Here is a 56,445-nt window from a genome sequence, read left to right as displayed (position 1 = left end):
GGCAGTCATGCCATCAATATGGACGCAAAGGGTCGCCTGGCGATCCCGACAAAGGTGCGCGAAGAGCTCGCGCAGCTTTGTGGTGGCCGTATTGTACTGACTGCCAATGCCGATGAAGAGCGTTGTTTGTTCCTCTATCCAGAGCCCCAGTGGGAGGAGCTGCGCCCGCAAATAGAGGCATTGCCCAACATGAACAAGGCGGTTCGCCGGCTTCAGCGGTTGATTCTGGGTAATGCGGCGCCGATGGAAATGGATGCCAACGGCCGGATTCTGGTACCGCCGACGCTGAGAAATCACGCCAATCTGGAAAAGAGAGTCATGCTGATTGGCCTGGGCAAAAAGCTTGAGCTGTGGAGCGAGGAGCGCTGGTTCGCCATGCTGGATGAGTCGCCGGGCGATGACGAAATACCGCCGGAAATGGAGAAATTGTCGCTATGACCACGGATACAACACCAGGCATGGAAAGCGATGACGGTGAGGTGTTCAGGCACCGATCGGTTCTGCTCGACCAGGCGGTGGATTACCTGGTGACCGACGGCAGTGGCCGCTATGTGGACGCCACTTTCGGGCGTGGTGGTCACAGTCGCCTGATTCTGGGCCGGCTGTCGGCGGACGGTGCCTTGCTGGGTATTGATAAGGACCCGCAGGCGATCACCGTGGCGAAGGAGCTGGCGGTGGCTGACAGCCGTTTTTGCTGGTATCACGGTTCTTTTGCCGAACTCGACCAGGCGTTGGTCGCGCAGGGCTGGCCACAGGCGAACGGTGTGTTGATGGATCTGGGGGTTTCCTCGCCCCAGTTGGATGACGCCAGCCGGGGGTTCTCGTTCATGCGTGATGGTCCTCTGGACATGCGCATGAATCCCGAGCAGTCCCCGAGTGCCGCCGAATGGCTGGCAGGTGCCGAAGAGCATGATATTGCCAATGTCATTTTCCGGTATGGCGAGGAGCGGTTCTCCCGTCGCATTGCCCGCTTGATTGTCGAGCGCAGACAGGAGGCCCCCCTGGAAACCACTCGCCAGCTGGCGGCCCTGGTCGCCGAGGCGGTACCCAAAAAGGAAAAACACAAACACCCTGCAACCCGTACCTTCCAGGCCATTCGGATCTTCATCAACCGTGAGCTGGAAGACCTGGAAACCGGCCTGCGCGAGGCCGTGGATCGTTTGGCGCCGGGCGGCCGTTTGGTGGTGATCAGTTTCCACTCCCTGGAAGATCGCCTGGTGAAGCGCTTTATGAGGGACCTGGCCAGAGGGCCAAAGATTCCCAAGGGCGTGCCGGTGACCGCTGATCAGGAGCAGTCCGGCTATCGGCTGGTTGGCAAGGCCTTCAAGGCCAGCGGGCAGGAAATTGAAGACAACGTTCGGGCCCGAAGCGCAGTCATGCGGGTACTCGAGCGTAAGGCACATTAGGCATTCAACAGGAGCGCAACGCCATGGGCGCGGTAGCGATCGAACAACCGACAAAAACCGGCACTCTGACCCGTCAGCGGATGGTGGAAGGCTTTAACACCGCCGTTCGCCTGTCCCGCCAGGTTTTCCGGGCCACCAGTGAGCCCAGGGTCCTGGTCACTCTTGCCCTGCTGGTCGTGCTGGCAAGCTCGGCAATCGGGGTGGCGGTTGCCGCCCACCAAAACCGGGAACTTGTGAATACGTTATCCGGGTTGCAGGACCGGCGTGACGCCTATCAGCAGGAGTGGAGCCAATTGCTGCTCGAGCAGAGTGCGCTGAGCGCCCATGGCCGGGTAGAGAAGCTGGCAGCTGAGCGGTTCGGCATGGTGGTGCCGGGTCGTGAGGACATCGTTCTGGTGCCATTGATGTCGCCGGTGGCTGTCAGACAATAACCAAAAGCGGGTCACTAAACCATGGCTGGTCAGGGGAAGCAGATAACAACAAGCTGGAAGCAAAAGCTGGGGCGGGGCCTTCAGGCCTGGCGCTTCGGCACGGTGCTGGCTGTTTTTCTGCTGGTGATGGCCGGAATTGGCTGGCGGCTGATTGATCTTCAGGTGGTCGACAACGACTTCCTGCGTAAACAGGGCGATGTCCGGACCATCCGCGTGGACCCGATCGACGCCCATCGGGGCGTGATCATGGACCGTTACGGCGAGCCACTTGCGGTCAGCACGCCGGTTAAAACCCTCTGGGTGAACCCGTCCGAGGCCAATCCGGAGGATCCGCGCTGGGCCAGGCTGGCGGCCCTTCTGGATTTGTCAGAGGGCAAACTGCGCGAACGTCTTGAGCGTTACGCCGGCCGGGAGTTTATCTATCTCCGTCGCAAGGTCCAGCCGTCTGTGGCCAGTGCCGTGCTGGACCTGGGTGTGGCCGGCGTGTATGACCGCCAGGAATACCGCCGCTATTATCCCGCCGGTGAGGTGACATCCCATGTTGTGGGTTTCACCAATATTGATGAGCAGGGCCAGGAAGGGATCGAACTGGCCTACGATCGCTGGCTGAGCGGTGAGCCCGGGCGCAAGCGGGTTCTGAAAGACAACCGAGGCCGGGTGATCAAGGATCTGATGCTGATTCGAGATGCCAAACCGGGCAAGGACCTGCAACTTAGCATAGACCTGCGCCTGCAGTATCTGGCTTATCGCGAGCTCAAGGCCGTGGTGGACGCCCATAAGGCCCGGGGCGGTACGCTGGTGATGCTGGATGCCGACAGTGGTGAGGTGCTGGCCATGGTCAACCAGGGTTCCTTCAACCCGAACGACCGCTCACAGCTGTCCTCGCAACACCTCCGCAACAAGGCCATCACCGACTTGTTCGAACCGGGTTCGACCATGAAGCCGCTGACCGTTGCCGCTGCCCTTGAGTCCGGTGGTTATCAGCCGGATACCAAGGTGGACACCTCACCGGGGTACCGGCGTTTCGGTCGCTTCACCATTCGTGATGCCCGGAACTACGGCCAGTTGGCGCTCAGCGACATCATCGTTAAATCCAGCAACGTGGGTGTGAGCAAAATTGCCAATGATCTGGGAGGCGACGCTTTGCGGGCCTTCTATGCCCGGCTGGGGCTGGGACAGGGAACCGGTATCGGGTTCCCGGGCGAGGCGGTTGGGGTGCTGCCGGCCAGACCAAGCTGGCAACCGGTGGAGGAAGCCACCCTGTCTTATGGTTACGGTCTGAGTGTCAATGCCCTGCAGCTGGCCCAGGCATATATGGTGCTGGCCAATGGCGGTATCCGTTATCCCGTCAGCCTGGTGCGCCAGGAGCAAAAGCCGCAAGGGCAGCGGGTATTGTCTGAACAGGTCAGTCTGGCGGTTCGCAACATGTTACGGGATGCCGTTGCCAAGGGCACCGGTGGCCGGGCCCAGCCGGCACTTTATGCCGCGGGCGGAAAAACCGGCACCGTACACCTGGTGGGTGCGAGCGGTTATGAAAAAGATCAGTACAAGGCGATTTTTGCCGGCATGGCCCCGATGGACGATCCACGCATTGTCACGGTGGTGGCGGTGGATGCCCCCCAGGCCGGTGAATACTACGGCGGCGAAGTGGCGGCTCCGGTGTTTGCCCGGGTAATGAGTGATGCCCTGCGCCTGTTGAATGTGAAGCCCAGGCTGGAAATGACCGGTGCCGGTCAGCCCGGCGCGGATTCCCGGGAGAGGGGGTAAAGCTATGTGCATCGCCTCGATCAGTACGTTGCTTCAGGGCATTGTGGTTGTGCCGTCGGTGTTCGATGTGACCGTGCACGGGCTGCAGACCGACAGTCGCAAGGTCCGGGCCGGAGACGCTTTTGTTGCACTGGCCGGTACAGGCACACCGGCAAACCATTATCTGGATCAGGCCATTGATGCTGGTGCCACGGCAGTGATGCTGGAAAGTGATGGGCCGGCCGAATGCCATGAATACCGGGAAGCGTTGATTGTTCCGGTGCCGGGCCTGCGTGACCAGCTGGGGCGCATTGCCACCCGCTTTTTTGAGCACCCGTCCCGTCACCTTCGGGTAATCGGAGTGACCGGCACCAACGGAAAAACGTCGGTCAGCCACTACATCGCCCGCTTGTTGCAGCACAGTGATATGCCCTGCGGCATCCTGGGCACACTGGGTTATGGCATGCCCGGACAACTGCAGCCAGCGACTCACACAACGCCGGATGTGGTTCAGGTTAACCGTGTGTTGCGGAGTATCCATGAACAGGGTGGTCGTGCCGCCGTCATGGAGGTGTCGTCCCATGCACTGGAGCAGGGGCGAATCGACAAGCTGGCGATGACCGGTGCGGTTTTCACCAACCTTACCCGGGATCATCTGGATTACCACGGCACTATGGAAGCCTACGGTAATGCCAAGGAAAAGCTGTTCCTTCGCGAAGAGCTGCATTTTGCCGTGATCAACTTTGACGATCCTTTCGGCCGGCAGCTTTACCAGAAGCTGGAAGGACGCTGCGATCGTTTGCGTTACAGCCTGCATGAAGCCCAGACAGAGCTTTGGGTGACCCGTTTCGAGGCAACGGCGGATGGCTTTCAGGCAAGTATCGACGGCCTCTGGGGTGCCTTCGATATCCATGTGCCGCTGCTTGGCAGTTTTAATGCCAGTAACGTCCTGGCGGCGCTTGCCACCGTTCTGGCACTGGGTATTCCGGTGCCGACCGCTGCCAGGGCCTGTGGTTGGCTGTCGCCACCGCCTGGCAGATTGGAGCGCTTCACCAGCGCCAACGGCAAACAGGTGGTGGTCGACTACGCACATACGCCAGATGCATTGGCCAACGCGTTGGCTGCCCTGCGGGCCCATACCCCCGGAAAACTGATCTGCGTGTTTGGCTGTGGCGGTGACCGGGACCGGGGCAAGCGCGCAGAAATGGCCCGGGAGGCTGAGAAATTCGCCGATCAGGTGATTGTTACCGATGATAACCCGCGCAATGAAGAGCCACAGCAGATTGTTGCCGACATCATTGCCGGGTTTTCCGACAAGGCCAGTTATCGAGTGATCCATGGTCGGGCCGATGCCATTGCCTTCGCCATCGATCAGGCAGACCCGGCAGACCTCGTGCTGGTGGCCGGCAAGGGCCATGAGGAGTATCAGGAAATTCGGGGACAAAAAATGCCGTTCAGTGATGTGGAACAGGTACGCGAATGCTTGCACCTGAATGGAGGTGTGGCATGATGCGCGCCTTTTTACTGGCGGAAGCCTGCCAGTGGCTGCAGGCGCGATTGGCCTGCGCCACGGTGGATGCGGACCAGGTCCGGTTTTCCGGCGTTACCACCGATACCCGCTCGATGGCTGCCGGAGAGCTGTTTGTCGCCTTGCGGGGTGATCGGTTCGACGGTCATCGTTTTTTGCAGCAGGCCAGGGATGCTGGTGCCGTGGCGGCGGTGGTGGATACCGAAGATGCATCGGTCGCTCTGCCGCAGCTGGTGGTGCCCGATACTCTCCAGGCGCTGGCGCGGCTGTCGGCCGGGAATCGTAACGAAAGTGGGGCCCGGCTGGTGGCCATCACCGGCAGCAGCGGTAAAACCACCGTGCGCCAGATGACGGCCTCCATCCTGCAGCAAATGGGGCCGACGCTTGCCACCGAGGGCAACCTCAATAATCACATCGGTGTGCCGCTGACGCTGTTTCGCCTGGCACCGGAGCATCGCTTCGGCGCGATCGAGCTGGGAGCCAGCGGTTTGGGTGAAATTGCCCACACCGTGGCGCTGGTGCAACCGGATGTCGCCATTCTGACTAATGCCGGGCAGGCGCATCTGGAGGGGTTTGGCAGTTACCAGAACATTGTTCGGGCCAAGGGCGAGATTATTGACGGGGTGTCGGAATCCGGGCTGGTGGTCTTGAACTGCGATGATCCGGCATTTGACCAGTGGTTGGCCCGTGCAGGCCGCCGGCGCGTGTGCAGCGTTTCTCTGGCGGGTGACGAGCGCGCCGATTACCGGGCTTTTGAGCCGGTGACAGGGAGTGAGCAGGTGGAAGCGAAGCTTGCCGGTCCGTCGGGCTGGCAGTTCCGGCTGGCCGTGCCTCTGGCCGGTGCGCACAACCTGCTCAACGCCATGCTGGCTATCGCGGCCTGCCGGGAGCTGGGCGCAACCGATCAGCAATTGCTTGATGGTCTGAGTGCTTTGCAGCCGGTCAAGGGCCGTTTGCAGCTGCTCAGACTGACAGACCAACTGGCCGTGATTGATGACAGTTACAACGCCAATCCCACATCCATGAAGGCTGCCCTGGATGTCCTTGCCGGTTATGCCGGCAAGCGGATGGCGGTATTTGGTGCCATGGCCGAGCTTGGAGAAGGCTCGGCGGCACTGCACAGGGAAGTGGGACAACATGCCCGGGACCGGGGTATCGAACGTTTGCTGGCCGTCGGGCCGGGAAGCGAGGGATATGCCGAAGGTTTCGGGGCTAACGCAGAACAGGTAGAGAACCATGCCCGGGCGGTGGAGGCCGTGCTGGCGGATCCGGATGTACGCACTGTCCTGGTCAAGGGTTCTCGCAGCGCCGCCATGGATAAAGTGGTGGAAGGCATCAAGAACAAGGTGACAAACCCATGTTGCTCTGGCTGACAGAGATTCTTTCAGACTATTTCTCGGCGCTGACGGTGTTTCAGTACCTGACCCTGCGCGCCATCCTTGGCGTGTTGACGGCGTTGCTGATTTCACTGCTGATCGGCCCGATGATGATCCGCAAGCTCAGCCAGCACCAGATCGGTCAGGCAGTGCGGGACGATGGTCCGCAGACGCACCTTAGCAAAGCCGGCACGCCCACCATGGGGGGCGCGCTGATACTGGTCGCCATTGCCATCTCCACACTGTTATGGGCAGACCTGGGCAACCGGTACGTATGGGTAGTGCTGATCGTTACCCTGGCATTTGGCGCCATTGGCTGGGTGGACGATTACCGTAAAGTGGTCGAGCGCAATCCCAGGGGATTGCCGGCGCGCTGGAAATATTTCTGGCAATCGGTGATTGGTGCCGCGGCCGCCGTGCTGCTGTATTTCACGGCCGCATTGCCCCAGGAGACGTCACTGTATCTGCCGTTCCTGAAGAACGTCTCGATCACCCTGGGGCCGGTGTTGTTCATTCTGCTGACCTACTGCGTGATTGTTGGCAGCAGTAATGCGGTGAACCTGACCGATGGCCTGGACGGTCTGGCCATCATGCCAACGGTCATGGTTGCCAGTGCCCTGGCGATTTTTGCCTACGTGTCCGGTCATGCGCAGTTCGCCAACTACCTGCTGATCCCGCACTTGCCGGGTGCCGGTGAGCTGATTGTCTTCTGCTGTGCGCTGGTCGGTGCCGGGCTTGGTTTTCTCTGGTTCAACACCTACCCGGCCCAGGTGTTCATGGGCGATGTGGGTGCGCTGGCACTGGGTGCTGCCCTGGGCGTGGTGGCGGTGATTGTCCGCCAGGAAATCGTGTTGTTCATCATGGGCGGCGTGTTTGTCATGGAAACCATCTCGGTGATTCTGCAGGTGGCCTCCTACAAGCTGACCGGCCGGCGAATTTTCCGGATGGCACCGCTGCACCACCATTTTGAATTGAAAGGTTGGCCCGAGCCGCGCGTGATCGTGCGTTTCTGGGTCATTACCGTGGTCCTGGTCCTGATTGGCCTGGCCAGTCTGAAGATACGATAGGGATTTGCTACGGCTATGAGCGTTATTGTTTCGGATCGTCGCACATTGATTGTAGGGCTCGGTAAAACCGGGCTCTCCTGCGTGCGCTACCTGTCCGAACAGGGGCGGGACATCGCCGTGGCTGACAGTCGGCAGAACCCACCCGGGCTGGATGAGCTGAAAGCCAACTGGCCCGACGTGCCCGTGCACCTGGGCCGGTTCGATGCCGATTACTTTGCCACTTTCAACGAGCTTGTGGTCAGCCCGGGCATCAGCATTGCCGAGCCGCCCATTGCCGATGCAGCACGGAAAGGGGCGCTGATCCGGGGTGACATTGATCTGTTTGCCGAGGCTGCGGATGCGCCGATTGTCGCCATCACCGGTTCCAACGGAAAAACAACGGTCACTACCTTGCTGGGCGAAATGGCGAAGGCGGCCGGCCGAAAGGTTGAAGTGGGAGGCAATATCGGCACGCCGGCGCTGGACCTGCTGGGCCGGGGTGCGGAACTGTACATTCTCGAGGTCTCCAGCTTCCAGCTGGAAACCACCCGTGAGCTCGGCGCGCTGGCTGCCACGGTATTGAATGTCAGCGACGATCACATGGATCGCTACCCGGACAAAATGGCCTATTTCCAGGCCAAACAGCGAATCTACAACGCCTGTCAGAATGCCATCGTCAACCTCGATGATGCCCTGAGCACGCCCATGGCCCGCGACAACCTGCGGTTTCTGTGTTTTGGCTTCAATCGGGTGAATCCGGATACCTTCAGCACGCGGGACGATGACCAAGGCACCTGGATTACCTTCGGTTTTGACAACCTGTTGCTGGCCAGCGAGCTCAAGCTGATGGGCCGGCACAACATCAGTAACGTGATGGCGGCACTGGCCCTGGGGCATGCCGTGGGTCTGGCCATGGAGCCGATGTTGGCAGTAGCCCGAGAGTTTGCCGGTCTGCCGCATCGCTGTGAGTTTATCCGCCAGATTAATGGTGTGGATTTCATCAACGATTCCAAAGGCACGAATGTGGGCGCGGCAGTGGCTGCCGTTGAAAGCCTCGTGCCGACCACTGGCAAAATCGTGCTGATTGCTGGTGGTGAAGGCAAGGGCGCGGATTTCCGGCCGCTGGCCGAAGCGGCCAGCCAGTACTGCCGGGCGATGATTCTGATTGGCCGGGATGCCGATGCCATAGATGCAGCATTGGATGAAGAGGTTGGACGTTATCGCGCTGACAGCCTGGAACAGGCGGTCAGGGAAGCGTCACAACTGGCCCATCACGGCGATCGTGTTTTGCTGTCGCCAGCCTGCGCCAGCTTTGACATGTTTTCCAGTTACAGCGATCGGGGCGACCAGTTCCGGGCGTTGGTGGAGGCATTGTGATGCAGGGCACCATGACTGCTCAAACCCGAACACAGTCCCGGCTGAACCTGCAGCCGCTGCCGGTGCTGATCATGACCTCGGTGGCGTTGCTGGTAATCGGGGTGGTGATGATCTCGTCGGCGTCCATGGATATGGCGGCAGCCACCATGGGCAATGCCTACCATTATGTGATCCGACAGGTCATTTTCGCGCTCCTGGGGTGCGTGACCGCATTGGTGGCGGTCAACGTTCCGGTTTCCTGGTGGGAGCGCACCAGTTGGCCGTTGCTGGCCGTCGGGCTCATCGCCCTCTCGTTGATGATGACGCCGCTGGCGCTCACGGTGAACGGCTCTACCCGGTGGCTGCCGATGGGCATCTTTAATGTGCAGGTGTCGGAAGTGGCGAAGCTTTGTCTGATTGCCTACCTGGCCGGATACATCGTGCGCCGCACGGAGGAACTCAGGCAGTCCTGGTGGGGGATCGTCAAGCCATTACTGGTGCTGGGCGTGGCCACCCTGCTGCTGCTGGTGCAGCCGGATTTCGGCGCTACTGTGGTGCTGGTGGCGGCAGCTTCCACCATGATTTTTCTCAGTGGTGTCAGCCTGAAGCGGTTCATACCGCTGATGCTCGGGCTGGCGCTTATTGGTGCAGGCCTGGTGGTCAGCGAGCCCTATCGTCTCAAGCGTGTGGTTAGCTACATGGACCCCTGGCAGGATCAGTTCAACACCGGCTATCAGCTGACCCAGTCACTGATCGCCTTCGGTCGCGGTGAATGGACGGGCATGGGCCTGGGTAACTCGATCCAGAAGCTCTTCTTTTTGCCCGAAGCCCACACGGACTTCATCTTTTCGATCATTTCCGAGGAGTTCGGGTTGATCGGGGCCCTGATCGTCCTGTTACTGTTCGTGGCCCTGGTGCTCAGCGGCTTTGTCATTGCCCGGCGCGCCGAGAAAGCCGGGATGCCGTTTGGCGGTTGTTTCAGTTATGGCATCACCATGCTTATTGGCTTGCAGGCTGCCATCAACATGGCAGTGGCAACCGGCCTGGCGCCGACCAAGGGGCTGACGCTGCCGCTGGTCAGTTACGGCGGCTCCAGTTTGCTGGTGGTGAGTGTGTGTATTGGCATTCTGGCGAGGGTGGAAATGGAGCGCCTGGACCGCGAACGCCAGAAATCACAGCCTGTGGCCGGAAAAAACGGTGGAGGTGCCGCTTATGAGTAGCCCGCGTCGCTTCCTGATGATGGCCGGCGGCACTGGCGGCCACGTATTTCCGGCTCTGGCGACCGCCCGGGCCCTGCAGGCCCAGGGCCATCAGGTTTACTGGCTTGGTGCCCGGGGTGGCATGGAGGAGCGGTTGATTGGCGAAACCGACATTCCGCTGTCGCTGATCCACATTTCCGGTCTTAGGGGCAAGGGCAAACTGGCCCTGCTGCTGGCGCCATTCCGGCTGATGCGCGCGCTGGCGGAAGCCTGGAGCATCCTCCGCCGCATTGAACCGCACTGTGTGGTGGGCATGGGCGGATTTGTCACCGGTCCGGGTGGTGTGGCCGCCTGGTTGCTCAAGCGCCCGCTGGTGATTCATGAGCAAAATGCGGTGGCCGGCATGACCAACCGGTGGCTGACTCGTTTTGCCGGCACGGTGCTGGAGGCCTTCCCGGACAGTTTTGGTGGCCGGACCGTCACCCGCTGCACTGGTAACCCGGTGCGCGAGGATATGGTCGGGTTGCCCGAGCCGGAACAGCGTCTGGCCGGTCGTTCCGGCCCGTTGAGGGTTCTGGTGGTTGGCGGCAGCCTGGGGGCGCGGGTGTTCAACGAACAGGTCCCGGCCGCCCTGGCTCTGATGGCGGAGGGTGAGCGCCCGACCGTGCGCCACCAATGTGGCGAGAAGAATCATCAGGCGGCGTTGGATGCTTACAAAGCAGCCGGTGTTGAGGCCAGCGTCGAGCCGTTTATTCATAACATGGCAGAGGCCTACGAGTGGGCGGATCTGGTGATCTGCCGGGCCGGTGCGCTCACGGTCTCCGAGCTTTGCGCAGCCGGAGTTGCCGCCATTCTGGTGCCTTTCCCCCACGCGGTGGACGACCACCAGACCCGCAACGCGGAACAGATGGTGAAGGCCGGTGGAGCGTTACTGGTGCCACAGCCGCAGTTGTCCCCGGGCACTCTGGCGGACGCTCTGGCTGACCTGGCTGCCGACCGGAACAAAATACTGACAATGGCGAAGGCCGCCCGCTCGCTGGCCCGCCCGGATGCAACGGAGAGAGTCGTGAATTACTGTCTGGAGGCCGCCCATGGCTGAAGCAACCAACCCGCCGCTGGTCTACCAGGTTCCGGAAATGCGCCGGATTCGCCGCATTCACTTTGTCGGCATCGGTGGCGCCGGCATGAGCGGTATTGCCGAGGTGCTGAAAAATCAGGGCTATGACGTTTCCGGTTCCGACATCAAGGACAGTCCGGTCACCGGGCGCCTGCGGTCACTGGGCGTGGATGTCCAGATTGGTCACCGTGAGCAAAACAGCGAAAGTGCCGACGTGGTGGTGGTGTCCACCGCCGTGTCGGAGGACAACCCGGAAGTGATTGCTGCCCGCAGCCGGCGGGTCCCCATTGTGCCCCGGGCCGAAATGCTGGCGGAGATCATGCGTTACCGCCACGGCATTGCCATTGCCGGCACCCACGGCAAAACCACCACCACCAGCCTGATTGCCTCGGTGCTGGGTGAAGCCGGGCTGGATCCCACTTTCGTGATCGGCGGCAAGCTCAATAGCGCCGGTACCAACGCCCAGTTGGGCGGTTCACGCTACCTGGTGGCCGAAGCGGATGAGAGTGATGCCTCGTTCCTGCACCTGACACCGGTGATTTCCGTGGTCACCAACATCGAAGCTGACCACATGGATACCTACGGCGGCGATGTTGGCAAGCTCAAGCAGACGTTCATCGATTTTCTGCACAACCTGCCTTTTTACGGGGTGGCGGTGATGTGTGTGGACGACGCCTATGTGCGCGAGATTATTCCCCGGATTTCCCGGGCCATCATTACCTACGGCATCGATAACCCCGAGGCCGATTACCGGGCGGAGAACATTGTCTCCGACGGCCTGAAAACCCGCTTCGTGGTGCGCCGCCCCGGTGGCCGGCCGGACCTGCAGGTGGAACTGAAGATGCCTGGCCGGCATAACGTGCTCAATGCCCTGGCTACCATCGCCGTGGCCACCGATGAGGGTGTGGACGACCAGGCCATTTGCCGGGGTCTGGCAGGTTTTGCCGGTGTGGGTCGCCGCTTCCAGGTATATGGCGAATACCCGCTGGCGCAGGGCAGTGCCACGCTGGTTGACGACTACGGCCACCATCCGACCGAAGTGCAGGCCGTCATTCGCGCCGCCCGGGAAGCCTGGCCGGAAAGGCGAATTGTGATGTTGTACCAGCCACATCGCTACAGCCGCACCCGGGATCTGTATGAAGACTTTGTCAGGGTGCTCTCGGATGTCGACGGCCTGCTGCTGATGGACGTTTACGCCGCCGGCGAAGAGCCCATACCGGGTGCCGATGGGCGGGCCCTGTGCCGCAGTATTCGCCAGAGAGGCAAGGTGGAGCCGGTCTTCGTGGAGAAGAATGACGAAATTGAGAGCCTGCTGGCCAACGTGCTGAAAGATGGCGACCTTCTGATCACCCAGGGCGCTGGCGACATTGGTGGTGTGGCGGCTCGTTTGTCGGCGGCCGGCGTTAAAAAGGGGGGCAAGGCATGACCGATCTGCATACCCACACCCCTGATTATCAGGCTTCGCCCGAGCTGGTGAAGGCTCTGGGCCGGGTGGCCGTGTTCATGGGCGGTGATTCGGCCGAGCGGGACGTGTCGCTGAAAAGTGGCCGTGCGGTGTTGAGTGCCCTGCAGTCGGCCGGGGTGGATGCGTTCGGCATGGACGTGCGCGGCTGCCTGTTGCGCACCGTGGAAGCGCCGGAGTTCGACCGGGTATTCATCGCCCTGCACGGCCGGGGTGGGGAAGACGGCATTCTCCAGGCCATTCTTGAGCAGGCGGGCATTCCCTACACCGGCAGCCGGGTGTTGGCTTCGTCTCTGGCCATGGACAAGTTGCGCACCAAGTACGTGTTCAAAGGCTGCGGTCTGCCGACCCCGGATTTCCGGGCCATGACCTCGGTGGCCGAAGCGGACGAGATTGTCGCCAGCCTGGGCACGCCGCTCAGTGTCAAGCCAGCACACGAGGGGTCGAGCATCGGCATCCGCAAGGTCTGGAGCGTGGACGAGCTGGTGGAGGCCTGGCAGGTGGCCGCCGGAATGGACGACCTGGTGTTGGTGGAGCAGTGGATCGAGGGGCCGGAGTTCACCGTCAGTCTGTTACAGGACCGGGCGCTGCCGGCCATCGGCCTGAGCGCGAGTACCGAACACACATTTTATGACTATGAGGCCAAGTATCTGACCGACGACACCAGCTACCGGATTCCCTGTGGCCTGCCGCCGGAAGATGAGTTGCGTTTGCAGCAACTGGCACTTGATGCCTTCAGGGTGGTGGGATGCCGCACCTGGGGGCGAGTCGACATCATGCAGGATGCCGCCGGCGATTTCTGGTTGTTGGAAGTGAACACGGTCCCGGGCATGACCGACCACAGCCTGGTGCCCATGGCGGCCCATGCCGCGGGTATCGGTTTTGAAGAGCTGGTTGTGCGCATATTGAAAGATACGCTGCCGGAGGGCTGACATGCTGACAACGCTGCTGGTGAGAACCCGGTCAGTACCACCTGATCCGCCCAAGCGCCGGGGAGCCACGTCGCTGGGCCCGGAGCCGGACCGCTTTGGGCTGCTGAAGGCGGTGCTGGCGGCGGTGCCCTGGCTGCAGGTGGGCATTGGTGTCACCGTGGTGTTGCTGGCAGCGATGATGCCCTGGGCGGTGGACCGTGTGCTGACGGCCATGGACCAGCAGATTATGGCCGTCGATGTCCGCGGCGAGTTTGTCGGCGAGAGCCGCGTGGCTCTGGAACGTGCGGCCGGCGCCTGGGTTGGCGAGAGTTATTTCGCCACGGACCTGGAAGAGATCAAGGCGGAGCTGGAACAACGGCCGTGGGTGGCTTCGGCAGCGGTCCGCCGGGTCTGGCCCGGACGACTGGAAATCGACATCCGCGAGAAAAAGCCGCTGGCCTACTGGACGAATGGTCGGCTGGTCAGCCGTTCCGGGGAAGTCTTTGCGCCCCGCAACCCGGAGGCCGCGGGGCGGCTGCCGCATCTGGCCGGGCCCGATGAACGGGTGCGGGAAGTGATTGCCATGGCCAGAACGATGAGTGAGCAACTGGTTGGGTACGGCCTGGGGTTTCAGGGGCTGACCCTTGAAGATCGGGGCGCCTGGACGCTCAAACTGAATAACGGCATCGAGGTGGTGCTGGGGCGGGATCAGGTGGACACCCGGTTCCAGCGTTTTATCACCGTGTATGAAAACCGGCTGGCCTCAAGGCTTGATGAAGTCAGCCGGGTGGATGCCCGCTACTCCAATGGGGTGGCGGTGCAGTGGAAAACGGACGTGGCCAGTGCCGCGCCGAAATCCTGATAACGAATATTACGAACCTGGGGTTTGGTGAAAACATGTCATCGGTTGAAACGGAAAACATGATTGTCGGCCTGGATATCGGTACATCCAAGGTGGTGGCCATCGTCGGCAAGCGCAAATTGGATGGCACCATTGAGGTGGTCGGCATCGGCTCACATCCGTCCCGAGGCCTCAAGCGGGGTGTGGTGGTCAATATTGAAACCACGGTGCAGGCCATTCAGAGGGCGGTGGAAGAAGCCGAACTGATGGCTGGTTGCCGCATCCATTCGGTCTATGCCGGCATCGCCGGCAGCCATGTCAAGAGCCTGAATTCCCACGGCATTGTCGCCATTCGGGACCGGGAAGTGACGCAGGCGGACGTGGACCGGGTGATTGACGCCGCCCAGGCGGTGGCCATTCCGGCCGACCAGAAGATTCTGCATATCCTGCCGCAGGAATTTGTCATCGATAACCAGGAAGGCATCAAGGAGCCCATGGGCATGTCCGGGGTGCGTCTGGAGGCCAAGGTACACCTGGTCACCTGCGCTGTGAACGCCGCCCAGAACATCGAAAAATGCGTCAAGCGCTGCGGCCTGGAAGTGGACGACATCATCCTCGAGCAGCTGGCTTCCAGTCACGCCGTTCTTACCGAGGACGAAAAAGAGCTGGGTGTCTGTGTCGTGGACATCGGCGGGGGTACCACTGACATCGCCGTGTTTACTGGCGGTGCCATCCGCCACACCTCGGTGATTCCGATTGCCGGTGACCAGGTGACCAACGATATCGCCATGGCCCTGCGCACGCCCACGCAGAATGCCGAGGAAATCAAGATCAAGTATGCCTGTGCGCTGACCCAACTGGCCGGCGCCGACGAGACCATCAAAGTGCCCAGCGTCGGCGACCGGGCACCCCGGGACTTGTCCCGCCAGGCGCTCGCCGAGGTGGTCGAGCCTCGTTACGAGGAATTGTTCACCCTGGTGCAGTCGGAGCTGCGTCGCTCGGGGTTTGAGGATCTGGTGCCGGCAGGCATCGTGATTACCGGCGGTTCCTCCACCATGGAAGGCGTGGTGGAACTGGCGGAGGAAATCTTTCATATGCCGGTCCGGCTGGCCTGTCCGCAGGCGGTCTCCGGCATGACCGAAGTTGTCAACAACCCGATTTACGCCACCGGCGTGGGCCTGTTGATTCATGGCTTCCGGCAGATGGATCTGGGCCAGGAGCCACCGCTGAAGGGCGAGGATGCTCCCTCGCTGGTTGAGCGGATGAAAGCGTGGTTTACCGGTCATTTCTGACCGCTGGCCACGACACGAGTAGTACACGAAGGTATCTCGAAAACGACATAACGATTGCAGAACCAGCCTGAACAAAGGTTGGCAACAGCACGAAGGAGTAGGGGAAATGTTTGAACTCGTTGATAATGCCCAACAAAACGCAGTCATCAAGGTTGTCGGTGTTGGCGGTGGTGGCGGTAATGCCGTGCGCCACATGCTCAACAGCGACGTGGAAGGCGTGGAATTCATCTGCGCTAATACGGATGCCCAGGCCCTGAAAGACCTGGACGCCCGCCAGATTATCCAGCTTGGTGGCAACATCACCAAAGGCCTGGGTGCGGGTGCCAACCCGGAAATCGGTCGTCAGTCGGCGCTGGAAGACCGTGACCGAATTGCCGAAGCACTGAGCGGCTCGGACATGGTTTTCATTACCGCCGGTATGGGTGGCGGTACTGGCACCGGAGCAGCGCCGATTGTTGCCGAAGTTGCCCGCGAGCTGGGCATTCTGACCGTGGCCGTCGTCACCAAGCCGTTCCAGTTCGAGGGTGGCAAGCGCATGACCGTGGCCGAGTCCGGGCTGAAAGAGCTGGAAGAGAATGTGGATTCACTGATCACCATTCCCAACGAAAAACTGCTGGCGGTGATGGGCAAGAAAACCAGCCTGCTGGATGCCTTCGCCTCCGCCAATGACGTGCTGCTGGGCGCGGTGCAGGGTATTGCCGACCTGATCACCCGCAACGGCATGATCAACGTCGACTTTGCCGACGTGAAAACTGTGATGTCCGAAATGGGCATGGCGATGATGGGTACCGGCCACGCCACCGGCGAAAACCGTGCTCGCGAAGCCGCCGAAGCCGCCGTTCGCAGCCCGCTGCTGGAAGATATCAACCTGCAGGGCGCGAAAGGTATTCTGGTCAACATCACCGCGGGTATGGACCTGAACCTGGGCGAATTCTCCGAGGTGGGCGACATTGTGCGCGAATTTGCCTCCGACTCCGCAACCGTGGTTGTGGGTACCGTGATCGATCCGGAAATGACCGACGACCTGAAAGTGACCGTGGTAGCCACCGGCCTGGGCGGCGAGCGCGACAAGCCCACCAAGGTGGTGGACAACACCCGCACGCTGGATGGCACCACTGACTACAACCAGCTGGATCGACCGGCGGTGTTGCGTCGCCGTGCCTCCACCCAGGGTAATGTGGCGCTGGATCAGAGCAAGGAAAAAGAAGAGCAGGGCGTGGACTATCTCGATATTCCCGCATTCCTGCGCCGTCAGGCAGACTGATAGGCTGCGTCTTCTTACTTTGAAGGGGCGGGCAAACCATAACCGATACCTATTTCACAATTAAGTGAAAGTCATGTCGGTCAAATGGTACTCAGTCTCAAACTCTGCTATTCTCGCGCACAAGTTTTTGCGCCAAGAATATCGCTTATTTGTGACGGAATGATGAACCGATGATCAGACAACGGACACTCAAAAACACCATCCGTGCCACCGGTGTGGGCCTGCATTCAGGGGAAAAGGTCTACCTGACCCTGAAACCCGCGCCGGTTGACGCGGGGATCGTTTTCCGCCGCACTGATCTGGACCCGGTGGTCGAGATCAAGGCCTGTGCGGAAAGTGTGGGTGAGACCATGATGTCCACGACACTGGTAAAAGACGGTGTCCGTGTGGGGACCGTGGAGCACCTGCTCTCGGCCATGGCTGGTCTCGGCATTGACAACTGCATTGTCGAACTGAGCGCGCCGGAAGTGCCGATTATGGACGGCTCCGCAGGACCGTTTGTATTCCTGCTGCAGTCCGCCGGCATCGCCGAGCAGGAAGCGGCCAAGCGCTTTATCCGCATCAAGCGGGAAGTGACCATTGAAGAAGACGGCAAGAAAGCCACTTTTCTGCCGTTTGAAGGTTTCAAGGTCAGTTTCGGGATTGATTTCGACCATCCGGTATTCAAGGGCCGCGCCCAGAGTGCCACGGTTGATTTCTCCAGCACCTCCTTCGTCAAGGAAGTGTCCCGGGCCCGGACATTCGGCTTCATGCGCGATATCGAAAAGCTGCGCTCCATGAACCTGGCGCTTGGCGGCAGTGTGGACAATGCGATTGTGGTCGATGACTACAAGATTCTGAACGAGGACGGTCTGCGCTATGACGACGAGTTCGTCAAGCACAAGGTGCTGGACGCCATCGGTGATCTCTACCTGTTGGGCAACAGCCTGATTGGTGAGTTCCGTGGTATCAAGTCCGGTCATGACCTGAACAACAAGCTTCTGCGGAAGCTGCGGGCTGAGGAAGATGCCTGGGAAGTGGTCACGTTTGACGACGAAGCCACCGCCCCCATCTCCTACATGAAGCCTGTCCTGGCTGCCCCGGCGTAAGGCGGGAAACCTTACTCCCGGACGTGGCTTGCGAGTTTTTCGAGAACCTCGCGTAGTGCTTTATCCTTCGTGTGCCCGGCCTCCTCTTTGAGGAGCCGGGCATTTTCTTTGGTGAGGGGCGCCTTGACAGCTTTGGTGCGGGCTCGGAAACGGGGTGGGCTGACTTTTACCCGCAGTTTCCAGACAAAGCGAAACAGCTCGTGCTCTCTCAGCTGCTCCATGATTTCGTGTTGCCGGAAGCGCAGCCGCGTTGCTTTGCTGGCGGTGTCGGTAGACAGCACCAGTTCTCCTTCCTGGCAACTGACAAACCGGGTGCCGGGAGCCAGATCCTCGGGCAGGGCAGCCATCACGGTTTGTTCCGCGCTCTGGTGAACCCGGGCCCGGGCAATCAGCTCGTTAAGCTTCGAGACGGTGGTGCCTTGGTCACTGAACACCGGTTGTTGGCGGTTTTTCTCGTGCATGGCCGATGTTTCTCGACGGTTTGATGACAATTTGGTTAAAATTGCGCGTTATTTTCAATCGGTGTGCAAATCCGGAATGCACATGCTGCCAAGGATAGCAGACCTGCCTGTTGGATAAACGGGGGCAAACGCCCGAAAGGGCAAGGTTGTGGTCGCTTTATGACATCTATGAACACCCGATTCATTGCCGGTGGTCTCGCGCTGCTTATAACAGTGGCGCTGGTATCCGCCTGGGCGGGATATCGCGCCGCCGAAAGCGACGTACAGCAGGTAGAGGCGGAAAAAGCCCGGCAGTTGGAAAGCTGGCAGCGCAAGTTGTCGCGTCAGCAGGAAGAAGTCGCACACCTGCGAGAGACGGTGCAACAGCGAATCGACACACTGACCCTGCGGGTGGGGCAGATGCAGGGGCGCATGTTGCGCCTGGATGCCTTGGGTCAGCGCTTCATTGAATCGGGCCTGGTCAGTGGCGAAGAATTCAATTTCGACGAGCCGGCGGCTGTTGGTGGCCCGGAGGACCCCCTCCCGCTGGGTGAATCCTACAGTGAGCCGGAACTGGGTGACATGATCAGCCGCCTGGAAAGGCAGTTGGAAGACCGGGAAAAGCAGTTGCGTCTGCTGGACAAGCTGGCTTCCTGGCAGAACCTGGATGATGAGCGCTACGTGGAGGGTCGCCCGGTCACCTGGGGGTGGGTGTCGTCCCCCTACGGCTATCGCTCTGACCCCTTCACCGGCAAGCGTGCCTGGCATGCAGGTATTGACCTGGCTGGCCGTGATGGCGGCGATATCATTTCCGTGGCTGGCGGCGTGGTCAGTTTCGCAGGTGACCGCTACGGCTACGGCAAGCTGGTGGAAATCAATCACGGTGAGGGCCTGGTCACCCGCTATGCCCACGCCAGGTCGCTGGAAGTGAAAACCGGCGAGGTGGTGGAAAAAGGCCAACTGATTGCCCGTATGGGCAGCACGGGCCGCTCCACCGGCCCTCACGTGCATTTCGAGGTGATTCGCAACGGCCGCACCGAAGACCCCGAGAAATACATGCGGCGTGCAAGGCGCTGATTCCGCTCTCTCTGCCCTACCTTTTGTCCTGTCGCTAAATAAGGTTAGAATGCCTGCTTCCTCCGTTTAACTGAAGAAGCAGTGGTCTATGTTCTCAAAACTCGCAACCAAGATGTTCGGCAGTAAAAACGCACGCGAAATCAAGCGGATGCGGAAGGTTGTCTCGCGCATCAACGACCTTGAAGAAACCTTTGGCGCGTTGTCGGACAGCGAGTTGCAGGGCAAGACCGACGAATTCAGGCAGCGAATCGACAAGGGTGAACCGCTCGAGTCACTGCTGGCCGAGGCTTTTGCCACCGTGCGCGAGGCCAGCCGTCGGGTCATGGGCATGCGCCACTACGACGTTCAGCTGGTCGGGGGCATGACGCTGCACGAAGGTCGCATCGCCGAGATGAAAACCGGTGAGGGTAAAACCCTGGTGGCGACCGCCGCCGTTTACCTGAATGCCCTGCCGGGCAAGGGCGTACACGTGGTCACCGTGAACGATTACCTGGCCCGCCGGGATGCCGAGTGGATGGGCAAACTCTACCGCTTCCTGGGCATGCAGGTGGGCGTGGTTGCCGCCGGTCAGCCGCAGGAAGAAAAGCGCGCCGCCTATCAGGCGGACATCACCTATGGCACCAACAACGAGTTCGGCTTTGACTACCTGCGCGACAACATGGCGTTCAGCATGCAGGACAAGGTCCAGCGCGGCCTGAATTTCGCCATTGTCGATGAGGTGGATTCCATCCTGATCGACGAAGCCCGGACCCCGCTGGTCATCTCCGGCGCCGCAGAAGACTCCTCCAAACTCTACCAGGCCATTAACCAGCTGATTCCCTCGCTGGAGAAAGGCGAGGTCAGTGAAGAGGGTGAGGCCTCGGGCGATTTCACCATCGATGAAAAGTCCCGACAGGTGGAGTTGACCGAGGCCGGCCACGAAAAAGTCGAAGAGCTGCTGCTCAGTGAGGGCTTGCTGCAGGAAGGTGAGAGTCTGTATTCCGCCGCCAATCTCAGCCTGCTTCATCATGTGCACTCCGGTCTGCGTGCCCACCACCTATTCCACAAAGACGTGGATTACATCGTCCAGGGTGGTCAGGTGGTTATTGTTGACGAACACACCGGTCGTACCATGCAGGGCCGTCGCTGGAGCGAGGGGCTGCACCAGGCGATCGAGGCGAAAGAAGGCCTGAAGATTCAGGCGGAAAGCCAGACCCTGGCCTCCACCACGTTCCAGAACTATTTCCGCCTGTACAACAAACTGGCCGGCATGACCGGTACCGCCGATACCGAAGCCTTTGAATTTCGCCAGATCTACGGCCTGGATGTCGTGGTTATCCCGCCCAACAAGCCGATTCAGCGGGTGGACTACAACGACCTGGTGTACATGACCCAGGAAGAGAAATTCCATGCCATCATCGATGAAATCAAGTACGTGACCGGCGAGGGCCGCCCGGTGCTGGTGGGCACCGCCTCGGTGGATGCCTCCGAGGTACTGTCGGCGCTGCTGAAAAAGGCGCGCATTGAACACAAGATCCTGAACGCCAAGCAGCACGAGTCCGAGGCCCACATTATTGCCCAGGCCGGTCGTCCGGGTGCGGTCACGATCGCCACCAACATGGCCGGCCGTGGTACCGATATCGTGCTTGGTGGTAACTGGGAGCACGAAGCGGCCACCATGGATGAGCCCACCGAAGAGCAGATCAACAAGCTCAAGGCGGAATGGGAGCAGCGTCATCAGCAGGTGCTGGAGGCCGGTGGCCTGCACATTATCGGCACCGAACGCCACGAGTCCCGCCGGATCGACAACCAGCTGCGTGGCCGCGCCGGTCGTCAGGGCGACCCGGGGTCGTCCCGCTTCTTCCTGTCGCTGGAAGACAACCTCATGCGCATCTTCGCCCCGGAGCGGGTGAAGAACCTCATGCAGGCCATGGGCATGAAGAAGGGCGAGGCCATCGAGCACCGCATGGTCACCAATGCCATCGAGAAATCCCAGCGCAAGGTGGAGGGCCGCAACTTCGACATGCGCAAGACCTTGCTCGAGTACGACGACGTGGCCAACGACCAGCGCACGGTGATCTACGAGCAGCGTAACGAAGTGATGGCCTCGGAAGACATTTCCGAGATGATCGATACCATCCGGGCTGACGTGGTGGAATCGGTGGTCAGCGAGTTTATTCCGCCGCAGAGCATGCCCGAGCAGTGGGATGTGCAGGGGCTTGAATCCCACCTGCAGTCGGAAATGGCCATCGAGCTGCCGATCAGTCAGTGGCTGGAAGAAGACAACAAGCTGTACGAAGAAAGTCTGCGGGCGAAAATCCTCGAGGCTATCGTGGCCGAGTACAAGGCAAAAGAAGAGATTGCCGGTGCCGAGGCCATGCGCAAGTTCGAGAAACAGGTGTTCCTGCAGGTGCTCGACACACTGTGGAAAGAACACCTTTCCAACATGGACCATCTGCGTCGTGGCATTCACCTGCGCGGTTATGCCCAGAAGAATCCGAAGCAGGAATACAAGCGCGAAGCCTTCAACCTGTTCCAGACCATGCTGGATACCATGAAGCGCGACATCACCCGGGTACTGTGCCACGTGCGTGTGCAGAGCCAGGAAGAGATGGAGGAAATCGAGCGTCGTCGCAAGGAGGAGCTGGAACGGGAAATGGCCCGGGCCAAGCTGCGTCATGACCAGGCCAGCGCCACCGACCAGGCCGATGGCGGCAGCGATGAGGACCGGCAGGGCCAGTCGGCCACGCCGGAAACCTTCGTGCGCCAGGAACGCAAGGTGGGTCGAAACGAGCCCTGTCCCTGCGGGTCCGGCAAGAAATACAAACAATGCTGCGGCAAGGTGGCCTGACCCCGGCCACCCCGCGCAGCCCGACCGGAACCCGCAAACCGCCAGAGCCCTGGCGCTTGCGGGTTTTGTCGTTTTCAGATGCATTCATTCAAGGAGACTGACATGGCGGTAGGTCCCGGAACCTTGCCCGAATTTTTCCCGGTGCCCGGTATAAAAATCGGTATTGCCAGTGCCGGCATCAAGAAGCCAGGCCGTAAGGACCTGGTGGTCTTCGAACTGGCCCCCGAGACCCGCGTGGCGGGTATTTTTACCCAGAACCAGTTCTGCGCCGCGCCGGTGGTGCTCAGCCGCCGTCATCTGGCTGAGACAGCGCCCCGATACCTCTTGATCAACACCGGTAATGCCAACGCGGGTACCGGCAAGCAGGGCATGGCCGACGCCGAGCGCTGCTGCCAGGCCCTGGCCGGGAAAGCCGGGGCCAGCGCCAGTGAAGTGCTGCCGTTTTCTACCGGGGTTATCGGTGAACCGTTGCCGGTGGATAAAATTGTCAATGCCATGGGCGATCTGCTGGCCGATACCCGGGAAGATCGATGGGCGGAAGCCGCCAGTGGTATCATGACCACCGATACCCGCCCGAAAGGGGCTTCGGTGCAACTGGAGGTAGACGGCCACACCGTCACCATTTCCGGCATCAGCAAGGGGGCGGGCATGATCCGCCCGAACATGGCGACCATGCTCGGGTTTATTGCCACCGACGCTCGTATAGAGCCAGGGCTGTTGCAGGCGCTTGCGTCCGAGCTGGGGGAAAAATCCTTCAACCGGATAACCATCGACAGCGACACCTCCACCAATGATGCCTGCATGCTGATGGCCACCGGCCAGTACAGCGGTCCGGAAATTACCGCCGAAAGCCCCCAGTTATCCAGGCTGAAAGATGCCCTGCGCCAGGTGTATCTGGACCTGGCCCATGCCATCGTCCGTGACGGTGAGGGCGCCACCAAGTTCGTTACCATCGACGTGACCGGCGCCGGTAATCAGGGCGAGGCCCTGGATGTCGCCTATACCGTGGCCCACTCCCCCCTGGTGAAAACGGCGCTGTTCGCCTCTGACCCGAACTGGGGCCGTATCCTGGCGGCGGTCGGCCGGGCCGGGGTACCGGAACTGGACCTGGACGCCGTGGAAATTTATCTGGGCGATGTCTGCCTGGTGCGTAACGGCGGCCGTGCCGAGGACTATTCCGAGCAGCGTGGCCAGGCGGTGATGGACCGGGAAGAGATCACCATCGCCATCAACCTGAACCGGGGCGCCGTGCGCGAAACAGTGTGGACCTGTGATTTTTCCCACGAGTACGTCACCATCAATGCCGAATACCGAACCTGAGATGGCCGGTCAGACACCGGCGGTGAAAGACATTCACGTGGCCGTGGCGGTAATTGTCCGCGACGGCAGGGTGTTGATTGCCCGTCGTCCTGATCATGTCCATCAGGGCGGCCTGCTGGAGTTTCCCGGCGGCAAGGTTGAGTCTGGCGAAACGGTGCAACAGGCGCTGGTTCGTGAAATTGCCGAGGAAACCGGCCTGGCCGTGCCGACAAACGGACTGCAGCCGGTGATCGGCATTCGCCATGATTACGGCGACAAGCGGGTGTTTCTGGATGTCTGGCAAACGGACATGGCCAGGGGCGAACCGGAAGGCCGCGAGGGCCAGCCCATCGAGTGGCTCAGGCCAGACCAGCTCCGCGATGACGACTTTCCCGAGGCCAACCGCCCCATCATTCGGGCGCTTCGGCTGCCTCACCGGCTGGCGATCAGCGGCCGGATCAGTGATCCGGAAACGGGGCTGGGCAAACTGAAAACGGCTCTGGCACGTACCTCTCCGCCACTCATGATTTTGCGTGCGCCGGAACTGAATGAAGAGGGCTACCGGGTGTTTGCGCAACGGGCGGCGGAGCTGTGCCGCAAGGCGGGGACCGGTCTGCTGGTTCATGGTGCGCCGGAACACTGGCAGGCGGTGCCCGGCATCGCCGGCCTGCATTTGCCCTGGCGTGAGGCTCAGAGGCTGTCAGAGCGGCCTGTTCCGGCCGGTGCCTGGTTGGGCGTCTCGTGCCACGACGCTGAGCAACTGCGCCATGCCGAACGCCTGGGAGCCGATTACGCTTTGCTGGGTGCGGTGAAAGCGACGGCCAGCCATCCCGGCCGCCCCGCGATCGGGTGGTCCGCGTTTGCCGAGCTGGTTGGCGGCGCCACCGTGCCGGTATTCGCACTGGGCGGACTGGAACCGGCCGACGAGCTCCAGGCCCGTACCCTGGGAGGTCAGGGTATAGCGGGTATCCGCTACTGGTGGGGGTAATCCCAGCCATTCGAGCCCTCGCCGTGATAGAATGCCCGCCCCAATTGTCAGAACCACGAGGAAGCACAGTGGCTGTTCGTTACATAGAAACCTGCCGTTTACCCACCCCTTTCGGTGTGTTTGATATGCACGGCTTTGAAGAGCCGGACACCGGTAAGGAGCATGTAGCGCTGACATTGGGTGAGATCGCCAGTGGCGAGCCGGTGCTGGCCCGCACCCATTCCGAATGCCTGACCGGCGATGCCCTGTACAGCATGCGCTGCGATTGCGGTTACCAGCTCGAAGAAGCCCTGCGCAGTATCGCCCGGGAAGGCCGGGGTATTCTGATGTATCTGCGCCAGGAAGGGCGGGGCATTGGCCTGCTGAACAAGATCCGGGCCTATCACCTGCAGGACCAGGGCGCGGACACGGTGGAAGCCAACGAACGCTTGGGCTTCGCGGCGGATTTGCGGGACTACAGCATGTGCAAGGACATGCTGGACCATCTGGGAGTGTCAGCACTGCGGCTGATGACCAACAACCCCCGCAAGGTGAAAGCCCTGGAAAGCCACGGCATCCGCATTGCCGAACGAGTGGCGCTGCATGTGGGGCGCAACCCCCACAACGAACACTATCTGAACACCAAGCAGAGCAAGCTGGGGCACTGGCTGGAAACCCACCAGGATGATGATCCAGTTTAAACCTTGCCTCCGCTGCTTAAAGGCTGGCCAGCCGATCCACAATGGCTTGGCCTATCCCCTCGGCATCCAGCCCACATTCACTTAACAGCTCACCGTGCTTGCCATGATCAACGAACCGGTCCGGCAATCCGAGTTGTAATACCTGGCAGCTGATCTGGTTGGCGTTCAGGTACTCGCACACGGCACTGCCAGCGCCGCCGGCAATGGCGTTTTCTTCCAGTGTGACCAGCAGTTCGTGCTGCTCGGCCAGTTCACGCACCAGTGCTTCATCCAGCGGTTTCACAAACCGCATGTCCGCGACCGTCGCGTTCAGGCCATCTGCCGCCTCCAGTGCCGAGTGCAACAAGGTTCCGAAATTCAGGATGGCCACCTGCCTGCCTTCCCGAACCCGCCGGCCTTTGCCCAGGGGCAGGGCAGCCAGTTTCTGCTCGATGGCGGCACCCGGGCCGGTGCCACGGGGATAGCGCACGGCGGCCGGGCCTTCGTGCTGAAGCCCGGTATGCAGAAGCTGACGGGTTTCGTTTTCATCGGATGGGGTCATCACCACCATGCCGGGAATGCAGCGCAGATAGCTGATGTCGAAGGCGCCGGCGTGGGTGGGGCCGTCTTCGCCCACCAGTCCGGCGCGGTCAATGGCAAACAGCACGTCCAGGTCCTGGATGGCCACATCGTGAATCAGCTGGTCGTAGGCCCGTTGCAAGAAAGTGGAGTAGATGGCCACCACCGGCTTGGCACCGTCGCAGGCCAGGCCGGCGGCCAGGGTCACCGCGTGCTGCTCGGCAATGGCGACGTCAAAATAGCGCTCCGGAAACCGTTTGGCGAAGGCGACCAGGTCCGAGCCTTCGCACATGGCGGGCGTGATGCCCACTACCCGGGCGTCCTGCTCGGCGGCGTCGCACAACCACTGGCCAAAGATATTGGCGTATTTCGGGCGCGGTGCTGAGGGCCGGGGTGGCTCGGGTTTATCCGCGGGCACCGGCTCGATCTTGTTGATGGCGTGATAACCCACCGGGTCGGCCTCGGCGGGGGCAAAGCCCTTGCCCTTGGTGGTGACCACGTGCAGGAACTGGGGGCCTTCGAGTTCACGCAGGTTTTCCAGGGTTTCCACCAGCAATGGCAGATCGTGGCCGTCGATGGGGCCGATGTAGTTGAAGCCCAGCTCCTCGAACAGGGTACCCGGGGCAATCATGCCCTTGAAGTGTTCTTCGGTTTTCTTGGCCAGTTGCATCAACGGCGGTGCGGCTTTAAGCACTTTCTTGCTGCTGTTGCGCATGTGGTTGTAGGTGCGGCTGGCCAGCAGCTTGGCAAAATAGTTCGACAGCCCACCCACGTTGTGGGAAATCGACATGTCGTTGTCGTTCAGGATCACCAGCATGTCGGCGTGCAGGTGGCCGGCATGGTTCAGTGCCTCGAACGCCATGCCGGCGGTCATGGCACCGTCGCCGATGACCGCAATGCTCTTGCGACCGGATTTCTGCAGGCGGGCGGCAATCGACATGCCCAGCGCGGCGCTGATGGAGGTGCTGGAATGGCCGACGCCAAAGGTGTCGTATTCGCTCTCTGATCGCTTCGGGAAGCCGGCCAGGCCGCCTTTTCGGCGAATGCTGCCCATGCGTTCCTTACGCCCGGTCAGAATCTTGTGGGGATAGGCCTGGTGGCCCACATCCCACAGCAGGCGGTCGAACGGTGTGTTAAAGACGTAGTGCAGCGCCACGGTGAGTTCAAGCACCCCGAGGCCGGCGCCAAAGTGCCCGCCGGTCTGGCCAACCGACCATAGCAGATACGCCCGCAGTTCCCGGGCCAGGCGGGGCAAGTCTTCAGCCGGCAGCTCGCGGAGCTGGGACGGCAGGTCAATCCGGTCCAGCAACGGGGTGTTGGGCCGCTGTGACGGGATTTCTTTGAACGTATAAATATCCTGCATCGGTTCGGGTCTTATGGGAATTCCGGTGATTGTTAAGTCCGTTACGACCAGTGTGCGCTTTTGGCGCAGGCCGGTTCAATGGCTGCGCGCGACCACGTAATCTGCCATGGCTCGCAGTGGATCGGCTTCGGAGCCAAAGTCGGACAGGCTGTTCTGGGCCTGGGTCAGCAATGCCTGCAAATGCTCCCGGGCACCGTCCAGGCCCAGCAGCGACGGATAGGTTGGCTTTTCCCGCGCCAGGTCCGAGCCCTGGGGCTTGCCGATTACCTCGGTGTCACCTTCAATGTCCAGCAGGTCGTCCTGCACCTGAAATGCCAGGCCCAGTGCCCGCGCGCAGGTTGTCAGGGCATCCAGGCGGTCGGGATCCCGATCCGTGGCGCACAGGGCGCCCATGCGCACGCTGGCTTCGATCAGTGCGCCGGTCTTGTGGCGGTGCATGGTTTCCAGTTCCGCCAGCGTGATGGCCTTGCCCACGGATTCCAGGTCAATGGCCTGGCCGCCCACCATGCCCCGGTGACCGGCCGCGCGAGCCAGTTCCTGCACCATGGCCAGGCGGGCATCAGCAGGCACGGCCGGATTGTTGGCCAGCCAGTCGAAGGCCAGTGCCTGCAGGGCATCGCCGGCCAGGATTGCGGTGGCTTCGTCAAAGGCAATATGGGTGGTGGGCCGGCCCCGGCGCAGATTGTCATCGTCCATGGCTGGCAGGTCATCGTGAATCAGGGAATAGGCGTGTACCAGCTCCACGGCACAGGCCGGCACCAGGGCTTTTTCCATGTCATCGCCCATTGCCCGGGCCGCCGCCATGCACAGGGCCGGGCGAATGCGTTTGCCGCCACCCAGCACACTGTAACGCATGGCTTCCTGAAGGCGCTCGGAAGCGGAGGCCTGCTCGATACTGCGGTCCAGCTCGGCATTCACCAGCGCCCGACAGCGATCCAGAAATTCCCGGGTTGCGGATTGGTTGTGGCTCATCAGTCGCTGTCGTCCGCTGAGAAGGGGCGGGTTTCCAGGCTCCCATCGGGTGCCTGGACCAGCTGCTCAACCCGCTGTTCGGCACTTTTCAGGGCCTGCTGGCATTCCCGGGTCAGCTTGACGCCTCGTTCGAAGGCACTGAGCGACTGCTCAAGCGACAGTTCTCCCTGTTCCAGATTGCGAACCAGTTGCTCCAGTTCGTCCAGGGATTTCTCGAAGTCGGCAATGGATGTTGTGTTGTTGTCACCGGCCATCGGGCCCTCCGGTCGGGTGGCAAAATTTTTCGGCAATTATACCAGAGCGTGCGCCCTGTCGCTGCCAGCCAAATTGTCGACATTCACCTTTTTCTGCCATGGGCCCCAGCTCTGTTCCGATACCCGTATGTACCCGGTCGCATCCACCGTGATAACGGTGGTTGCCCGGGTGCCGTAGTCGGTGCCGGTGATGAATGGGGAAGAGAGAAAGCGTTCGGTATCCCGCCCCACGCCGGTGTCCGGTAACAGGTGGTCCGGCGCCGGAGTCGGATCCTGCAGCAGGCTGACCAGCCGCTCGTGCAGTGCCGGGGCGTCCGCATTGGCGGTGCCCACCACATCGGTCACTGACTGGCGCAGGCGCAGCAGTTTGGGCCAGGGCGTTTGCAACAGATGATTGCTCAGGCCAAAGCTGCCGCGAAAAATGTTCCTGCCCGGATGGGCGTCGCGGTTGCTGTAATACCAGCCCGAGCCTGAATCCAGACAGAGCAGGTTGAACCCGGCGTAGTCACCGGCAGTGCCCGCGAGGGTCCGGAAAAGATCTTGCCGGGATTCCTCCAGGGCCAGCAAAGGCAGCTCGCCGCGACTGCGGTGGCCGGTTACCCCCGCGCCTTCACGGACATTGGTGACCGCGCTGATACGGCCATCGGCGCTGATCGCGAGCCAGGTACCTCCGGATTTAAGATCCTGGCCGGCCAGCACCGGCGTACCGGCGCCGGTTTGCCACCAGTCCATGGCCCGGGTCGGGCGGTCAAAGAACTCGTCGCGGTTGGCGGCAAGGACCAGTGGAAAATGACGGTTCTGGCCAAGTGTAAAAGCAATCAGGCACATAGGCGTTTGGCTGTTGGTTGGGGTAACGGGACGGTGAACTCGCCGCTGGCGATGTGTATCATACCAGCCTTGGTTTTGTCGGGCTTGGACACTTATGGATTTGTTAACGGTATTGCTGGGCTATCTCGGGCTGGGTGCGCTGGCCGGCGTCATGGCCGGGCTGTTTGGCATCGGCGGCGGTCTGGTGATTGTGCCGGCGCTGATTTTCAGTTTTGAGCTGCAGGGCATCAGCACCGACATCAGTGCCCATCTCGCGGTGGGTACCTCGCTGGCGACGATTGTGTTCACGTCCATCTCCTCCATTCGGTCCCACAACAAGCATCTTTCCGTTCGCTGGGATCTGTTCCGTCCCATGACTGTCGGCATTGTGGGGGGCGCCGTGCTGGGTGCCTGGACGGTGTCGTTCATGAGTGGCGATTTGCTGCAGATGATCATCGGTGTGTTCGCCATCGCCGTGGGCATCAAGATGTTGCTGATGGTGAACCCGAAGCCTGGGCGCGATGTGCCCGGACCGGTTGGGCTCGGTGTTGCCGGTGGCGGTGTGGGGTGGGCTTCGGCCATTTTCGGCATTGGCGGCGGCACCCTCACGGTTCCCTATTTCAGCTGGTGCAATGTGCCCATGCAGCAGGCGGTCGGCACCTCTGCCGCCTGCGGCCTGCCCATTGCCCTGGCCGGTGCTTTCGGCAATATGTGGACCGGCTGGGGCCATCCGCAACTGCCCGATTACAGCCTGGGGTACGTCTATCTGCCTGCGTTGTTCGGCGTGATCCTGACCAGCGTCTTTTTCGCCCGTTTTGGTGCCAACCTGGCTCACCGCCTGGACGCCAAATTGCTCAAGCGCATCTTTGCCGTTGTGCTTCTGATTGTCGGCGTTCGTTTTATTCTCAGTTGAGAGGTTTCTGATGCTTCAGCATCCGCAATTTGATCCGGTCGCCATTGCATTCGGGCCGTTGCAGATTCACTGGTATGGCCTGACCTACCTGGTGGGTTTTCTGGCCGGCTGGTGGCTCGGCAAGGTGCGCAGCCACCAGCCCTGGTCCCCCCTGAAAAAAGAGGAGCAGGTGGGTGATCTGCTGTTCTATATGGCGCTGGGTGTGATTCTCGGTGGCCGTTTTGGTTACGTGGTGTTCTACAATTTCGACAGTTTCCTGGCCGATCCGCTCTGGTTGTTGCGGGTATGGGAAGGCGGCATGTCCTTCCACGGTGGCCTGCTGGGGGTGATCCTGGCCATGTGGTGGTTCGGGCGCAAAGCCGGCACAGGCTTCTGGGCCATTGCCGACTTCGTGGCCCCGCTGGTGCCCGTGGGGCTGGGTGCCGGGCGCATTGGCAACTTTATTAACGGTGAGCTCTGGGGCAAGCCCACCGATGTACCCTGGGCCATGGTATTCCCCCAGGCGCCCGACAGTCTGGCGCGGCACCCTTCCCAGCTCTACCAGTTTGCTCTGGAGGGGGTGGCGCTGTTTGCCATTCTCTGGTGGTTCTCGTCCAGGCCTCGCCCGGCCATGGCCGTTTCGGGTCTGTTCCTGGTTTGTTACGGCCTGTTCCGCTTCCTGGTGGAATTTGTCCGTCAGCCAGACCCGCAACTGGGTTACCTGGCCTTTGACTGGTTGACCATGGGGCAGGTGCTTTCCCTGCCGATGATATTCGCCGGTGCCGTACTCATGTTTATTGCCTATCGGAGAAATGCCTGATGAAAGCCTACCTTGATCTGATGCAAGACGTTGTCATCAACGGAACCGATAAGGGGGACCGCACTGGCGTGGGTACCCGCTCGGTGTTCGGGCGTCAGCTGCGTTTTGATCTGCAGCAGGGATTTCCGCTGGTGACCACCAAGAAAGTGCACCTGCGCAGCATCATCTATGAGTTGTTGTGGTTCCTGCGAGGCTCCACGGATAACAACTGGCTGAAAGAGCGCAAAGTCTCCATCTGGAACGAATGGGCCCTGGAGAATGGCGACCTCGGGCCGATTTACGGCAAGCAATGGCGCAGCTGGCAGTGCCCGGACGGCAGTACGGTGGACCAGATAAGCGAGGTGATCGAGCAGATCCGAACCAAGCCCAATTCCCGTCGCTTGATTGTCTCCGCCTGGAACCCGGCGGAACTCCCGGATGAAACCATCGGGCCCCAGGATAACGTGCGCGAAGGCCGTATGGCCCTGGCGCCGTGCCACTGCCTGTTCCAGTTCTACGTGGCCGACGGCAGGCTGTCATGCCAGCTGTACCAGCGCAGCGCGGACCTGTTCCTGGGTGTGCCGTTCAATATTGCCAGTTACGCCTTGTTGACCCACATGATTGCCCAGCAGTGCGACCTGGAGGTGGGTGAGTTCGTACACACCTTCGGTGACTGTCACCTGTACCAGAATCACCTGACCGATGACATCGTCTTCGAGCAGTTGAAGCGCAAGCCCCGGGCGTTGCCGAAGCTGGTGATTAAGCGCAAGCCGGCGTCGATTTTTGACTACGAACTGGAAGACTTCGAGTTCGAGGGGTATGAGCCTTACCCGGTTATTAAGGCTCCGATTGCTATTTAGCCTTCGAGCTTAATGGAGTCGCAGGTAGGTGGGAGGGGGTTCCGAAAAACGCTGTGGATACGTCCATGTAAGCTTGGCTCGCCATCCATGGCTACGCACATTTTCGGAACCCCCTCCCACCTACCTGCTTATCAACACCGTGCTGTGCTCCATCGTTCTGCGTTAAGCGTGGGCGATTGTGTGCAGACAGCATACTCTGCTAAATGATCGCGGGGGATTGGGGAAGGCTTTCCAAAAATTTGCGGAGCCATGGATGGCGGAGCATAAGCGACCCAAGGATGGGCCGCCAGGAGCGCTTTTTGGAAAGCCTTCCCCAATTCCCCGCCACACCCAAGTCAGCAGTAACGTATTTAAGGGCAGACTCCCAAATACGCGGACTTCTAAATAGGGAACACCAAATGAGAAAGGCACTCATAGTAGCCATGGCCCAGAACCGGGTCATTGGCCGGAACAACAAGCTACCCTGGTACCTGCCGGGCGACCTGAAATATTTCAAACAGGCCACCATGGGCAAGCCCATCATCATGGGCCGGAAAACCTGGGACTCCATTGGCCGGCCACTGCCGGGACGGATGAACGTGGTGATCTCCCGGAATCCTGAATGGCAGGCACCCGCCGGTACAACGCCGGCGGACTCACTGGACGCTGCGTTGGTCAAAGCCGAAGCCCAGGCGACGCTGGATGGCAGTGAAGAGGTCATGATCATTGGTGGCGGGCAGATCTACACCGAGGCATTGCCCATGGTGGACCGGATGTACGTGACGCTGGTGCACGCGGATGTCGAGGGGGATGCCTTCTTTCCGGAGGTTAACTGGAGCGAGTGGGAAGAAATCGGGCGGGAAGATTTTGAGGCGTCTGACAACAACCCCTATGATTACAGCTTTGTGGTCTATCAACGCCGCCAGTCAGCCTGACTGGCGGCGCTATTGGTGTCCCGCAGGTTAAGAAACTAACCCGGCGGGACATCAGGTAGGCGCGGTCTTAACCGCGCTTGGGGCCTTTGCCGGATGGCTTGCCGTTCGGTTTGCCCTTGCCGCCTTTGGAGAAACCACCGGGCTTGCCGCCCTTGCGGAAGTTCTTGCCCGGCGGGCCCTTGCGGAAGTTTTTCTTGCCCCGTGGCGGGCCGTTGCGATCACGGCGCGGGGCGGCGGAAATTTCCGGCAGGGCTTCGGGCTGCTTCAGCGGCAGTGAGTCCGGCTGTGAGGCTTCCATCCAGCATGCCAGGGCGCCGGCCACGGCGGCCATATCCATGTCATTGCGTTCGGCAATCTCATCCAGCAGGGCGATGGCCTTGGCGGCGCGAGGGTCGTCCGTGAAGCCCAGCAACTGGGATTCGAACTGCTCCACACGCATTTTCTGCAGAGCATCCGGCGATGGCAACTGATACGGTTCCATCGGCGAGTTGGTGGCTCGCTCCAGGGTGCGCAGCCAGCTGCGTTCGCGCGGGGTCACCAGCAGAATGGCCTTGCCGTCACGGCCGGCACGGCCGGTACGGCCCACCCGGTGGATGTAGGCTTCGGTGTCGTAAGGCACGTCGTAGTTGATCACGTGGGTGATCCGGGGCACGTCCAGGCCACGGGCGGCCACGTCGGTGGCCACGATGATGTCTTTCTTGCCGCGCTTGAGGTCTTCGACCGTCATTTCGCGCTGACGCTGGTTCAGGTCACCGTTCAGCGGTGCGACCGCGTGGCCACGGGCCGAGAGCTTTTCCGCCAGCAGTGTGGTTTCGGCCTTGGTGCGCACGAAGATGATGGAGGCGTCAAACGGCTCCACTTCCAGAATCCGGGTCAGGGCGTCGAGCTTGCGTTCGGCGTAGACCGGCAGCACAAACTGGGAGATGCGCTTGACCGTGCGGGTTTCGCTTTCGATCTTCACTTCCGTCGCGTCTTTCAGATAGGTCTGGGCGACCTTTTTGATCTGCGGCGGCATGGTGGCGGAGAACAGGGCACGCTGACAGTTGTCCGGGGTTTTCGCCAGGATTGCTTCCACGTCGTCAATGAAGCCCATGCGCAGCATTTCGTCGGCTTCGTCCAGCACCAGGGCTTTCAGGCTGCCCAGTTTGAGGGTGCCCTTGCGCAGGTGGTCGAGCATGCGACCGGGCGTGCCCACGATGACCTGGGCGCCGCGCTTGAGGCCGCGAATCTGCGGCGAGAAATCCTGGCCGCCGTAAATGGGCAGAACGTGAAAGTTGCTGAACTTGCTGGCGTAGGTGGTAAATGCCTCGGCCACCTGGATGGCCAGTTCCCGGGTTGGGGCCAGCACCAGAATCTGCGGCTCGGCAACCGTGGCGTCGATGCGGCTTAACAGCGGCAGGGCGAACGCGGCGGTTTTACCGGTGCCGGTCTGGGCGACGCCCAGCAAATGGTTGCCAGCCAGCAGGGCCGGGATGGATTGTGCCTGGATGGGCGAGGGTGTTTCATAGCCAACAGCGGAGACGGCTTCCAGTACAGCTGGATCCAGCCCCAGTTCGGCAAAAGACAATTCTGACATGAATGTACTCGGTATTCGAAGGGAATGGCATTGCGGGACAATGCATGATTTGGCGTCATTATAGTCGCTTTGGGCGAGCTTTAATACGACTAATGCCGAGGGGCGGGTAGGTAATTGCCAAGAAGGCGGGCCTGCTGGGCTCAGCAGGCAATGTCGAAAAGGCGCTCGGGGTTGTCGATCTGGCTCAGGGCCTGGTCACAGCAGTTCACTGCGCCGCAGTCGTCAGCGGAACAAAGGGCAAGCACACCGCAATTGTAGTCCTGCTTGTTCTCACCCTGATTGCGGAAAATACGGGCGCGCGGAATGATGGAGTGGCAATGGCCACACTTGAGAGTCGGTACGGCGCTGCGTTCTGCCAGCAAGGCCGTGTAGTAGTTGTTATCTGTCATAATGTTCCTCCTGTCCATGTAACAGTACGGGCGCCGTGTGACACTTCAAAGTCAGTATCAGCCCGTATGCGTGCGTTTTCCATTGAACACTACGCTTTATTTGCCGGAATCGACCACTGGTCGGCGATTGGAGCGTTTGTCGTCCCAGTCCAGTTCTTTCGGGTCGTACCAGCCAATGCCATTCAGCACCTGCTCCCGGGTAGTGGCCGACAGCGTCGGCCACAGCTCGGTGAAGGCGTCCAGGCCTGTGTCCCGCTGGCGTTGCTGTTTGCTCTGCAGGCGCCGGATGATGCCCGGGAGCTTGAGTGCCTCGCCCAGTTGGCCGGGCACCTGCACCTCCTGACCCATCACCTTGCGGCGGTGGGTGCGCGCTGCCAGCACCCTTTGCAGTTCAACGGCCGCCTGCAGGGCGGTTTCGACAGTAAAACTCTCCAAGGTCATAACCCGACCGATTTCGGCAAATAATCCGTTTACTATAACCTGAAGTAGGCCAAACTGGCCAAACACCGTGGTAGTCTGTTGCGGTTTCCCGTTAGGCCGCGAAGCCTCCCAGTTACAGGAACTTCTGACTATGTACGCAAAACTCGAGACACGGACTTTCCTTGCCATGCTGGTGGGGGTCTCACTGGCCTTTGCATTGCTGATGAAGCCTTTTTTCGGGCCGATTTTCTGGGCGGTGGCGGTGGCACTTATTTTTCATCCGGTCGAGCGCATGCTTGAACGCAGGCTGGGCAACCGCCCCAATATCAACGCGCTGATTACCCTGCTGGTTTGTATGGTCATCGTGGTGATCCCGGTGCTTGGCCTGGGCGCAGCGCTGATTGCCGAGGGCATGATGGTGTACCAGAAAATCCAGAGTGGCGAGATTCGCCCTGGGGAGTACATCGATCAGATTAACCAGTCGTTCCCGGCCATTGAGGCGTTTCTCGGTCAGTTCAATGTGAACGTAGATGAATTGCGGGACCGGGCAGTCAATGCCTTTGTCGGCGGCAGTCAGTTTTTGGCTAAGCAGGCGATTGGTATTGGCCAGAATACTTTCCAGTTTTTCCTGGCGCTGGCGCTGATGATCTATCTGACGTTCTTTTTGATCCGCGACGGCCAGAAGTTGGTGGAGTTGCTGATCAAGGCGCTGCCGTTGGGCGATGAGCGCGAGCGCCTGCTGTTTGCCAAGTTTGCCGAGGTTACCCGGGCTACGGTCAAGGGTAACCTGTTGATTGCCATTATTCAGGGCGCGCTGGGCGGTATCATCTTCTGGATTCTGGGTATCACCGGGGCCCTGCTGTGGGGCGTGGTGATGGCGGTGGTTTCCTTGCTGCCAGCGGTAGGTGCCGCGATTGTCTGGGTGCCGGCGGCGGTGTATCTGGCCGCCGTGGGTGACGTGGTGCCGGCGGTGGTATTAACGGTGTACGGTGTGGTGGTGATCGGGCTGGCGGATAACCTGCTGCGCCCGGTTCTGGTGGGTCGGGACACTAAAATTCCGGACTGGCTGGTGCTGCTATCCACGCTTGGTGGTATCGCCATGTTCGGCATCAATGGCTTTGTTATGGGGCCGCTGGTGGCAGCGCTGTTCATGGCATTCTGGGGGATTTTCATCCGCGAATTCGGCCACGATACGCATGCCTCCGGGCAAGCTGACAAGGTTGTTGATCAAGACGATGCGCCGGCGAGAAAGTAAGGCGACGCTTGCGGCCCGGGTACAAAAAAAGCCCGCCAGGTAATGTCTGGCGGGCTTTTTTGTGCGCAAATTCAGTCGAGCTTGGTCAGGTCCCGTACTGCGCCCTTGTCGGCGCTGGTGGCCAGCAGGGCGTAGGCCTTCAGGGCCGCGGATACCTTGCGGTCCCGTGGCAGTTCCGGTTTCCAGCCCCTGGCGTCCCGTGCTTCACGACGTTGGGCCAGCTCGTCATTGCTGAGTTTAACGTCGATGGTGCGGTTCGGGATGTCGATCAGGATGGTGTCACCGGTCTCGATCAGGCCGATGGCACCGCCAGCGGCGGCTTCCGGTGATGCGTGGCCGATGGATAGTCCTGAAGTGCCGCCGGAGAAGCGGCCGTCGGTCAGTAGCGCGCATTCCTTGCCCAGGCCCTTGGATTTCAGGTAGCTGGTAGGGTAGAGCATCTCCTGCATGCCGGGCCCGCCCTTGGGGCCTTCGTAGCGGATAATGACCACTTCGCCGGATTTTACTTCGTCGTCCAGAATGCCTTTCACGGCCGAATCCTGGCTTTCGAACACCCGTGCCTTGCCCTCGAACACGTAAATACTTTCATCCACGCCGGCGGTTTTCACCACGCAGCCATCCAGGGCGATGTTGCCGTACAGTACCGCCAGGCCGCCCTCGGAGGAATAGGCGTGTTCCACGGAACGGATGCAACCGTTTTCACGGTCGCCGTCCAGGCTTGGCCAGCGGGTGCTCTGGCTGAACGCGGTCTGGGTGGGAATGCCGCCAGGGCCGGCTTTATAGAACTCGACCACGTCTGGTGACGGCGAGCGCATGATGTCCCAGACATCCAGTGCTTCCCTCATGGTCTTGCTGTGCACGGTGGGCAGGTCGGTGTTGATCAGGCCACCCCGTTCCAGCTCGCCCAGAATGCCCATGATGCCACCGGCCCGGTGCACATCCTCCATGTGGTACAGGGGCGAGTTGGGCGCCACCTTGCAAAGCTGAGGTACGTGGCGGGACAGCTGGTCAATGTGGGCCAGGGTGAAATCCACGCCACCTTCCTGGGCGGCGGCCAGCAGGTGCAGGATGGTGTTGGTGGAGCCACCCATGGCAATGTCCATGGTCATGGCGTTCTGGAACGCCTCGAACGAGGCGATGCTGCGGGGCAGCACGCTGGCGTCGTTCTGTTCGTAATAGCGCTTGGCGTTTTCGACAATCTGGCGGCCGGCGTCCAGGAACAGCTGTTCGCGGTCGGCGTGGGTGGCCAGCAGGGAGCCGTTGCCCGGCAGGGCCAGGCCGATGGCCTCGGTCAGGCAGTTCATCGAGTTGGCGGTGAACATGCCGGAGCAGGAGCCGCAGGTGGGGCAGGCGCTGCGCTCGTACTCTTCCACCATTTCGTCGGTGGCGGAGGTGTCGGCGGCGATCACCATCGCATCCACCAGGTCCAGTTTGTACTCGGACAGTTTGGTCTTGCCCGCTTCCATCGGCCCGCCGGAGACAAAAATCACCGGAATGTTCAGGCGCATGGCGGCCATCAGCATGCCCGGGGTGATCTTGTCGCAGTTGGAGATGCACACCAGGGCATCCGCGCAGTGGGCGTTGACCATGTATTCCACCGAGTCGGCGATGATCTCCCGCGAGGGCAGGGAGTAGAGCATGCCGTCATGGCCCATGGCGATACCGTCGTCCACGGCAATGGTGTTGAATTCCTTGGCCACGCCGCCGGCTTTTTCGATTTCCCGGCACACCAGCTGCCCCAGGTCTTTCAGGTGCACGTGGCCGGGTACAAACTGGGTGAAGGAGTTGGCGACGGCAATGATTGGCTTGCCGAAGTCGTCATTCTTCATGCCGGTGGCGCGCCAGAGCGCCCGGGCGCCGGCCATGTTGCGGCCGCCGGTGGAGGTATAGGAACGGTACTGAGGCATGGTGTGCTGCTCTCTCTTGCTGATCGGTGAGTCAAAAGTGACAGGATACCAGATTCGGCAGGGCTCGCATGGCTGTTTTGGCGACATGCGTTTACACTAAAGCGACAGTTTTTATATCGATTCGATCATCGCCGCCGGAGCCGGTTCTTCAGTGAATAATATGATCAGAGACATTCCGTTGTTTCCGCTGGGTTCGGTGATCCTGCCCGGCGGCCGTATTCCCATGCAACTGTTCGAGCCCCGCTACCTCGACATGCTGACCCGCTGCATGAAACAGCAGAGCGGTTTTGTCGTGGTGTTACTGTCCAGAGGTAATGAAACCGGCGGCCCGGCACAATTTCACGATGTTGGGACCTGTGTCGATATCGTTGATTTCCAGCAGCTGGATAACGGGCTGCTGGGCATCACCGTGGAAGGCGATTGCAAGGTGCGGGTGCTGAGGAACTGGCAACAGGCCGATGGCCTGCACGTGGGTGACGTGGAGCGTCTGCCGCCCGAGCCAGGGGCGCCGGTGCCCGGGCATCTGCGTGAACTGCCTTCGGTGCTCAAGGCCCTGAGCCGGCACCCGGTCATCAAGGACCTGGGGATGACCCTGGACTTTGAAGACGCCAGAGCGGTGGGTTGGCGCCTGACCGAACTGTTGCCGCTGGAGGTTCATCAGAAGCAGCACCTGCTGGAGTTACAGGATCCGCTGGAACGGTTGGAAAACCTGCAGGCATTGCTGGAAACCCTGGATGGCTCCTGAGCCAATGGCCGTTGCGCCTGTTTCAGGCCGGGCGGTACGCAGCCAGATTCGCCTGCCAGTATTCTCCGAAATAAACCGCAACAAAAACCAGCCACACAGCCAGTGCCAGCCATGAGAAGCCGTCCGGCTTCAGTGGCACCCGGTCATAGCGACTGTAACTGGCACGAATCAGACCGGTAATCGCCAACCCCAGCAACAACCCGCCCAGCACGTCCGTCAGCCAGTGCACTCCCAGATAAAGCCGGCTGAGGGCGATGGGTATCAATGGCAGCGACCAGGCCAGGTAGCTCGGCCACCGCTGGGTTTTCCGGCTTTCCGCGGCGATAAAACTGGCAGCCAGAGTCACTACCACGGTGATGCCGGCAGTGTGGCCGCTGGGAAAGGCTCCAGACTCCGGCGCGGCCGCCACGGCATCCGGGCGGTTCAAATCGATGCCGGCTTTCAGGAGTGCCACGCTGGCGGTTGTGAGAATGGCAGCCGCGGCAATGTGCCGGGCGGCGGCGTAGTAACCCCGAAAGGCCAGGGTGATGACGGCCAGGGTGGCCGCAGCCAGCAAAATAGCAGTGTCACCAAGCATGGTGATGGCCACCATCGGCGCATCAAAAAGCGGCTGACGCAACAGTCCAAACCACTCCCGGGTGAGTGCGTTGAGTGAGGCCAGTTCCGGGCTGAGCGCGGCAAGCTGCGCCAGGACCGCAAACAAGGCCAGGCAAACCACTGCCAGGATCAGTGATGGCAGTGGAAATTCGCCCCGTCGGCTGGGGCGCTCGTTGGTGTATAACCGCCAGAAACGATGGGTGGCATCGTAATTGGCCATTCGCTGCTCCAGCCAGCGGTAGAGTCGGCTGCCCTCGCCCAGGCCGAGCCGGAGGCGCAGGGTGAACACATAGGTGACCAGCAGTACCGCACCGGCTACCGCAAGGACCGGGTAGAAGTGGGGAGGAGGTTTGATTTCGCTGGTCATGGCCGAGCCGACCGCAAAACCGGGCAGCACGTATACCAGGGCCCAGCCGGCGGCCGATAGCAGGTTGAAAGCCAGGAATCGGGGCCAGGGCATGTGAAAAGCGCCGGCCACCAGGGGCATGACCGGGCGAACGGGGCCGACAAAGCGTCCGATGACCACGCTTTTGCCGCCGTGGCTGCGGAAAAAACGTTCACCACGGTTAAGCAGCCGAGGGTAACGGCTCAGAGGCCAGACGGAGTGCAGACGGCCCTGTAGCAGGCGGCCCAGGGCAAAGCTTGCGGTATCGCCGGCCACCGCGCCGCAACCGGCCCAGATCAGGATTTCGGCCAGCCCCATGCCAGAGGTGCCCGCCAGCATGGCCAGGGCAAACAGCAGTGCAACCCCGGGCACCAGAATGCCGGCGATGGCCAGGGATTCGGTCAGGGCGGTGGCGAACAGGGCGAAGGTCAGCCAGCCCGGATTGCCGGCAACCCAGGCAGTAATGTCGGTTAACCAGCTTTCTGTCATGCTTGCACGGTTTCTCCGGAAATGAACCAGACTGTGTCGGCGTCATGTTCCCGGGCTTCGTTCATGGCCTGCCGGGCCCGCTCCAGCAATTGTCCGGCTTCGGTGTCCGTACTGCTGCGGGTGGTGCAGCCCAGGCTTACAGCAATCTTGCCGACTTCCGGCCATTCGTGTTCGCTGACGATCCGGCGGATGCGTTCGGCAATAACCCGCACCCCTTCCTCCGGCGTGAAGGGTAGCACCAGGTAAAAGGTAGCATCGCCCTGGTCCTGTCCGTTGCCACCGTAAAGGGAATCGCCGGCACGAATAATGTCGAAAAGTCGCGCCGTTACATTGCGAAGCAGGGTTTGCAGGCCGCTCGAACCGTACAAAGCCTCTATTTCATCGGTGTGTTCCAGCTTCAGGCTGATGACCGAAAGAGGATGGTCGGTGGCGATCGCCCGACTGATTTCCTTGCTCAGGTTTTCTTCAAGAAATCGCGCGTTATTGGCGCCGGTGACCGGGTCGGTCAGCGCCAGATCCTTGGCCGATTGCGCCATGTGGTCGTAGTGCCAGACATACGCGCCGGTGACGATCAGCAGTACCAGCGCACCGGCTGTCATGTTGAGGGTGGGTACCGAGGGCTCGTTCAGCCAGCCGGGGATGATGGCGGCGGCCAGCAACAATCCAGAGATCGTCACAGCCCGTTTCAGCGGCAGGATCAGAAGGTTAAGCACCACCACCGGCATGGCCCAGTGTGCGACGCCCGGTGTGTCGAGGCCCAGCATGGCCAGTGCAAGTGCGCCATTTAGAACCAGAAGGATCACGATGTGCCCGGGCGCTGACAGTTGCTGGCGCCGGCAGACAATGGTGTAGGCGAAGCCGGCGACAAGCACGGTTGTGGCAACCAGCGCCAGATAAAATGCCGGATAAAAGCCGTAACGCAGGTTTTGCAGGCCCAGAGCCGCCATGAAGATTGCCGCCAGGGTATAGCCGGTGGCGTGGGTCCAGGTTCGCAGTCGGGTTTCGGTCATGAGCGGGCTCCTTCCGTGGTTTGCCTGGCGCGTCGCAGGGCGTTGGCCACGCTGCGCTGCAGGCTGTCGGCGTCGTCGCCAATGTTCAGGCCGGCCACCCCGGTGCAGACTGCCATTGCCAGGCCGTGGGTGGCCAGCAGCCGGTCCAGCCCCTGCTGTAATTGTTCCGTGATCTTTGCCGCTTCACTGCTGCACATGCCCGGAAAGATCACCAGAAATTGCAGGTTCTCCACCCGGTAATAGGTGTCAAAATCCCGCAGCTGACTGTGCAGGTAGCGGCCGATGCGCGGCAGCATGGCGCGAATGTCTTCCTCAGGAACCGGTTCCTTGTGCATGTTGTCCAGTCCGATCATGGCCACTGACAGGTTGCTGCCTTCGCGCTCGCTGCGCTGGATTTCCTTGTGTAGATCGGCGGAAAGGTACTCCCGGCTTGCGGCCTGGGTCAGCTCGTCGGTGCGACGCAGGGGCTCCAACTGACGGGATTTGTACTCCCGGAGAAACACCAGCACTATGGCCAGCAACACCGTCAGAACCAGTGCCGGTTGCATTTGATGGCGGTCCGCCAGGACAATCTGCCACTGGGTGATGACCAGCGTTGCCAGGATGGCCAGGGCCACCAGCACCGCGGCCAGTGGTCCGGGAAAGAGCGCGAAGGCAACCAGTGGAACCGCGTAGAGCCAGTAACTGAACGACCAGAAGCCGAGCCAGAGGGCTGTCAGTATCAGTGGTAACAGGACCAGGAACACCAGCCGGTAAAGCTTTCCTGACAAGGGGGATTGGGTGACCGACTGAAGCATCGAGGAGGTCCTTGGCGGTATATCCATTGAATAATGAAACCTGTGCAGTCTTATAATAGGCGTTTGGGGTGCGGACTTGAAACGCGAAAGGTAAAGTAACGGCCCGAATTTGCAAACCGCCGAAATGACAAAAGGTACGCCAATGGATGTTTCCGCCTACATGACAGAGCTTGGTCAGCAGGCCCGGGCCGCCGCCCGGGAAGTTGCCCGTTCCGCCACCGCTGTGCGCAACCAGGCCCTGCTGGCCACGGCCCAAATGCTGGACGCGGCCCGGGAGCAGCTGGCCGAGGCTAACGGCAAAGACCTGGAAGCCGGGCGTGCCAATGGTCTGGATGCCGCCATGCTCGATCGCCTGGAGCTGACCCCCGCCCGTATCGACACCATGATTGAAGGGCTGCGACAGGTTGCCACCCTGCCGGACCCGGTAGGGGAAATTACCGACATGACCTACCGCCCGTCCGGTATTCAGGTGGGCAAAATGCGTGTGCCGCTGGGTGTTATTGGCATCATTTATGAGTCCCGCCCGAACGTGACGGTTGAAGCCGCCAGCCTGTGCCTGAAATCCGGTAACGCCACTATCCTGCGTGGTGGCTCCGAAGCCATCCATTCCAACCAGGCCATCGCCCGCTGTTTGAAACAGGGGCTGGCGGAAGCCGGCCTGCCGGAAACCGCTGTGCAGGTGGTCAATACCACAGACCGCGCTGCCGTGGGGGAACTGATCACCATGCCCGAATACGTGGATGTGATCGTGCCACGGGGTGGCAAGGGCCTGATCGAGCGCATCAGCCGGGATGCCCGGGTGCCAGTGATCAAGCACCTGGATGGTGTATGCCATGTGTACATTGACAGCCACGCGGACCCGGAAAAAGCCCTGAACGTGGCGATTAACTCCAAGACCCAGCGCTACGGCACCTGCAACACTATGGAAACGCTGCTCGTCGACCGGGAGGTTGCCGATGACATGCTGCCGCTGCTGGCCGAGCAATTCACCGCCAAAGGAGTAGAGTTGCGCGGTTGCGAGCGAACCCGGGCTGTCCTGAAAAACATCGCCGAGGCCACCGAGGACGACTGGCATGAGGAGTACCTGGCACCGATCCTGGCAATAAAGGTGGTGGATGGTTTGGATGGGGCCATCGATCACATCAACCGCTACAGCTCTCAGCATACCGACAGCATCATTACCGAGAATTACACGCGGGCGCGGCGCTTCCTGATGGAAGTGGACTCCAGCTCGGTGATGGTCAACGCTTCCACCCGATTCGCGGATGGCTTCGAATACGGCCTGGGTGCGGAAATCGGTATTTCCACCGACAAGATCCACGCCCGTGGACCGGTGGGACTGGAAGGGCTGACCTCCCAGAAATATCTGGTGTTCGGCGACGGCCACATCCGGACCTGATGCCATGCATGTAATCTACGGTGGCACCTTTGACCCGATCCACCATGGCCACCTGCGCCTGGCACTGGAAGTCTGCGATGCCCTGGCGGTACCGCGGATTCACCTGGTGCCCTGTCATATTCCGCCGCACCGGGGTGATACCGGCGCCGGATCACAACAGCGACTGGCGCTGATTCGCCAGGCCATTGCCGGCGAAGGCGCCTTGCAGGTGGATGACCGGGAACTGGGGCGGGCCGGTGCCTCCTATACCGCCGATACCCTGCGCCAGTTGCGCGGGGAACTGGGGCCGGACGAACCCCTGGTCATGGTGGTGGGCACCGATGCTTTCGCCTCCTTTGATCGTTGGCGCGAATGGCAGTCGATTCCCGAATTGGCGCACATTGTGGTGGTCCAGCGCCCGGGTGCGGACCTGCCGGAGGGCAGCGAGGCAGACAACCTGGTTCGCCAGCGCCGGGCGGGCTGTGCCCAGGCCCTGAATCAGCAGCCATGCGGGCTGGTGCTGGAGCTTGATCCGCCGCTGCTGGACATTTCAGCAACCGGTATCCGCCAGCGCATAGCCGATGGCCGGTCCCCCCGATATCTCATGCCCGATGACGTCTGGCGGACCATCCAGACCAATGGTTTGTACGGCGCCTGCACCAGCGCCCGGGTTTAGTGCTACAATCGCACCGAATCACAAACATCGGGCGGCCAGCAGGGCCAGAGCCCGCACGACAGGGTAATTATGCAGGCAGAACAGTTGAAAGATCTGGTGGTAAACGCACTTGAGGACATCAAGGCGCAGGATGTCAGTGTGGTGGACGTGCGTGACCGTACCAGTGTGACCGATTTCATGGTGATCGCATCCGGCACTTCCAGCCGGCACGTCAAGTCCCTGGCGGATTCTGTGGTGTCCGAAGCCCGGGACGAAGGTATCCGTGCCAGCAACGTGGAAGGAGACGGCAGCGACTGGATCCTGGTGGATCTCGGCGATGTGGTGGTGCATGTCATGATGCCGGCCACCCGGGAATTCTATGACCTGGAGCGCTTCTGGCGCGATGCCCCCGACCTGGGTGCTGCCGGCAGCGAATAATCATGCGTTTGCGTCTGATCTGTGTCGGGCAGAAAATGCCTGACTGGGTCACCCGGGGCTATAACGACTACGCCCGGCGAATGCCGCCGGAGCTGTCCCTGGAGTTGACCGAAATACCCGTCGCCCATCGTGGCAAGAATCCGGACATTCCCCGGCTGATGCAACGCGAAAGCGATGCCATTCTGTCGGCGGTGGGTCAGCGTGACCGCGTGGTTGCGCTGGAGGTGGGCGGCCGACCCTGGTCCACCGAAAAACTGGCTTCCCAGCTGGAAAACTGGCAGCTTGACGGCCAGGACGTCAGTTTCCTGGTCGGTGGCCCGGACGGACTGGCCGATGCCTGCCGACAGCGGGCGGACCAGCAGTGGTCGCTCTCCCCCCTCACGCTTCCCCATCCGCTGGTACGGATTGTACTGGCCGAACAACTTTACCGGGCCTGGACCATTACCCGTAACCACCCCTACCATCGGGCCTAGGAGCAGTTATGGTGTGGGATGAGTTCAAGGACACGGCCGGCGAACGCCGATTGTTCCAGCGCCGGGCCCTGGTTATGCTGGTCATGGTGTTCCTGGTGCTGGCAGGCCTGCTGGGCCGGATGTACCAGTTGCAACTGGTGGAGCATGAAACCTACACCACCCTGTCCGACAAGAACCGTGTGCAGGTCCAGTCAGTCCCGCCACCCCGCGGGCTGGTGTATGACCGCAGCAACCTGCTGCTGGCGGAGAACCGGCCGGTATTCAGCGTGACTATCGTGCCCGAACGGGTGGATGACATGGCGGCCACGCTGACCGGCCTGCAGGCAATCCTGGATGTGTCGGAAGAAGATCGGCAGCGGTTTGAGCGCCGTCTGGATGAATACCGCCGCCCGTTTGAAGCGATCCCCCTGAGTTACGACCTGAGTGAAGATGAAATTGCCCGGCTGTCGGTGCGGCGGCACGAGTTTCCCGGCGTGGAAGTGCAGGCCGAGCTGGTTCGCCATTATCCGCACAGTGAGTTGACCGCCCACGCTCTGGGTTACGTTGGTCGTATCAATCGCGACGAGTTGGCGCGGATCGATCCGGTCAACTATGCCGGTACCAACTATATTGGCAAATCCGGCATCGAGCGTTTTTATGAGCAGGTGCTGCACGGGCAGGTGGGTTACCAGAACGTGGAAACCAATGCCCGGGGGCGGATTTTGCGCGTGCTGGAGCGGGAGAATCCGGTGCCCGGTGAAGATCTGCAACTGCACCTGGACCTGCGCCTGCAACGCAAGGCCCACGAACTGCTGGAAGGGCGCCGGGGCACCATCGTCGCCATCGAGCCTTCAACGGGCGGCATTCTGGCGCTGGCGAGCGTTCCCTCATTTGACTCGAACAAATTTGTGACCGGTATCAGCGCGCGGGAATATCGCAAGCTGAGCACAGACATTGACCAGCCCCTGTTCAACCGGGCCCTGCGTGGACAATACCCGCCGGGTTCGACCATTAAGCCCATGATGGCGGTGGCGGCGCTTGACAGTGGTGTGACCACACGTGAAAAGGAAATCTGGGACCCGGGCTACTACCAGCTGCAGGATAGCGGTCGCCGCTGGCGGGACTGGTTGCGTTCGGGCCATGGTTGGGTCGATTTGATTGAGGCTGTTGCGGAATCCTGTGACACCTATTTCTACGAAATGGGCGTGGAAATGGGCGTCGACACCATGCACCACTACCTTTCGGCCTTCGGGTTTGGCGAAGACGCCACGCTTGATGTGTCCGGTGCGCTGGAAGGCATTCTGCCCTCCCGGGAGTGGAAACGCGCCAACCGCGACGAGCCCTGGTATCCGGGCGACTCGGTCAACATGAGCATTGGCCAGGGGTTCTTCCTGGCCACGCCTTTGCAGTTGGCAACCGCCACCTCCTTGATTGCCAACCGGGGGGTGTGGGTTGAGCCACGGTTGTTGAAGGACATCAAGGGCGAGCGCTCTGTGCAGGAATTCCTGCCGGCCCAGACCCATAAACCGCTAACGCTGAAGAATCCTGATGATTGGGAATACGTGATTGATACCATGGAAGCGGTGATGCACGGAGCTAAAGGCACTGCACGCCGCGCCGGTGCCGGTGCCAGTTACCGGATGGCCGGCAAGACCGGTACCGCCCAGGTGTTCAGCCTGGGCCAGGATGAGGAATATGACGCCGAGGAAATTCGTGAACGCCTGCGTGACCATGCCCTGTTTGTCGGCTTTGCTCCGACTGACGAGCCCAAAATTGCGGTAGCGGTGATTGTCGAGAACGGCGGCGGTGGTAGTGCGGTGGCGGCCCCGGTGGCCCGGGAACTGTTCGATGCCTGGCTGGAGGACTTTCCCGCTGCCGATCACGCACCGCTGGTTGAGCCGGATGCAGACGGAGGAAGCTTGTAATGGCAGGTGTTAAACCGCTGGCAGGCCAGCCAAACAGTGGCCTGACCCGCAAACGTAATATCTGGAACATACTGCATCTTGACCCGGTGTTGCTGTCCTTGTTGTTGCTGTTGATGGGGGCCGGGCTTTTCATCCTTTACAGTGGTGCGGACCGGAACCTGGCGGTGGTGGAAGCCCAGGCGGTTCGGTTCGGTCTGGGGCTGGTGGTTATGTTTGTGCTGGCCCAGTTCGAGCCAGCCGTTTTCCGCCGCTGGGCGCCGTGGTTGTATGGTGTCGGGCTGGCGGCCCTGGTGGCGGTATTGCTGGTTGGCGTGGGAGCCAAGGGCGCCCAGCGCTGGCTGGCGCTGCCCGGGTTGCCCCGGTTCCAGCCTTCCGAGGGCATGAAGTTGCTGGTGCCCATCACCGCAGCCTGGTACCTGTCGCGCTACTATCTTCCGCCAACCTTCCGCCGGGTCATGATTGGTCTGGCCATTGTGCTGGTGCCCATGGGGCTGATTATCCAGCAGCCGGATCTGGGCACCTCGCTGCTGGTGGGCATGGCCGGCATTTTCGTGGTGTTTTTTGCCGGCATCAGCTGGAAGCTGATTACCGCATTTTTTGCTCTGGTTTCTGTCTCAGCGCCGCTCATGTGGTTGTTTGTCATGCGCGATTACCAGAAACAGCGGGTACTGACGCTGCTGGACCCGGAAAGCGACCCGCTGGGAGCCGGCTGGAACATTATCCAGTCGAAAACCGCCATCGGTTCCGGTGGCGTGGATGGCAAGGGCTGGCTGCAGGGTACTCAGTCCCACCTTGAGTTTCTGCCGGAAAGCCACACGGACTTCATCGTTGCAGTGCTGGCCGAAGAATTCGGCTTCATCGGTATGTTGGCGCTGATCACTCTTTATTTTCTGATTATTCTGCGTTGTCTGTACATTGCCGTTATGGCTCAGGACTCGTTCAGCCGCCTGGTGGCCGGAGCGCTGACCATGACGTTTTTCCTTTATGTCTTCGTCAATATCGGTATGGTCAGCGGCCTGCTGCCGGTGGTGGGCGTGCCTTTGCCGCTGATCAGCTATGGCGGTACCTCGGCCATTACTCTGCTGGCGGCCTTTGGGGTATTGATGTCGATTCAGACCCATCGCCGCATGATCACCGCCTGACCGGGCTGAACTATGGCAGGCCGGTAATGGCGGATCGCGTATGGAACCCGTTACAATGATCCGGGTCAGTATTGGCTGAGATTCATGGGACAGATAAGGACGGGCCGGTGTCGGTAAAACAGTTTGGGTTGATCGGGTTGGTGGTGCTTGCCCTGGGCGGTTGTGCCGGTTCGCCGGAAGTCGACCACTCAGCCCGTTACACCCTCAAGCAGGACCGGGCACCGGCTGGCGGTTTTGATGCCAGCGAACTGGCCGACGCCCGGCCCAGGTTTGAACCACCCCGGACCGCAGGCAATAAATCGCCGTACACGGTCTGGGGCAAGTCTTACCGTGTGATGAACAGCAATGAGGGTTATGTCGAGCGGGGGCTGGCGAGCTGGTATGGTGAAAAATTCCATGGCCATACCACATCGAACGGTGAAATCTTTGACATGTACGGCATGTCGGCTGCCCACAAATCCTTGCGAATTCCCGGTTATGCGAAAGTGACCAATCTGGAGAACGGCCGTTCCGTGATTGTGCGGGTGAACGACCGAGGCCCGTTCCATGATGACCGCTTGATCGATCTGTCCTTTGCCGCGGCCAAAAAACTGGGGTTCCACAACCAGGGTACGGCCCGTGTGGAAGTGGCTGCTATTACGGTGGAACCCGATGGCTCCATGACCCTGGCCGGAGACCCTTTTGCTCCTGGGGAGCGGAGAACGGAAAACGTTCCGCCGCTGGTGGTGGCTGCCGAAGACCTGGGTGCCGGAGACCCGGAGGGAAAGGATACCGAACAAAGCCATGACAAGGAGCCAGAAGACGGCAAGGTTGGCCACCGAGGCCTGTTTGTGCAGCTGGGTTCTTTCGGTAATCGCGAAACCGCACGCACTCTGCAGGCACGAGCGCAGGGGGCGGTGGACAATCCCGTGCGGGTGCGGGAGATTGCCACCGAGAACGGACGCTTCCACCGGGTGCAAGCCGGTCCGTTTGCCAGTGAACAGGATGCACGGCAGGCACAAAGCCTTTTTGAATCCCGGGGCTTCGGAGACACAGTGGTGTTAACCGACGCCCATTGAATCGCCTGATGACAGGTGTGAATTGCAAACCAATCGATAACCGATGACACAACCAATGGCCTTTAACATGATGTCCCGCATTTTTATTCTGGTGCTATCCCTGACCATTTTCGCCGGCCAGGCGTCGGCCCAGTCGGTTCTGATTCCCTCGCCGCCGCAGATAGCCGGCAGTTCCTGGGTGTTGATGGACCCGCTCAGTGGGCGGGTCATTATGGAGCACAACAGCGATGAGCGCCTGCCGCCGGCCAGTCTGACCAAGATGATGACGGCCTACATCGTGGAGCGGGAGCTGGATGAAGGCCGTATTGCCATGACCGATATGGTGCCCATCAGTGTGAAGGCCTGGCGTACCGAGGGCTCGCGCACGTTCGTGCGGGAAGGCACCACGGTACCGGTGGAAACCCTGTTGAAGGGCGTGATTGTCCAGTCGGGCAATGATGCGTCTGTCGCGTTGGCCGAATATATCGCCGGCAGCGAGAGCGCCTTTGTTGATATCATGAACCAGCAGGCGAAAGCGCTGGGCATGGAAAACACCCGCTTCCAGAATGCCACCGGGCTGCCGGCGGAGAATCATTATTCCACCGCCAAAGACATGGCTATTCTGGCCCAGGCGATCATTGAGGATTACCCGGAAAACTACCCGCTCTACGCGGAAAAACACTTCACCTATAACAACATTCGCCAGCCCAACCGCAACACCCTGCTCTGGCGCGATGATAGCGTTGATGGCCTGAAAACCGGCCATACCGAAGAGGCTGGTTACTGTCTGGTGGCCTCTGCCAAGCGCGACCAGACTCGTCTGATTGCCACCGTGATGGGCACCAGCAGTGCCGATGCCCGTGCCCAGGAAGTTCAGAAGATGCTGAATTACGGCTTCCGCTACTACGAAACCGAAAGGCTGTTCCGTGGTGGCCAGGAGCTGGTTGAGAGCCGGGTCTGGGGGGGCGAACAGGACCAGGTTTCTGTTGGCATGCCGGAAGACGTGTTTGTCACCATCCCCCGCGGCTCCCGCGAGCAGCTTGAGTCGGTGGTTGACCTTGATTCGGTGATCAAGGCACCCATTAAAGTGGGAGATGAGCTTGGCCGGGTAAAAGTGACCCTGGATGGCGAAACCCTGGTCGACGAGCCGGTACTGGCACTGACCGATGTCCAGGAAGGCGGGCTGTTCAAGCGCCTGTGGGATGCCATCAAGCTGTTTTTTGTTCAACTGTTCTGACTGAGGTTGCCGGCACACCGGTAACCGGGAGAGTACAACGGCATGACTGAGCCGAAAGCCCCGAAAATCGAGTTTCCCTGTGATTACGTGATCAAGGTGATCGGCAATGCCGCGCCGGATTTCACCGAGTTCGTCGTGGAAGTGGTGGAGCAACACGCACCGGGTATCTCGGAAACCGACATTACCGTGACAGACAGCAGCAAGGGCCGTTTTTCCTCCGTGCAGCTGAAGATCGTTGCCACTGGCGAACGCCAGCTCAAGGCGCTGTTTGAAGACCTCAAGGCCAGTGGCCGCGTGCACATGGTGCTTTGATGACCGATCTGATCGTCAGGTCACTGGGCCGGCAGCCCTACACCGAAACCTGGGAAGCGATGAAGGCGTTCACCGCATCCCGAGATGAGCACACCATTGATGAGCTTTGGTGCCTCGAGCATCCACCGGTATACACCCAGGGTCAGGCCGGCAAGGCCGAGCACATTCTGCTGCCGGGGGATATCCCGGTTGTTCAGGTGGACCGGGGCGGGCAGGTGACCTATCACGGCCCCGGCCAACTGGTGATTTATCTGCTGATTAATCTGTCCCGGCGCAAGCTGGGCGTGCGGGCACTGGTCGACGACATCGAGCAGGCCATTGTGGCAACGCTGGCGGAACGGGAGATTTCCGCTGCTCCCCGCCCGGACGCGCCCGGGGTGTATGTGGATGGCGCCAAGATCGCCTCCCTGGGCCTGCGGGTGCGCCGGGGCTGCTCGTTCCACGGCCTGGCCCTGAATGTCGCCATGGACATGGAGCCGTTCAGTCGTATCAATCCCTGTGGTTACGCCGGCATGCCCATGTGTCAGGTCCGGGATTTCCAGCCGTCGGCCACGGTGGCGGAACTGGAGAGCCGCCTGGTTGCCCAGCTGGCCAGTCGGCTGGGTCGTGAGCGGGTTAGCCACACCCGGGATCTTCCCGATTTGCTGATGCAGGCCTGAGCGGGGCGGCTCTATTCGGCGCCGCTGAACCGCGCGCTGGCCTCCAGCACGGCCCAGATCACAAACCCGTAGCGTGCACCCTTGCCAATCGCCACCAGAATCACGAAATTCAGCCAGGGTACCCGCATGATGCCGCCCACCAGGGTCAGCGCATCGCCACCAATGGGCAGCCAGCCCAGCAGTAATGACCACTGTCCATAGCGGTTGAAGCGATTACGCGCTTTGTGCAACTGTAATTCGCTGACCGGAAACCAGCGTTTGTTTTTGAAGCGGTCCACTTGCCGGCCGATAATGCCATTCACCACGGAGCCCAGAGTGTTGCCGGCGGTGGCCCAGAACCACAGCCAGAACAGCGAGTAGCCCTGATTGACCATGGCACCGAGCAGCACTTCGGAGTAGGCGGGCAGCAGGGTGGCGGCGGCAAAGGCGGTGAGGAACAGCGACAGGTAACCCATGGCCTGAATCGTAAAGCACTATCACTGTCATGGTAAGTGCTAATTTCCATTCGCCCGGGCTGCTGGCATCATTGGTACAACTTTTCATACTCATCAGGATCAGGAGCGTCTATGGAACCTGTAACCATTTATGGCCGGACCAGTTGCCCGTTTTGCGTGATGGCCAAGAACCTGTGCGAATCGCGCGGTGTACCCTTCACCTGGGTCGACATGATCGAGCGCGGCATGAGCAAACAGGATATTGCCGATGAGATTGGTCGGCCGGTGCACACGGTGCCGCAAATTCTGGTGGGCAGCGAATACGTTGGTGGGTTTGATGAGTTCTCGGCTTATGTGCGTCGGCACGAGGCGACGACAGCCCAGTAAGCGAAGGGTGTTTGCATGAAAAAGCCCGGCAGAGGGGGCTCTGCCGGGCTTTCTTGTTCTGGATGGGCCTCGCGGGCCCTTCCGGATTCAGATCTCGAAATCGGTTTTCAGCTTCTTCTCCACCAACTGCTTCTTGAGCTTGGCCACCTTTGGCAGGCCATCCTCGAAGGGCGGGAAACTCTCACCGGCAATCAGCGGCTTCATGTAGTCCCGGCAGTCCTGGGTGATGGCAAAGCCATCGTCGGTGATGTAGTGGATCGGCATCTTCTTTTCCTGGTTGGCCACTTCGCTCAGGTTGGCCTCGCCGATGGACCAGCGGTACGGGTTGCTCTGCTCGCGCACGATGGTCGGCATCAGCGCCTGTTTGCCGGCCAGAGCCATTTCCACCGCCGCCTTGCCTACCGCATAAGCCTGCTCCACGTCGGTAGCGGAGGCGATGTGGCGCGCGGAGCGCTGCAGGTAATCCGCCACTGCCCAGTGGTATTTGTGGCCCAGGGCCTGTTTGACCATGTTCGCCAGGGCTGGTGCCACGCCGCCCAGCTGGGTGTGGCCGAAGGCATCCTTGGCGCCGGCGTCGGCAACAAAGTGACCGTCCTCGTACTGGGCGCCCTCGGAAGCCACCACCACGCAGTAGCCGTAGTCCTTCACACACTGATCGACGCGGGCCAGGAATTTCTCCCGGTCAAAGGCCACTTCCGGGAACAGGATGATGTGCGGAGGCTGGCCTTCGCCTTCACCGGCCAGGCCCCCGGAGGCGGCAATCCAGCCGGCATGACGCCCCATCACTTCCAGAATGAATACCTTGGTGGAAGTGTCGCACATGGACTGGATATCCAGGCTGGCTTCCAGTGTGGAAGTGGCGATGTACTTGGCCACGGAACCAAAGCCCGGGCTGCAATCGGTGAACGGAAGATCGTTGTCGACGGTCTTGGGGACACCGATGCAGGTGATCGGGTAGCCCATCTTCTCGGCCAACTGGGAGACCTTGAATGCGGTATCCTGGGAATCGCCGCCGCCGTTGTAGAAGAAGTAACCGATGTCGTGGGCCCGGAACACTTCGATCAGCCGCTCGTATTCGCGCCGGTTTTCGGTAATGTTCTTGAGCTTGTAGCGACATGAACCAAACGCGCCGCCCGGCGTATGTAACAGCGCTTCGATGGACTCGTCGGTTTCCAGGCTGGTGTCGATCAACTCTTCTTTAAGGGCACCGATAATGCCATTACGGCCGGCATACACCTTGCCAATCTGATCGGGGTGTTTGCGTGCGGCCTGGATAACGCCGCAGGCGCTGGCGTTGATTACGGCGGTAACACCGCCTGACTGGGCATAAAATGCGTTTTTGATGGCCATTACGGGGTAAGCCTCCTGCTGGTTCGACAATGGCGCAGATGATACGCCAAACTGGCGCGCATTTCATGAGCGGATCATCGCGCTTGACCCGGCCGGTGCGATGATGGACGCTTTGCAGGTTTCAAACCGGAGGCCGTTGCTCGATGCACATTCATATTCTGGGAATCTGTGGCACTTTCATGGGGAGCCTGGCGGTGATCGCCCGTGAGTTGGGCCATACCGTTACCGGCTCGGACCAGGGGGTGTACCCGCCCATGAGCACCCAGCTTGAGGCCCAGGGTATCGAGCTGATGGAAGGCTACAGAGCCGACAACCTCAAACCGCAGCCAGACCTGGTGCTGATTGGCAACGCCATGTCCCGGGGCAACCCGGAAGTGGAGGCGGTGCTCAACCGGCACATTGATTACATGTCCGGCCCCGAGTGGCTGTCCCGGGAAGTGTTGCGTCACCGGTGGGTGCTGGCTGTGGCCGGTACCCACGGCAAAACCACCACCACTTCCATGCTGTTGTGGATTCTGGACCAGGCAGGGTTTGATCCCGGCTACCTGGTCGGTGGCGTACCGAAGGATTTTCCCGTCTCAGCGCGGCTCGGAACCAGTGATTTTTTCGTGATTGAGGCCGATGAATACGACAGTGCCTTTTTCGACAAGCGCTCCAAGTTTGTCCATTACCGCCCCGACACCCTGATTCTCAACAACCTGGAATACGACCACGCCGATATTTTTGACAGCATCGAGGCGATCGAGCGCCAGTTCCACCACCTGGTGCGGACCGTGCCGTCCCAGGGGCTGATCGTCCGGCCGGCGGTGGATGCGCACCTGGATAACGCCCTCGAGCTGGGTTGCTGGAGCCCGGTGCAGGACACGTCGGTGGGTAGCGAAACCGGGCGAATGAGCGACTGGCGGGCCGAGTTGCTGTCCGAGGATGGCAGCCGGTTCATGGTGATTCACCATGAGCAGCCGGTGGCGACCCTGAGTTGGTCACTGACTGGCATTCATAATGTGCGCAACGCCTTGTCCGCCATTGCCGCCGCGCGTCATATTGGCATCACGCCGGACCATGCCATCGCTGCCCTGAACCGCTTTTCCGGGGTGAAGCGGCGCATGGAGTTGCTGGCGGATATTGGCGGCATCAAAGTCTATGACGATTTCGCCCACCACCCGACGGCCATCGCCTCGACGCTTGAAGGGCTGCGCAAACAGGTGTTGGATGAGCCGATCCTGGCGATCATCGAGCCACGCTCCAATACCATGAAACAGGGCGTTCACCGGCAAACCCTGATTCCCAGCACCGCTGCCGCCGATGGCGTACTTTGGGGCAATCTGAGCGAGATGGACTGGTTGCCGCAGCTGCTGGTTCAGTGGCAGACGGAGCAGGGTGGTGCCGACAACCACCGGGTGGAAAGCTCGGTGGAAGCGCTGATCACCCAGGCGCTGGCGCAATTACCGGAGACCGGCCACATTGTGATCATGAGCAATGGCGGCTTTGGCGGCATTCACGGCAAACTGGTGGCAGAACTGGAGAAGATGCGTGGTTGAAACACCGAAACTGATTAACCTGGCTTTCACCGGTGCCTCTGGCGCCCAATACGGCCTGCGGTTGCTGCAGTGCCTGGTGGCCGCCGGATGCCGGGTGAATGTGATGGTCAGCCGTGCCGCGCAGGTGGTGATGGCCACCGAAACCGACTTTCGCCTGCCGGGCTCTCCGCCGGCCATGAAAGAAGCGTTCGATTCCTTTACCGCCGCCAACGAAGGGCAAATACAGGTCTTTGGCCGGGAAGACTGGTTCTCGCCCCCGGCCTCCGGCTCTGGCGAGAAAGCCCCGCTGGTGGTATGCCCCTGCAGCACCGGTACCCTCTCAGCTCTGGCAACAGGCGCCAGTAACAACCTGATCGAACGGGCCGGGGATGTGGCGCTGAAAGAGCGAAGACAGCTCATCCTGGTGCTGCGCGAAGCCCCGTATTCCGAAGTGCATCTGGAAAACATGCTCAAACTCACCCGCATGGGCGCGGTGATCATGCCGGCCAGCCCGGGTTTCTACCACAAGCCGGAGTCCATCGATGATCTGGTGGATTTCATGGTGGCGCGGCTTCTTGATCATTTGGGTATAGAGCAGGGATTGGTGCCGCGCTGGGGAGAATCTAATCAGGAAGAGGGCAGCTAAAGTCGGATGGAGTCAATCAGGTAGGGCTTTCCAAAACCGTGCGGAGCCAGGGATGGCGGAGCTCGAGCGGTACAGGGAAGTATTTACAGCGTGTTTTGGAAAGCCCTACCTGATTGGCTCCCTGCACGGAGTTCATGGTATTCGGCAACGGAGTAGTCACCAAATAGAAACAATAAACCAGCACCATAGGGTCATGCTGAGGTTTCTAAGGGTGTGGGAGTTTTGATTGGTTCGGGTATTTTCAAAGCCACTTCTTAGAGGGAAGAAGTGGTGCCGAGGAGAGGACTTGAACCTCCACGGGGTTGCCCCCACTAGCACCTGAAGCTAGCGCGTCTACCAATTTCGCCACCTCGGCAGATGACTTGTTGAGGTGTGCCCCTCAACCGATGGCGCGTACTTTACTGATCGCTCCCGAAGCTGTCAAACATTTTTTTTAAAAAAGTTTTTCGAGTAATTGTGCGTACTATACAGGCACTTGTTAGGCATGGGCCTGTTCACAACGTTATACTG

General features: G+C 60.7%; 54 protein-coding genes and 1 tRNA gene (1 of these 55 only partly in view). 40 read left to right on the top strand and 15 right to left on the bottom strand.

What is annotated here, in order from left to right:
• The 16 genes from mraZ to lpxC form a co-directional block, all read left to right on the top strand.
• Positions 1–438, top strand: the 3' portion of a protein-coding gene (mraZ, locus tag BMZ63_RS08555) for a division/cell wall cluster transcriptional repressor MraZ (RefSeq protein ID WP_091704344.1). Its footprint begins 15 nt before the window's first position; the window shows 438 of its 453 coding nt (coding positions 16–453); its start codon lies off the left edge, out of view; it ends in the stop codon at positions 436–438.
• The gene (gene rsmH / locus BMZ63_RS08550) at positions 435–1,406 is read left to right on the top strand and encodes a 16S rRNA (cytosine(1402)-N(4))-methyltransferase RsmH (RefSeq protein WP_227663652.1); all 972 of its coding nucleotides are present in this window, start codon (positions 435–437) and stop codon (positions 1,404–1,406) included. The genes mraZ and rsmH overlap by 4 nt, the downstream gene beginning before the upstream one ends.
• A 23-nt stretch (positions 1,407–1,429) precedes the next feature.
• On the top strand, positions 1,430–1,837 hold the full coding sequence (ftsL, locus tag BMZ63_RS08545) for a cell division protein FtsL (protein WP_091704342.1): 408 nt from the start codon (positions 1,430–1,432) through the stop codon (positions 1,835–1,837).
• A gap of 21 nt (positions 1,838–1,858) precedes the next feature.
• Positions 1,859–3,604, top strand: coding sequence for a peptidoglycan D,D-transpeptidase FtsI family protein (locus BMZ63_RS08540; protein WP_091704340.1), 1,746 nt, complete (start codon positions 1,859–1,861; stop codon positions 3,602–3,604).
• A gap of 4 nt (positions 3,605–3,608) precedes the next feature.
• The gene (locus tag BMZ63_RS08535; RefSeq protein ID WP_091704338.1) at positions 3,609–5,093 is read left to right on the top strand and encodes a UDP-N-acetylmuramoyl-L-alanyl-D-glutamate--2,6-diaminopimelate ligase; all 1,485 of its coding nucleotides are present in this window, start codon (positions 3,609–3,611) and stop codon (positions 5,091–5,093) included.
• A complete protein-coding gene (locus tag BMZ63_RS08530; RefSeq protein WP_091704337.1) occupies positions 5,090–6,484 on the top strand; it encodes a UDP-N-acetylmuramoyl-tripeptide--D-alanyl-D-alanine ligase in 1,395 nt (464 codons plus the stop codon). The genes BMZ63_RS08535 and BMZ63_RS08530 overlap by 4 nt, the downstream gene beginning before the upstream one ends.
• Positions 6,469–7,554, top strand: a complete 1,086-nt coding sequence (gene mraY, locus BMZ63_RS08525) for a phospho-N-acetylmuramoyl-pentapeptide-transferase (protein WP_091704335.1) — start codon at positions 6,469–6,471, stop codon at positions 7,552–7,554. Before BMZ63_RS08530 ends, mraY begins: the two co-directional genes overlap by 16 nt.
• A 15-nt stretch (positions 7,555–7,569) precedes the next feature.
• Positions 7,570–8,910 carry a UDP-N-acetylmuramoyl-L-alanine--D-glutamate ligase gene (murD, locus tag BMZ63_RS08520; protein ID WP_091704334.1) on the top strand — a complete coding sequence of 447 codons (1,341 nt, stop codon included), beginning with the start codon at positions 7,570–7,572 and terminating at the stop codon, positions 8,908–8,910.
• Positions 8,910–10,109 (top strand): putative lipid II flippase FtsW, encoded by a 1,200-nt coding sequence (gene ftsW / locus BMZ63_RS08515; RefSeq protein ID WP_091704332.1) that lies wholly within the window; start codon positions 8,910–8,912, stop codon positions 10,107–10,109. Before murD ends, ftsW begins: the two co-directional genes overlap by 1 nt.
• Positions 10,102–11,187 (top strand): undecaprenyldiphospho-muramoylpentapeptide beta-N-acetylglucosaminyltransferase, encoded by a 1,086-nt coding sequence (gene murG, locus BMZ63_RS08510; protein ID WP_091704329.1) that lies wholly within the window; start codon positions 10,102–10,104, stop codon positions 11,185–11,187. Before ftsW ends, murG begins: the two co-directional genes overlap by 8 nt.
• On the top strand, positions 11,180–12,631 hold the full coding sequence (murC, locus tag BMZ63_RS08505) for a UDP-N-acetylmuramate--L-alanine ligase (protein ID WP_091704327.1): 1,452 nt from the start codon (positions 11,180–11,182) through the stop codon (positions 12,629–12,631). The genes murG and murC overlap by 8 nt, the downstream gene beginning before the upstream one ends.
• Complete coding sequence (locus BMZ63_RS08500) at positions 12,628–13,599, top strand: D-alanine--D-alanine ligase (protein ID WP_091704324.1); 972 nt, start codon at positions 12,628–12,630, stop codon at positions 13,597–13,599. Before murC ends, BMZ63_RS08500 begins: the two co-directional genes overlap by 4 nt.
• A gap of 1 nt (position 13,600) precedes the next feature.
• On the top strand, positions 13,601–14,440 hold the full coding sequence (locus tag BMZ63_RS08495; protein WP_091704322.1) for a cell division protein FtsQ/DivIB: 840 nt from the start codon (positions 13,601–13,603) through the stop codon (positions 14,438–14,440).
• A gap of 35 nt (positions 14,441–14,475) precedes the next feature.
• Positions 14,476–15,711, top strand: a complete 1,236-nt coding sequence (ftsA, locus tag BMZ63_RS08490) for a cell division protein FtsA (protein ID WP_091704421.1) — start codon at positions 14,476–14,478, stop codon at positions 15,709–15,711.
• A gap of 106 nt (positions 15,712–15,817) precedes the next feature.
• A complete protein-coding gene (ftsZ, locus tag BMZ63_RS08480; protein WP_091704319.1) occupies positions 15,818–16,975 on the top strand; it encodes a cell division protein FtsZ in 1,158 nt (385 codons plus the stop codon).
• Between the two features lie 170 nt (positions 16,976–17,145).
• On the top strand, positions 17,146–18,063 hold the full coding sequence (gene lpxC / locus BMZ63_RS08475) for a UDP-3-O-acyl-N-acetylglucosamine deacetylase (RefSeq protein ID WP_091704317.1): 918 nt from the start codon (positions 17,146–17,148) through the stop codon (positions 18,061–18,063).
• Positions 18,064–18,074: 11 nt separating this feature from the next.
• Here the strand turns inward: lpxC and BMZ63_RS08470 are convergent, their stop codons facing one another.
• Positions 18,075–18,524, bottom strand: a complete 450-nt coding sequence (locus BMZ63_RS08470; protein ID WP_091704314.1) for a DUF721 domain-containing protein — start codon at positions 18,522–18,524, stop codon at positions 18,075–18,077.
• Positions 18,525–18,683: 159 nt separating this feature from the next.
• Between BMZ63_RS08470 and BMZ63_RS08465 the strand changes: the two genes are divergently transcribed.
• From BMZ63_RS08465 to ribA, 5 genes are all read left to right on the top strand, one after another.
• A complete protein-coding gene (locus BMZ63_RS08465) occupies positions 18,684–19,580 on the top strand; it encodes a M23 family metallopeptidase (protein ID WP_091704312.1) in 897 nt (298 codons plus the stop codon).
• Between the two features lie 88 nt (positions 19,581–19,668).
• Positions 19,669–22,410 (top strand): preprotein translocase subunit SecA, encoded by a 2,742-nt coding sequence (secA, locus tag BMZ63_RS08460; RefSeq protein ID WP_091704309.1) that lies wholly within the window; start codon positions 19,669–19,671, stop codon positions 22,408–22,410.
• 102 nt (positions 22,411–22,512) lie between these two features.
• Entirely contained in the window at positions 22,513–23,730 is a 1,218-nt protein-coding gene (gene argJ / locus BMZ63_RS08455) for a bifunctional glutamate N-acetyltransferase/amino-acid acetyltransferase ArgJ (protein ID WP_091704306.1), read from the top strand.
• Positions 23,711–24,697 carry a Nudix family hydrolase gene (locus tag BMZ63_RS08450; RefSeq protein ID WP_091704304.1) on the top strand — a complete coding sequence of 329 codons (987 nt, stop codon included), beginning with the start codon at positions 23,711–23,713 and terminating at the stop codon, positions 24,695–24,697. The genes argJ and BMZ63_RS08450 overlap by 20 nt, the downstream gene beginning before the upstream one ends.
• Positions 24,698–24,765: 68 nt before the next feature.
• Entirely contained in the window at positions 24,766–25,377 is a 612-nt protein-coding gene (gene ribA, locus BMZ63_RS08445; protein ID WP_091704301.1) for a GTP cyclohydrolase II, read from the top strand.
• Positions 25,378–25,393: 16 nt separating this feature from the next.
• On the opposite strand, the gene dxs is transcribed toward ribA, so the two are convergent.
• From dxs to BMZ63_RS08425, 4 genes are all read right to left on the bottom strand, one after another.
• Complete coding sequence (gene dxs / locus BMZ63_RS08440; protein WP_091704299.1) at positions 25,394–27,298, bottom strand: 1-deoxy-D-xylulose-5-phosphate synthase; 1,905 nt, start codon at positions 27,296–27,298, stop codon at positions 25,394–25,396.
• Positions 27,299–27,373: 75 nt separating this feature from the next.
• Positions 27,374–28,270 (bottom strand): polyprenyl synthetase family protein, encoded by an 897-nt coding sequence (locus tag BMZ63_RS08435; protein ID WP_091704296.1) that lies wholly within the window; start codon positions 28,268–28,270, stop codon positions 27,374–27,376.
• Complete coding sequence (locus BMZ63_RS08430) at positions 28,270–28,524, bottom strand: exodeoxyribonuclease VII small subunit (RefSeq protein WP_091704294.1); 255 nt, start codon at positions 28,522–28,524, stop codon at positions 28,270–28,272. The genes BMZ63_RS08435 and BMZ63_RS08430 overlap by 1 nt, the downstream gene beginning before the upstream one ends.
• A gap of 36 nt (positions 28,525–28,560) precedes the next feature.
• Positions 28,561–29,352: an NRDE family protein gene (locus tag BMZ63_RS08425; RefSeq protein ID WP_227663654.1), complete on the bottom strand. Its 792-nt coding sequence runs from the start codon at positions 29,350–29,352 to the stop codon at positions 28,561–28,563.
• Between the two features lie 94 nt (positions 29,353–29,446).
• Between BMZ63_RS08425 and BMZ63_RS08420 the strand changes: the two genes are divergently transcribed.
• The 4 genes from BMZ63_RS08420 (at position 29,447) to BMZ63_RS08405 (ending at position 32,796) form a co-directional block, all read left to right on the top strand.
• Entirely contained in the window at positions 29,447–30,244 is a 798-nt protein-coding gene (locus BMZ63_RS08420) for a sulfite exporter TauE/SafE family protein (protein ID WP_091704291.1), read from the top strand.
• Positions 30,245–30,254: 10 nt separating this feature from the next.
• Complete coding sequence (gene lgt / locus BMZ63_RS08415) at positions 30,255–31,043, top strand: prolipoprotein diacylglyceryl transferase (protein WP_091704288.1); 789 nt, start codon at positions 30,255–30,257, stop codon at positions 31,041–31,043.
• Positions 31,043–31,882 (top strand): thymidylate synthase, encoded by an 840-nt coding sequence (locus BMZ63_RS08410; RefSeq protein WP_091704286.1) that lies wholly within the window; start codon positions 31,043–31,045, stop codon positions 31,880–31,882. The genes lgt and BMZ63_RS08410 overlap by 1 nt, the downstream gene beginning before the upstream one ends.
• Before the next feature lie 398 nt (positions 31,883–32,280).
• Positions 32,281–32,796 (top strand): dihydrofolate reductase, encoded by a 516-nt coding sequence (locus BMZ63_RS08405; RefSeq protein ID WP_091704283.1) that lies wholly within the window; start codon positions 32,281–32,283, stop codon positions 32,794–32,796.
• Positions 32,797–32,863: 67 nt separating this feature from the next.
• On the opposite strand, the gene BMZ63_RS08400 is transcribed toward BMZ63_RS08405, so the two are convergent.
• The 3 genes from BMZ63_RS08400 to BMZ63_RS08390 all read right to left on the bottom strand — a co-directional run bounded on the left by BMZ63_RS08400 (position 32,864) and on the right by BMZ63_RS08390 (position 35,202).
• The gene (locus BMZ63_RS08400) at positions 32,864–34,372 is read right to left on the bottom strand and encodes a DEAD/DEAH box helicase (protein ID WP_091704281.1); all 1,509 of its coding nucleotides are present in this window, start codon (positions 34,370–34,372) and stop codon (positions 32,864–32,866) included.
• Between the two features lie 140 nt (positions 34,373–34,512).
• Positions 34,513–34,761, bottom strand: a complete 249-nt coding sequence (locus BMZ63_RS08395) for a hypothetical protein (RefSeq protein ID WP_091704278.1) — start codon at positions 34,759–34,761, stop codon at positions 34,513–34,515.
• Positions 34,762–34,857: 96 nt separating this feature from the next.
• Positions 34,858–35,202 carry a hypothetical protein gene (locus BMZ63_RS08390; RefSeq protein WP_091704275.1) on the bottom strand — a complete coding sequence of 115 codons (345 nt, stop codon included), beginning with the start codon at positions 35,200–35,202 and terminating at the stop codon, positions 34,858–34,860.
• Between the two features lie 130 nt (positions 35,203–35,332).
• Here BMZ63_RS08390 and BMZ63_RS08385 point away from each other — a divergent pair, with 130 nt between their 5' ends.
• Positions 35,333–36,436, top strand: a complete 1,104-nt coding sequence (locus tag BMZ63_RS08385; protein ID WP_091704273.1) for an AI-2E family transporter — start codon at positions 35,333–35,335, stop codon at positions 36,434–36,436.
• Between the two features lie 71 nt (positions 36,437–36,507).
• Here BMZ63_RS08385 and ilvD read toward each other — a convergent pair whose 3' ends face one another.
• Positions 36,508–38,343, bottom strand: a complete 1,836-nt coding sequence (ilvD, locus tag BMZ63_RS08380) for a dihydroxy-acid dehydratase (protein WP_091704270.1) — start codon at positions 38,341–38,343, stop codon at positions 36,508–36,510.
• A 160-nt stretch (positions 38,344–38,503) separates the two neighbouring features.
• Here ilvD and BMZ63_RS08375 point away from each other — a divergent pair, with 160 nt between their 5' ends.
• On the top strand, positions 38,504–39,088 hold the full coding sequence (locus BMZ63_RS08375; RefSeq protein WP_091704267.1) for an LON peptidase substrate-binding domain-containing protein: 585 nt from the start codon (positions 38,504–38,506) through the stop codon (positions 39,086–39,088).
• A gap of 22 nt (positions 39,089–39,110) precedes the next feature.
• Here the strand turns inward: BMZ63_RS08375 and BMZ63_RS08370 are convergent, their stop codons facing one another.
• From BMZ63_RS08370 to BMZ63_RS08360, 3 genes are read right to left on the bottom strand one after another with little or no spacing between them, the layout of a single operon-like run.
• Positions 39,111–40,559, bottom strand: a complete 1,449-nt coding sequence (locus BMZ63_RS08370) for a VTT domain-containing protein (protein ID WP_091704265.1) — start codon at positions 40,557–40,559, stop codon at positions 39,111–39,113.
• Positions 40,556–41,569, bottom strand: coding sequence for a GGDEF domain-containing protein (locus tag BMZ63_RS08365; protein ID WP_091704262.1), 1,014 nt, complete (start codon positions 41,567–41,569; stop codon positions 40,556–40,558). Before BMZ63_RS08365 ends, BMZ63_RS08370 begins: the two co-directional genes overlap by 4 nt.
• Entirely contained in the window at positions 41,566–42,366 is an 801-nt protein-coding gene (locus BMZ63_RS08360) for a GGDEF domain-containing protein (RefSeq protein ID WP_227663655.1), read from the bottom strand. The genes BMZ63_RS08365 and BMZ63_RS08360 overlap by 4 nt, the downstream gene beginning before the upstream one ends.
• Positions 42,367–42,508: 142 nt before the next feature.
• Between BMZ63_RS08360 and BMZ63_RS08355 the strand changes: the two genes are divergently transcribed.
• The 10 genes from BMZ63_RS08355 to lipB all read left to right on the top strand — a co-directional run bounded on the left by BMZ63_RS08355 (position 42,509) and on the right by lipB (position 51,601).
• Positions 42,509–43,765, top strand: a complete 1,257-nt coding sequence (locus BMZ63_RS08355; protein ID WP_091704257.1) for a glutamate-5-semialdehyde dehydrogenase — start codon at positions 42,509–42,511, stop codon at positions 43,763–43,765.
• 4 nt (positions 43,766–43,769) lie between these two features.
• Entirely contained in the window at positions 43,770–44,420 is a 651-nt protein-coding gene (gene nadD / locus BMZ63_RS08350; protein ID WP_091704254.1) for a nicotinate-nucleotide adenylyltransferase, read from the top strand.
• A gap of 69 nt (positions 44,421–44,489) precedes the next feature.
• On the top strand, positions 44,490–44,837 hold the full coding sequence (gene rsfS / locus BMZ63_RS08345; RefSeq protein ID WP_091704253.1) for a ribosome silencing factor: 348 nt from the start codon (positions 44,490–44,492) through the stop codon (positions 44,835–44,837).
• A 2-nt stretch (positions 44,838–44,839) separates the two neighbouring features.
• On the top strand, positions 44,840–45,310 hold the full coding sequence (gene rlmH / locus BMZ63_RS08340) for a 23S rRNA (pseudouridine(1915)-N(3))-methyltransferase RlmH (RefSeq protein WP_091704250.1): 471 nt from the start codon (positions 44,840–44,842) through the stop codon (positions 45,308–45,310).
• 8 nt (positions 45,311–45,318) lie between these two features.
• Positions 45,319–47,214, top strand: coding sequence for a penicillin-binding protein 2 (gene mrdA / locus BMZ63_RS08335; protein WP_091704247.1), 1,896 nt, complete (start codon positions 45,319–45,321; stop codon positions 47,212–47,214).
• Positions 47,214–48,356 (top strand): rod shape-determining protein RodA, encoded by a 1,143-nt coding sequence (gene rodA / locus BMZ63_RS08330; RefSeq protein WP_091704245.1) that lies wholly within the window; start codon positions 47,214–47,216, stop codon positions 48,354–48,356. Before mrdA ends, rodA begins: the two co-directional genes overlap by 1 nt.
• Positions 48,357–48,463: 107 nt before the next feature.
• The gene (locus tag BMZ63_RS08325; RefSeq protein ID WP_091704242.1) at positions 48,464–49,414 is read left to right on the top strand and encodes a septal ring lytic transglycosylase RlpA family protein; all 951 of its coding nucleotides are present in this window, start codon (positions 48,464–48,466) and stop codon (positions 49,412–49,414) included.
• Positions 49,415–49,457: 43 nt separating this feature from the next.
• Complete coding sequence (locus BMZ63_RS08320; protein ID WP_227663657.1) at positions 49,458–50,630, top strand: D-alanyl-D-alanine carboxypeptidase family protein; 1,173 nt, start codon at positions 49,458–49,460, stop codon at positions 50,628–50,630.
• 42 nt (positions 50,631–50,672) lie between these two features.
• Positions 50,673–50,942: an HP0495 family protein gene (locus BMZ63_RS08315; protein ID WP_091704237.1), complete on the top strand. Its 270-nt coding sequence runs from the start codon at positions 50,673–50,675 to the stop codon at positions 50,940–50,942.
• Complete coding sequence (gene lipB, locus BMZ63_RS08310; RefSeq protein ID WP_091704233.1) at positions 50,942–51,601, top strand: lipoyl(octanoyl) transferase LipB; 660 nt, start codon at positions 50,942–50,944, stop codon at positions 51,599–51,601. Before BMZ63_RS08315 ends, lipB begins: the two co-directional genes overlap by 1 nt.
• An 11-nt stretch (positions 51,602–51,612) precedes the next feature.
• Here lipB and BMZ63_RS08305 read toward each other — a convergent pair whose 3' ends face one another.
• Positions 51,613–52,056, bottom strand: coding sequence for a YqaA family protein (locus BMZ63_RS08305; RefSeq protein WP_091704230.1), 444 nt, complete (start codon positions 52,054–52,056; stop codon positions 51,613–51,615).
• A gap of 111 nt (positions 52,057–52,167) precedes the next feature.
• Between BMZ63_RS08305 and BMZ63_RS08300 the strand changes: the two genes are divergently transcribed.
• Positions 52,168–52,422, top strand: a complete 255-nt coding sequence (locus BMZ63_RS08300) for a GrxA family glutaredoxin (RefSeq protein ID WP_091704227.1) — start codon at positions 52,168–52,170, stop codon at positions 52,420–52,422.
• Positions 52,423–52,509: 87 nt separating this feature from the next.
• On the opposite strand, the gene BMZ63_RS08295 is transcribed toward BMZ63_RS08300, so the two are convergent.
• A complete protein-coding gene (locus BMZ63_RS08295) occupies positions 52,510–53,772 on the bottom strand; it encodes a 6-phosphofructokinase (protein ID WP_091704223.1) in 1,263 nt (420 codons plus the stop codon).
• Between the two features lie 143 nt (positions 53,773–53,915).
• On the opposite strand from BMZ63_RS08295, the gene mpl reads away from it, so the two are divergent.
• The gene (gene mpl / locus BMZ63_RS08290; protein WP_091704221.1) at positions 53,916–55,310 is read left to right on the top strand and encodes a UDP-N-acetylmuramate:L-alanyl-gamma-D-glutamyl-meso-diaminopimelate ligase; all 1,395 of its coding nucleotides are present in this window, start codon (positions 53,916–53,918) and stop codon (positions 55,308–55,310) included.
• Entirely contained in the window at positions 55,303–55,935 is a 633-nt protein-coding gene (locus BMZ63_RS08285; protein WP_227663658.1) for a flavin prenyltransferase UbiX, read from the top strand. The genes mpl and BMZ63_RS08285 overlap by 8 nt, the downstream gene beginning before the upstream one ends.
• Positions 55,936–56,203: 268 nt before the next feature.
• Here the strand turns inward: BMZ63_RS08285 and BMZ63_RS08280 are convergent.
• Positions 56,204–56,290 (bottom strand) — tRNA-Leu (locus tag BMZ63_RS08280).
• Between the last annotated feature and the right edge of the window lie 155 nt (positions 56,291–56,445).

This window comes from Marinobacter persicus (assembly GCF_900114155.1).
Classification (GTDB): Bacteria; Pseudomonadota; Gammaproteobacteria; order Pseudomonadales; family Oleiphilaceae; genus Marinobacter; species Marinobacter persicus.
The sequence above is the reverse complement of the archived record's forward strand: the minus strand, read 5'-3'. Positions and strand labels throughout refer to the sequence as shown.

Bases quoted from the DNA above. Each gene is read 5' to 3' on its own strand.
- rsmH (WP_227663652.1), top strand. From the start codon at position 435: ATGACCACGGATACAACACCAGGCATGGAAAGCGATGACGGTGAGGTG.
- ftsL (WP_091704342.1), top strand. From the start codon at position 1,430: ATGGGCGCGGTAGCGATCGAACAACCGACAAAAACCGGCACTCTGACC.
- BMZ63_RS08540 (WP_091704340.1), top strand. From the start codon at position 1,859: ATGGCTGGTCAGGGGAAGCAGATAACAACAAGCTGGAAGCAAAAGCTG.
- BMZ63_RS08535 (WP_091704338.1), top strand. From the start codon at position 3,609: ATGTGCATCGCCTCGATCAGTACGTTGCTTCAGGGCATTGTGGTTGTG.
- BMZ63_RS08530 (WP_091704337.1), top strand. From the start codon at position 5,090: ATGATGCGCGCCTTTTTACTGGCGGAAGCCTGCCAGTGGCTGCAGGCG.
- mraY (WP_091704335.1), top strand. From the start codon at position 6,469: ATGTTGCTCTGGCTGACAGAGATTCTTTCAGACTATTTCTCGGCGCTG.
- murD (WP_091704334.1), top strand. From the start codon at position 7,570: ATGAGCGTTATTGTTTCGGATCGTCGCACATTGATTGTAGGGCTCGGT.
- ftsW (WP_091704332.1), top strand. From the start codon at position 8,910: ATGCAGGGCACCATGACTGCTCAAACCCGAACACAGTCCCGGCTGAAC.
- murG (WP_091704329.1), top strand. From the start codon at position 10,102: ATGAGTAGCCCGCGTCGCTTCCTGATGATGGCCGGCGGCACTGGCGGC.
- murC (WP_091704327.1), top strand. From the start codon at position 11,180: ATGGCTGAAGCAACCAACCCGCCGCTGGTCTACCAGGTTCCGGAAATG.
- BMZ63_RS08500 (WP_091704324.1), top strand. From the start codon at position 12,628: ATGACCGATCTGCATACCCACACCCCTGATTATCAGGCTTCGCCCGAG.
- BMZ63_RS08495 (WP_091704322.1), top strand. From the start codon at position 13,601: ATGCTGACAACGCTGCTGGTGAGAACCCGGTCAGTACCACCTGATCCG.
- ftsA (WP_091704421.1), top strand. From the start codon at position 14,476: ATGTCATCGGTTGAAACGGAAAACATGATTGTCGGCCTGGATATCGGT.
- ftsZ (WP_091704319.1), top strand. From the start codon at position 15,818: ATGTTTGAACTCGTTGATAATGCCCAACAAAACGCAGTCATCAAGGTT.
- lpxC (WP_091704317.1), top strand. From the start codon at position 17,146: ATGATCAGACAACGGACACTCAAAAACACCATCCGTGCCACCGGTGTG.
- BMZ63_RS08470 (WP_091704314.1), bottom strand. From the start codon at position 18,524: ATGCACGAGAAAAACCGCCAACAACCGGTGTTCAGTGACCAAGGCACC.
- BMZ63_RS08465 (WP_091704312.1), top strand. From the start codon at position 18,684: ATGACATCTATGAACACCCGATTCATTGCCGGTGGTCTCGCGCTGCTT.
- secA (WP_091704309.1), top strand. From the start codon at position 19,669: ATGTTCTCAAAACTCGCAACCAAGATGTTCGGCAGTAAAAACGCACGC.
- argJ (WP_091704306.1), top strand. From the start codon at position 22,513: ATGGCGGTAGGTCCCGGAACCTTGCCCGAATTTTTCCCGGTGCCCGGT.
- BMZ63_RS08450 (WP_091704304.1), top strand. From the start codon at position 23,711: ATGCCGAATACCGAACCTGAGATGGCCGGTCAGACACCGGCGGTGAAA.
- dxs (WP_091704299.1), bottom strand. From the start codon at position 27,298: ATGCAGGATATTTATACGTTCAAAGAAATCCCGTCACAGCGGCCCAAC.
- BMZ63_RS08435 (WP_091704296.1), bottom strand. From the start codon at position 28,270: ATGAGCCACAACCAATCCGCAACCCGGGAATTTCTGGATCGCTGTCGG.
- BMZ63_RS08430 (WP_091704294.1), bottom strand. From the start codon at position 28,524: ATGGCCGGTGACAACAACACAACATCCATTGCCGACTTCGAGAAATCC.
- BMZ63_RS08425 (WP_227663654.1), bottom strand. From the start codon at position 29,352: ATGTGCCTGATTGCTTTTACACTTGGCCAGAACCGTCATTTTCCACTG.
- BMZ63_RS08420 (WP_091704291.1), top strand. From the start codon at position 29,447: ATGGATTTGTTAACGGTATTGCTGGGCTATCTCGGGCTGGGTGCGCTG.
- lgt (WP_091704288.1), top strand. From the start codon at position 30,255: ATGCTTCAGCATCCGCAATTTGATCCGGTCGCCATTGCATTCGGGCCG.
- BMZ63_RS08410 (WP_091704286.1), top strand. From the start codon at position 31,043: ATGAAAGCCTACCTTGATCTGATGCAAGACGTTGTCATCAACGGAACC.
- BMZ63_RS08405 (WP_091704283.1), top strand. From the start codon at position 32,281: ATGAGAAAGGCACTCATAGTAGCCATGGCCCAGAACCGGGTCATTGGC.
- BMZ63_RS08400 (WP_091704281.1), bottom strand. From the start codon at position 34,372: ATGTCAGAATTGTCTTTTGCCGAACTGGGGCTGGATCCAGCTGTACTG.
- BMZ63_RS08395 (WP_091704278.1), bottom strand. From the start codon at position 34,761: ATGACAGATAACAACTACTACACGGCCTTGCTGGCAGAACGCAGCGCC.
- BMZ63_RS08390 (WP_091704275.1), bottom strand. From the start codon at position 35,202: ATGACCTTGGAGAGTTTTACTGTCGAAACCGCCCTGCAGGCGGCCGTT.
- BMZ63_RS08385 (WP_091704273.1), top strand. From the start codon at position 35,333: ATGTACGCAAAACTCGAGACACGGACTTTCCTTGCCATGCTGGTGGGG.
- ilvD (WP_091704270.1), bottom strand. From the start codon at position 38,343: ATGCCTCAGTACCGTTCCTATACCTCCACCGGCGGCCGCAACATGGCC.
- BMZ63_RS08375 (WP_091704267.1), top strand. From the start codon at position 38,504: ATGATCAGAGACATTCCGTTGTTTCCGCTGGGTTCGGTGATCCTGCCC.
- BMZ63_RS08370 (WP_091704265.1), bottom strand. From the start codon at position 40,559: ATGACAGAAAGCTGGTTAACCGACATTACTGCCTGGGTTGCCGGCAAT.
- BMZ63_RS08365 (WP_091704262.1), bottom strand. From the start codon at position 41,569: ATGACCGAAACCCGACTGCGAACCTGGACCCACGCCACCGGCTATACC.
- BMZ63_RS08360 (WP_227663655.1), bottom strand. From the start codon at position 42,366: ATGCTTCAGTCGGTCACCCAATCCCCCTTGTCAGGAAAGCTTTACCGG.
- BMZ63_RS08355 (WP_091704257.1), top strand. From the start codon at position 42,509: ATGGATGTTTCCGCCTACATGACAGAGCTTGGTCAGCAGGCCCGGGCC.
- nadD (WP_091704254.1), top strand. From the start codon at position 43,770: ATGCATGTAATCTACGGTGGCACCTTTGACCCGATCCACCATGGCCAC.
- rsfS (WP_091704253.1), top strand. From the start codon at position 44,490: ATGCAGGCAGAACAGTTGAAAGATCTGGTGGTAAACGCACTTGAGGAC.
- rlmH (WP_091704250.1), top strand. From the start codon at position 44,840: ATGCGTTTGCGTCTGATCTGTGTCGGGCAGAAAATGCCTGACTGGGTC.
- mrdA (WP_091704247.1), top strand. From the start codon at position 45,319: ATGGTGTGGGATGAGTTCAAGGACACGGCCGGCGAACGCCGATTGTTC.
- rodA (WP_091704245.1), top strand. From the start codon at position 47,214: ATGGCAGGTGTTAAACCGCTGGCAGGCCAGCCAAACAGTGGCCTGACC.
- BMZ63_RS08320 (WP_227663657.1), top strand. From the start codon at position 49,458: ATGACACAACCAATGGCCTTTAACATGATGTCCCGCATTTTTATTCTG.
- BMZ63_RS08315 (WP_091704237.1), top strand. From the start codon at position 50,673: ATGACTGAGCCGAAAGCCCCGAAAATCGAGTTTCCCTGTGATTACGTG.
- lipB (WP_091704233.1), top strand. From the start codon at position 50,942: ATGACCGATCTGATCGTCAGGTCACTGGGCCGGCAGCCCTACACCGAA.
- BMZ63_RS08305 (WP_091704230.1), bottom strand. From the start codon at position 52,056: ATGGGTTACCTGTCGCTGTTCCTCACCGCCTTTGCCGCCGCCACCCTG.
- BMZ63_RS08300 (WP_091704227.1), top strand. From the start codon at position 52,168: ATGGAACCTGTAACCATTTATGGCCGGACCAGTTGCCCGTTTTGCGTG.
- BMZ63_RS08295 (WP_091704223.1), bottom strand. From the start codon at position 53,772: ATGGCCATCAAAAACGCATTTTATGCCCAGTCAGGCGGTGTTACCGCC.
- mpl (WP_091704221.1), top strand. From the start codon at position 53,916: ATGCACATTCATATTCTGGGAATCTGTGGCACTTTCATGGGGAGCCTG.